This is a genomic window from Agrobacterium sp. RC10-4-1 (assembly GCF_014138475.1).
Taxonomy (GTDB): domain Bacteria; phylum Pseudomonadota; class Alphaproteobacteria; order Rhizobiales; family Rhizobiaceae; genus Agrobacterium; species Agrobacterium pusense.
Genome location: NZ_JACJIT010000002.1, coordinates 732,561 through 787,624, shown reverse-complemented (window position 1 = coordinate 787,624; position 55,064 = coordinate 732,561). Strand labels below are relative to the sequence as shown.

The 55,064-nt window shown below is 58.6% G+C and carries 60 protein-coding genes and 3 tRNA genes (2 of these 63 cut by a window edge); 22 read left to right on the top strand and 41 right to left on the bottom strand.

Annotated features, from left to right (window positions below):
* The 3 genes in view from FHW77_RS08325 to FHW77_RS08315 are tightly spaced (at most 50 nt apart) and all read left to right on the top strand, a layout consistent with a single transcriptional unit that may run on beyond the window.
* Positions 1-1,525: the 3' portion of an extracellular solute-binding protein gene (locus tag FHW77_RS08325; protein ID WP_004442312.1), read on the top strand. It extends 323 nt beyond the left edge of the window; the window shows 1,525 of its 1,848 coding nt (coding positions 324-1,848); its start codon lies off the left edge, out of view; its stop codon occupies positions 1,523-1,525.
* Positions 1,526-1,564: 39 nt separating this feature from the next.
* Positions 1,565-2,233, top strand: a complete 669-nt coding sequence (locus FHW77_RS08320) for a DsbA family oxidoreductase (RefSeq protein WP_004442313.1) — start codon at positions 1,565-1,567, stop codon at positions 2,231-2,233.
* Positions 2,234-2,283: 50 nt separating this feature from the next.
* On the top strand, positions 2,284-3,216 hold the full coding sequence (locus FHW77_RS08315) for a DMT family transporter (protein ID WP_004442314.1): 933 nt from the start codon (positions 2,284-2,286) through the stop codon (positions 3,214-3,216).
* 55 nt (positions 3,217-3,271) lie between these two features.
* On the opposite strand, the gene FHW77_RS08310 is transcribed toward FHW77_RS08315, so the two are convergent.
* The 3 genes from FHW77_RS08310 to FHW77_RS08300 all read right to left on the bottom strand — a co-directional run bounded on the left by FHW77_RS08310 (position 3,272) and on the right by FHW77_RS08300 (position 7,811).
* Positions 3,272-3,616: a hypothetical protein gene (locus FHW77_RS08310; protein ID WP_004442315.1), complete on the bottom strand. Its 345-nt coding sequence runs from the start codon at positions 3,614-3,616 to the stop codon at positions 3,272-3,274.
* Positions 3,617-3,997: 381 nt separating this feature from the next.
* The gene (gene mfd / locus FHW77_RS08305) at positions 3,998-7,495 is read right to left on the bottom strand and encodes a transcription-repair coupling factor (RefSeq protein WP_111814829.1); all 3,498 of its coding nucleotides are present in this window, start codon (positions 7,493-7,495) and stop codon (positions 3,998-4,000) included.
* 4 nt (positions 7,496-7,499) lie between these two features.
* Positions 7,500-7,811, bottom strand: coding sequence for an FAD assembly factor SdhE (locus tag FHW77_RS08300; RefSeq protein WP_004442318.1), 312 nt, complete (start codon positions 7,809-7,811; stop codon positions 7,500-7,502).
* Between the two features lie 188 nt (positions 7,812-7,999).
* On the opposite strand from FHW77_RS08300, the gene recG reads away from it, so the two are divergent.
* From recG to FHW77_RS08280, 4 genes are read left to right on the top strand one after another with little or no spacing between them, the layout of a single operon-like run.
* On the top strand, positions 8,000-10,105 hold the full coding sequence (gene recG / locus FHW77_RS08295) for an ATP-dependent DNA helicase RecG (RefSeq protein ID WP_004442320.1): 2,106 nt from the start codon (positions 8,000-8,002) through the stop codon (positions 10,103-10,105).
* A 12-nt stretch (positions 10,106-10,117) separates the two neighbouring features.
* A complete protein-coding gene (locus FHW77_RS08290) occupies positions 10,118-10,390 on the top strand; it encodes a hypothetical protein (RefSeq protein WP_004442322.1) in 273 nt (90 codons plus the stop codon).
* A 54-nt stretch (positions 10,391-10,444) separates the two neighbouring features.
* Entirely contained in the window at positions 10,445-10,702 is a 258-nt protein-coding gene (locus FHW77_RS08285) for a type II toxin-antitoxin system Phd/YefM family antitoxin (protein WP_004442323.1), read from the top strand.
* Positions 10,699-11,082: a type II toxin-antitoxin system VapC family toxin gene (locus tag FHW77_RS08280; protein WP_004442325.1), complete on the top strand. Its 384-nt coding sequence runs from the start codon at positions 10,699-10,701 to the stop codon at positions 11,080-11,082. Before FHW77_RS08285 ends, FHW77_RS08280 begins: the two co-directional genes overlap by 4 nt.
* Before the next feature lies 1 nt (position 11,083).
* Here the strand turns inward: FHW77_RS08280 and FHW77_RS08275 are convergent, their stop codons facing one another.
* The 10 genes from FHW77_RS08275 to pcsA form a co-directional block, all read right to left on the bottom strand.
* Complete coding sequence (locus tag FHW77_RS08275) at positions 11,084-11,752, bottom strand: DUF502 domain-containing protein (protein WP_004442327.1); 669 nt, start codon at positions 11,750-11,752, stop codon at positions 11,084-11,086.
* Between the two features lie 12 nt (positions 11,753-11,764).
* A complete protein-coding gene (locus FHW77_RS08270; RefSeq protein ID WP_004442328.1) occupies positions 11,765-12,268 on the bottom strand; it encodes a GNAT family N-acetyltransferase in 504 nt (167 codons plus the stop codon).
* Entirely contained in the window at positions 12,265-14,091 is a 1,827-nt protein-coding gene (glmS, locus tag FHW77_RS08265) for a glutamine--fructose-6-phosphate transaminase (isomerizing) (protein WP_004442330.1), read from the bottom strand. The genes FHW77_RS08270 and glmS overlap by 4 nt, the downstream gene beginning before the upstream one ends.
* Positions 14,092-14,193: 102 nt before the next feature.
* A complete protein-coding gene (glmU, locus tag FHW77_RS08260; RefSeq protein WP_034499008.1) occupies positions 14,194-15,555 on the bottom strand; it encodes a bifunctional UDP-N-acetylglucosamine diphosphorylase/glucosamine-1-phosphate N-acetyltransferase GlmU in 1,362 nt (453 codons plus the stop codon).
* Between the two features lie 222 nt (positions 15,556-15,777).
* Positions 15,778-16,515, bottom strand: a complete 738-nt coding sequence (locus FHW77_RS08255; RefSeq protein WP_034499011.1) for a FadR/GntR family transcriptional regulator — start codon at positions 16,513-16,515, stop codon at positions 15,778-15,780.
* 298 nt (positions 16,516-16,813) lie between these two features.
* Positions 16,814-17,887 carry a BMP family ABC transporter substrate-binding protein gene (locus FHW77_RS08250; RefSeq protein WP_004442334.1) on the bottom strand — a complete coding sequence of 358 codons (1,074 nt, stop codon included), beginning with the start codon at positions 17,885-17,887 and terminating at the stop codon, positions 16,814-16,816.
* Between the two features lie 35 nt (positions 17,888-17,922).
* Positions 17,923-18,843, bottom strand: coding sequence for an ABC transporter permease (locus FHW77_RS08245; protein WP_004442337.1), 921 nt, complete (start codon positions 18,841-18,843; stop codon positions 17,923-17,925).
* The gene (locus tag FHW77_RS08240) at positions 18,843-19,934 is read right to left on the bottom strand and encodes an ABC transporter permease (protein ID WP_004442339.1); all 1,092 of its coding nucleotides are present in this window, start codon (positions 19,932-19,934) and stop codon (positions 18,843-18,845) included. The genes FHW77_RS08245 and FHW77_RS08240 overlap by 1 nt, the downstream gene beginning before the upstream one ends.
* On the bottom strand, positions 19,924-21,483 hold the full coding sequence (locus FHW77_RS08235) for an ABC transporter ATP-binding protein (protein WP_034499013.1): 1,560 nt from the start codon (positions 21,481-21,483) through the stop codon (positions 19,924-19,926). The genes FHW77_RS08240 and FHW77_RS08235 overlap by 11 nt, the downstream gene beginning before the upstream one ends.
* Positions 21,484-21,695: 212 nt before the next feature.
* Positions 21,696-22,421: a phosphatidylcholine synthase gene (gene pcsA, locus FHW77_RS08230; protein ID WP_006698811.1), complete on the bottom strand. Its 726-nt coding sequence runs from the start codon at positions 22,419-22,421 to the stop codon at positions 21,696-21,698.
* Between the two features lie 209 nt (positions 22,422-22,630).
* Between pcsA and FHW77_RS08225 the strand changes: the two genes are divergently transcribed.
* Positions 22,631-23,839 (top strand): UbiH/UbiF family hydroxylase, encoded by a 1,209-nt coding sequence (locus tag FHW77_RS08225; RefSeq protein WP_004442345.1) that lies wholly within the window; start codon positions 22,631-22,633, stop codon positions 23,837-23,839.
* Here FHW77_RS08225 and FHW77_RS08220 read toward each other — a convergent pair.
* Both FHW77_RS08220 and FHW77_RS08215 read right to left on the bottom strand, forming a co-directional pair.
* Positions 23,823-24,761: an AEC family transporter gene (locus tag FHW77_RS08220; RefSeq protein WP_004442347.1), complete on the bottom strand. Its 939-nt coding sequence runs from the start codon at positions 24,759-24,761 to the stop codon at positions 23,823-23,825. The genes FHW77_RS08225 and FHW77_RS08220 overlap by 17 nt on opposite strands.
* Positions 24,762-24,795: 34 nt before the next feature.
* Positions 24,796-25,542 (bottom strand): cytochrome c biogenesis CcdA family protein, encoded by a 747-nt coding sequence (locus tag FHW77_RS08215; RefSeq protein WP_004442349.1) that lies wholly within the window; start codon positions 25,540-25,542, stop codon positions 24,796-24,798.
* Positions 25,543-25,822: 280 nt separating this feature from the next.
* Between FHW77_RS08215 and FHW77_RS08210 the strand changes: the two genes are divergently transcribed.
* Positions 25,823-25,898: transfer RNA gene (locus tag FHW77_RS08210), tRNA-Lys, on the top strand.
* A gap of 367 nt (positions 25,899-26,265) precedes the next feature.
* On the opposite strand, the gene FHW77_RS08205 is transcribed toward FHW77_RS08210, so the two are convergent.
* Together FHW77_RS08205 and FHW77_RS08200 are read right to left on the bottom strand one after the other, a co-directional pair.
* On the bottom strand, positions 26,266-27,528 hold the full coding sequence (locus FHW77_RS08205) for a D-Ala-D-Ala carboxypeptidase family metallohydrolase (protein WP_004442350.1): 1,263 nt from the start codon (positions 27,526-27,528) through the stop codon (positions 26,266-26,268).
* Positions 27,529-27,685: 157 nt separating this feature from the next.
* Entirely contained in the window at positions 27,686-28,126 is a 441-nt protein-coding gene (locus FHW77_RS08200) for a VOC family protein (RefSeq protein WP_004442352.1), read from the bottom strand.
* A gap of 192 nt (positions 28,127-28,318) precedes the next feature.
* Here FHW77_RS08200 and FHW77_RS08195 point away from each other — a divergent pair, with 192 nt between their 5' ends.
* Together FHW77_RS08195 and FHW77_RS08190 are read left to right on the top strand one after the other, a co-directional pair.
* Positions 28,319-28,897, top strand: coding sequence for a cold-shock protein (locus FHW77_RS08195; protein ID WP_004442353.1), 579 nt, complete (start codon positions 28,319-28,321; stop codon positions 28,895-28,897).
* The gene (locus FHW77_RS08190; RefSeq protein ID WP_004442355.1) at positions 28,897-29,379 is read left to right on the top strand and encodes a DUF192 domain-containing protein; all 483 of its coding nucleotides are present in this window, start codon (positions 28,897-28,899) and stop codon (positions 29,377-29,379) included. The genes FHW77_RS08195 and FHW77_RS08190 overlap by 1 nt, the downstream gene beginning before the upstream one ends.
* A 60-nt stretch (positions 29,380-29,439) precedes the next feature.
* Here the strand turns inward: FHW77_RS08190 and FHW77_RS08185 are convergent, their stop codons facing one another.
* Positions 29,440-29,688, bottom strand: coding sequence for a BON domain-containing protein (locus FHW77_RS08185; RefSeq protein ID WP_003522642.1), 249 nt, complete (start codon positions 29,686-29,688; stop codon positions 29,440-29,442).
* 223 nt (positions 29,689-29,911) lie between these two features.
* Here FHW77_RS08185 and FHW77_RS08180 point away from each other — a divergent pair, with 223 nt between their 5' ends.
* Together FHW77_RS08180 and FHW77_RS08175 are read left to right on the top strand one after the other, a co-directional pair.
* On the top strand, positions 29,912-30,181 hold the full coding sequence (locus FHW77_RS08180) for a DUF982 domain-containing protein (protein ID WP_004442357.1): 270 nt from the start codon (positions 29,912-29,914) through the stop codon (positions 30,179-30,181).
* Positions 30,182-30,392: 211 nt separating this feature from the next.
* Complete coding sequence (locus tag FHW77_RS08175) at positions 30,393-31,535, top strand: ceramide glucosyltransferase (RefSeq protein WP_182590442.1); 1,143 nt, start codon at positions 30,393-30,395, stop codon at positions 31,533-31,535.
* A 52-nt stretch (positions 31,536-31,587) separates the two neighbouring features.
* On the opposite strand, the gene FHW77_RS08170 is transcribed toward FHW77_RS08175, so the two are convergent.
* Positions 31,588-31,664, bottom strand: a tRNA-Pro gene (locus FHW77_RS08170).
* Positions 31,665-31,928: 264 nt separating this feature from the next.
* On the opposite strand from FHW77_RS08170, the gene FHW77_RS08165 reads away from it, so the two are divergent.
* Both FHW77_RS08165 and FHW77_RS08160 read left to right on the top strand, forming a co-directional pair.
* Entirely contained in the window at positions 31,929-32,234 is a 306-nt protein-coding gene (locus tag FHW77_RS08165; RefSeq protein WP_004442361.1) for an ETC complex I subunit, read from the top strand.
* A gap of 48 nt (positions 32,235-32,282) precedes the next feature.
* Positions 32,283-32,359, top strand: a tRNA-Arg gene (locus FHW77_RS08160).
* 149 nt (positions 32,360-32,508) lie between these two features.
* Here the strand turns inward: FHW77_RS08160 and FHW77_RS08155 are convergent.
* From FHW77_RS08155 to FHW77_RS08100, 12 genes are all read right to left on the bottom strand, one after another.
* Positions 32,509-32,775, bottom strand: coding sequence for a hypothetical protein (locus FHW77_RS08155; protein ID WP_182590432.1), 267 nt, complete (start codon positions 32,773-32,775; stop codon positions 32,509-32,511).
* A complete protein-coding gene (locus FHW77_RS08150; RefSeq protein ID WP_182590431.1) occupies positions 32,772-33,431 on the bottom strand; it encodes an AAA family ATPase in 660 nt (219 codons plus the stop codon). The genes FHW77_RS08155 and FHW77_RS08150 overlap by 4 nt, the downstream gene beginning before the upstream one ends.
* Entirely contained in the window at positions 33,425-33,688 is a 264-nt protein-coding gene (locus FHW77_RS08145) for a Y16D family protein (protein WP_182590430.1), read from the bottom strand. Before FHW77_RS08145 ends, FHW77_RS08150 begins: the two co-directional genes overlap by 7 nt.
* Positions 33,689-33,896: 208 nt before the next feature.
* The gene (locus tag FHW77_RS08140; RefSeq protein ID WP_182590429.1) at positions 33,897-34,217 is read right to left on the bottom strand and encodes a hypothetical protein; all 321 of its coding nucleotides are present in this window, start codon (positions 34,215-34,217) and stop codon (positions 33,897-33,899) included.
* Positions 34,214-34,492: a hypothetical protein gene (locus FHW77_RS08135; protein ID WP_182590428.1), complete on the bottom strand. Its 279-nt coding sequence runs from the start codon at positions 34,490-34,492 to the stop codon at positions 34,214-34,216. The genes FHW77_RS08140 and FHW77_RS08135 overlap by 4 nt, the downstream gene beginning before the upstream one ends.
* A gap of 124 nt (positions 34,493-34,616) precedes the next feature.
* Positions 34,617-35,009, bottom strand: a complete 393-nt coding sequence (locus FHW77_RS08130) for a hypothetical protein (RefSeq protein ID WP_113394562.1) — start codon at positions 35,007-35,009, stop codon at positions 34,617-34,619.
* On the bottom strand, positions 35,006-35,188 hold the full coding sequence (locus tag FHW77_RS08125; RefSeq protein ID WP_182590427.1) for a hypothetical protein: 183 nt from the start codon (positions 35,186-35,188) through the stop codon (positions 35,006-35,008). Before FHW77_RS08125 ends, FHW77_RS08130 begins: the two co-directional genes overlap by 4 nt.
* The gene (locus FHW77_RS26955; protein WP_182590426.1) at positions 35,185-36,717 is read right to left on the bottom strand and encodes an LAGLIDADG family homing endonuclease; all 1,533 of its coding nucleotides are present in this window, start codon (positions 36,715-36,717) and stop codon (positions 35,185-35,187) included. The genes FHW77_RS08125 and FHW77_RS26955 overlap by 4 nt, the downstream gene beginning before the upstream one ends.
* Positions 36,717-36,995, bottom strand: coding sequence for a hypothetical protein (locus tag FHW77_RS08115; RefSeq protein ID WP_112637131.1), 279 nt, complete (start codon positions 36,993-36,995; stop codon positions 36,717-36,719). The genes FHW77_RS26955 and FHW77_RS08115 overlap by 1 nt, the downstream gene beginning before the upstream one ends.
* A complete protein-coding gene (locus tag FHW77_RS08110; RefSeq protein ID WP_286086100.1) occupies positions 36,995-37,465 on the bottom strand; it encodes a nucleoside triphosphate pyrophosphohydrolase family protein in 471 nt (156 codons plus the stop codon). The genes FHW77_RS08115 and FHW77_RS08110 overlap by 1 nt, the downstream gene beginning before the upstream one ends.
* A gap of 224 nt (positions 37,466-37,689) precedes the next feature.
* Positions 37,690-38,943, bottom strand: a complete 1,254-nt coding sequence (locus FHW77_RS08105; protein WP_182590425.1) for an oxidoreductase — start codon at positions 38,941-38,943, stop codon at positions 37,690-37,692.
* 53 nt (positions 38,944-38,996) lie between these two features.
* The gene (locus FHW77_RS08100) at positions 38,997-39,734 is read right to left on the bottom strand and encodes a S1C family serine protease (protein ID WP_286086099.1); all 738 of its coding nucleotides are present in this window, start codon (positions 39,732-39,734) and stop codon (positions 38,997-38,999) included.
* 298 nt (positions 39,735-40,032) lie between these two features.
* Here FHW77_RS08100 and FHW77_RS08095 point away from each other — a divergent pair, with 298 nt between their 5' ends.
* From FHW77_RS08095 to FHW77_RS08085, 3 genes are all read left to right on the top strand, one after another.
* Positions 40,033-40,233, top strand: coding sequence for a hypothetical protein (locus FHW77_RS08095; RefSeq protein ID WP_006697485.1), 201 nt, complete (start codon positions 40,033-40,035; stop codon positions 40,231-40,233).
* A complete protein-coding gene (locus FHW77_RS08090; protein WP_182590424.1) occupies positions 40,223-40,699 on the top strand; it encodes a hypothetical protein in 477 nt (158 codons plus the stop codon). Before FHW77_RS08095 ends, FHW77_RS08090 begins: the two co-directional genes overlap by 11 nt.
* A 163-nt stretch (positions 40,700-40,862) precedes the next feature.
* On the top strand, positions 40,863-41,081 hold the full coding sequence (locus FHW77_RS08085) for a hypothetical protein (RefSeq protein WP_182590423.1): 219 nt from the start codon (positions 40,863-40,865) through the stop codon (positions 41,079-41,081).
* A gap of 22 nt (positions 41,082-41,103) precedes the next feature.
* On the opposite strand, the gene FHW77_RS08080 is transcribed toward FHW77_RS08085, so the two are convergent.
* Complete coding sequence (locus FHW77_RS08080) at positions 41,104-41,370, bottom strand: DUF982 domain-containing protein (protein WP_182590422.1); 267 nt, start codon at positions 41,368-41,370, stop codon at positions 41,104-41,106.
* A 184-nt stretch (positions 41,371-41,554) separates the two neighbouring features.
* Here FHW77_RS08080 and FHW77_RS08075 point away from each other — a divergent pair, with 184 nt between their 5' ends.
* A complete protein-coding gene (locus tag FHW77_RS08075) occupies positions 41,555-42,217 on the top strand; it encodes an outer membrane protein (RefSeq protein WP_182590421.1) in 663 nt (220 codons plus the stop codon).
* Between the two features lie 54 nt (positions 42,218-42,271).
* Here the strand turns inward: FHW77_RS08075 and FHW77_RS08070 are convergent, their stop codons facing one another.
* The 3 genes from FHW77_RS08070 to FHW77_RS08060 form a co-directional block, all read right to left on the bottom strand.
* Positions 42,272-42,616, bottom strand: a complete 345-nt coding sequence (locus FHW77_RS08070; protein WP_112766706.1) for a hypothetical protein — start codon at positions 42,614-42,616, stop codon at positions 42,272-42,274.
* Positions 42,617-42,733: 117 nt separating this feature from the next.
* Positions 42,734-42,973: a hypothetical protein gene (locus FHW77_RS08065; RefSeq protein ID WP_182590420.1), complete on the bottom strand. Its 240-nt coding sequence runs from the start codon at positions 42,971-42,973 to the stop codon at positions 42,734-42,736.
* On the bottom strand, positions 42,970-43,896 hold the full coding sequence (locus tag FHW77_RS08060; protein ID WP_182590419.1) for a glycoside hydrolase family protein: 927 nt from the start codon (positions 43,894-43,896) through the stop codon (positions 42,970-42,972). Before FHW77_RS08060 ends, FHW77_RS08065 begins: the two co-directional genes overlap by 4 nt.
* Positions 43,897-44,503: 607 nt before the next feature.
* Here FHW77_RS08060 and FHW77_RS08055 point away from each other — a divergent pair.
* A complete protein-coding gene (locus tag FHW77_RS08055) occupies positions 44,504-46,066 on the top strand; it encodes a GT99 family glycosyltransferase N-terminal domain-containing protein (protein WP_182590418.1) in 1,563 nt (520 codons plus the stop codon).
* Between the two features lie 3 nt (positions 46,067-46,069).
* Here FHW77_RS08055 and FHW77_RS08050 read toward each other — a convergent pair whose 3' ends face one another.
* Positions 46,070-46,999: a class I SAM-dependent methyltransferase gene (locus FHW77_RS08050; protein ID WP_182590417.1), complete on the bottom strand. Its 930-nt coding sequence runs from the start codon at positions 46,997-46,999 to the stop codon at positions 46,070-46,072.
* A 126-nt stretch (positions 47,000-47,125) separates the two neighbouring features.
* Between FHW77_RS08050 and FHW77_RS08045 the strand changes: the two genes are divergently transcribed.
* A complete protein-coding gene (locus FHW77_RS08045) occupies positions 47,126-48,199 on the top strand; it encodes an acyltransferase family protein (RefSeq protein WP_182590416.1) in 1,074 nt (357 codons plus the stop codon).
* 226 nt (positions 48,200-48,425) lie between these two features.
* Here FHW77_RS08045 and FHW77_RS26655 read toward each other — a convergent pair whose 3' ends face one another.
* Genes FHW77_RS26655 through FHW77_RS08020 form a run of 5 tightly spaced genes read right to left on the bottom strand, consistent with a single transcriptional unit; the run spans position 48,426 to position 54,524 of the window.
* Positions 48,426-50,276 carry a fusion protein gene (locus FHW77_RS26655; RefSeq protein ID WP_286086098.1) on the bottom strand — a complete coding sequence of 617 codons (1,851 nt, stop codon included), beginning with the start codon at positions 50,274-50,276 and terminating at the stop codon, positions 48,426-48,428.
* Positions 50,276-50,503, bottom strand: coding sequence for a hypothetical protein (locus FHW77_RS08035; RefSeq protein WP_182590415.1), 228 nt, complete (start codon positions 50,501-50,503; stop codon positions 50,276-50,278). Before FHW77_RS08035 ends, FHW77_RS26655 begins: the two co-directional genes overlap by 1 nt.
* 3 nt (positions 50,504-50,506) lie before the next feature.
* Complete coding sequence (locus FHW77_RS08030; RefSeq protein ID WP_182590414.1) at positions 50,507-53,386, bottom strand: phage tail protein; 2,880 nt, start codon at positions 53,384-53,386, stop codon at positions 50,507-50,509.
* Positions 53,387-53,430: 44 nt separating this feature from the next.
* Entirely contained in the window at positions 53,431-53,859 is a 429-nt protein-coding gene (locus FHW77_RS08025) for a GNAT family N-acetyltransferase (RefSeq protein WP_182590413.1), read from the bottom strand.
* Positions 53,859-54,524, bottom strand: a complete 666-nt coding sequence (locus FHW77_RS08020) for a hypothetical protein (RefSeq protein WP_182590412.1) — start codon at positions 54,522-54,524, stop codon at positions 53,859-53,861. Before FHW77_RS08020 ends, FHW77_RS08025 begins: the two co-directional genes overlap by 1 nt.
* Positions 54,525-54,727: 203 nt before the next feature.
* On the opposite strand from FHW77_RS08020, the gene FHW77_RS08015 reads away from it, so the two are divergent.
* Positions 54,728-55,064 carry the 5' portion of a hypothetical protein gene (locus tag FHW77_RS08015; RefSeq protein WP_182590411.1) on the top strand. It continues 221 nt past the right edge of the window, so only the first 337 of its 558 coding nucleotides appear in the window; its start codon is at positions 54,728-54,730; its stop codon lies beyond the right edge, outside the window.

The following is a 55,064-nucleotide window of genomic DNA, read 5'->3' as shown; positions in this document are numbered from 1 at the left end:
CAGCCTCTATGGGCTGCTCGCCGAAACCGTGGAGTGGGACGACGAGCGCAGCTTCGTTCAGTTCAACATCAACCCCAAGGCGAAATGGTCGGATGGCGAGCCGGTAACGCCTGATGACGTGATCTTCACCTTCAATCTCCTGAAGGAAAAGGGCCGCCCGCCATTCAACAGCCGTCTCGACGGCGTAGCCAAGATGGAGAAGACCGGCGAACACAGCGTGCGCTTCACCTTCAACGAAAAGGCGAATCGCGAAACGCCTCTCATCCTCGCCTCTTCAACGCCGATCCTGCCGAAACACGCGACCGATCCGGAAAAATTCGAGCAGGCGGGCCTCGGTGCGGTTGTCGGCTCCGGCCCTTACCGAATCAAGACGCTGCGCCCGGGTGAACGAATCATCTGGGAGAGAAACCCCGACTACTGGGGCAAGGACATTCCCGGCAAAGTCGGTTTCGATAATTACGACGAGATCAGCATCACCTATTTCCTTCAGGTCACGACCATGTTCGAGGCCTTCAAGAAGGGCGATATCGACATCTACCCGGAAGGCGATGCCATCAATGGCACTTCCGATACCTCCCACTGGGGGCAAGCCTATAATTTCCCCGCCGTGCATCGCGGCGATATCGTCAAGGACGTGTTCCAGCCGCGCCTGCCGACTGGCATGTTCGGTCTCGTCTTCAACACCCGCCGTGCCGTCTTCGCTGACGAAAAGGTACGCGAAGGCCTTACCTATGCCTTCGATTTCGAGTGGATGAACAAAAACATCCTCGGCGGCTCCTTCAAGCGGACGCAGAGCTACTGGCAGAACTCGCCGCTCGGCGCCTATGGCAACGCCGCCGACGCGCGCGAGTTGGCGCTGCTCGGCGACGCGGCGAAGACCATGTCTCCGGAGTTGCTGGCCGGCACCTACGCTCTGCCCACGACAGACGGCACAGGCGCCGACCGGAAGGTGCTCAAAATGGCCGTCGACAAGCTGAAAGAGGCTGGCTACAGCATCAAGAACGGCAGGATGTCCGATGCCAATGGCCGCCAGCTCGCTTTCGAAATCATGACGCAGAACCCGGCGCAGGAGCGTATCGCGCTGGCCTATCAGCGTTCGCTGAACCTGATCGGCGTCGCCATGGGCATTCGCTCGGTTGATGACGGGCAATACCAGTCGCGCTCGAACAGCTTCGATTACGACATGATCATCCGCTCCCTGCCCTCGTCGCTTTCGCCCGGCATGGAGCAGCTGAACCGTTGGAACTCACTCTCGCGTGATGCGCAGGGCAGCTTCAACTATGCAGGTGTTGCCAATCCCGATATAGACCGGATGATAGAGGCGCTGTTGCAGGCCCGCTCGACGGAAGATTTCCAGGCGGCCGTGCGCGCTTATGACCGCCTGCTTGTGGCGGGACATTATATCATTCCGCTCTATTATATCGGCGCCCAATGGGTCGCCCGCTGGAAATATATCGACCGCCCGGATATCACTCCAATACAGGGCAATCAGAAACAGACCTGGTGGGACGCGCGGGCGCAATAACCTGCCACCGTCATGTCGATCATATAAGGAACATCAGCCATGGAACGCATCGTTGTTGACGTCGTATCGGACATGATCTGCCCGTGGTGTTATCTCGGCAAGGCCCGGCTCGATCTCGCCATTGCCGAAGTGCAGGATGAAATCAGCGTCGACGTGAACTGGCGTCCCTACCGCCTCAACCCGGACTATCCGACGGAAGGAGTCGACCAGAAAGCCGCTCTCGAGGAAAAGCTCGGCAAGGAGCGTCTGGAACAGGCCCATGCCACGTTGGTTCAGCTCGGCAGGGAAGTCGGCATTACCTACGATTTCGACGCGATCAAGATCGGGCCGAACACGCTCGATGCCCATCGCCTGTCGCTCTGGGCCCATTCCGAAGGCCGCGACGTCCAGGAACGCGTCGTGACCGGCCTGTTCAAGGCCAATTTCGAGGAAGGCCGCAATATCGGCGATCATGCCGTGCTGGTCGACGTTGCCGCAAAGGCCGGCATGGATGCGAAAGTCGTCGAGCGGCTGCTGGCTTCGGACGCGGACAAGGATACGGTCGTCGCTGAAATCGATGCCGCCCAGCAGATGGGTGTCGCCGGCGTGCCCTTTTTCATCATCGACCAGAAATACGCCATAAGCGGTGCACAAACACCCGATGTCCTGATTGCTGCATTGCGGGATATTGCAAAAATCAAGGCGGACGAGCATAGATCGATGAACTGACGGTCAAACCGCCGGCGGTTTTCAACAACTCGATTTTTGCCGGTGTTTCCGTGTCCGACCAGACCCTGAAAGGCATTCTGCTCGCCTTTGCAGCCTTCGCTGCCTATGCCTGGAGCGATGCCAGCGTTAAACTCATTGAAGGTCAGATTTCTCCCATAGAATCGGCCTTCTTCGGGGCCCTGTTCGGCCTCGTCGCCCTGCCCTTCATCCGCAAACGCAACGACAGCTGGCTGGATGTGGTGAAAACAACCAACCGGCCGCTCTGGATCATCCGCTTTTTTTCGGCCGGCACCGGCGCTGTCGGCAGCGTGACTGCCTTTACCCATCTTTCCATGGCGGAAGCTTTCGCGCTGATCTTCCTGCTTCCGTCCTTCGTCACCATCATGTCGGTGATGTTTCTCAAGGAACAGGTGGGCATTCGCCGCTGGTCGGCCGTCATCATCGGTTTTCTGGGTGTGCTCATCATCCTGCGGCCCGGATTCCGTGAACTGGGCATAGGCCATCTGGGCGCCATCATCGCCGGCTTCAGCGGCGCGCTCAGCATCGTGATCTTCCGCGCCATGGGCCCATCGGAAAAGAATGTTTCGCTTTATGGTGCGGGCGTGCTGGGCTGTCTCGTCATCAGCGGCGTTGCCATGGTGCCGAGCTTCGTCATGCCGGGTGGCGAACAATGGCTGCTGCTGGCAGGATACGGCCTGCTCGGCGCGCTTGGCAACATTCTGGTCATGTACGCCGCCCAATATGCGCCCGCCGCCATGATCGGCCCGACGCAATATAGCCAGATGCTCTGGGCCATCCTGTTCGGTTATCTGATTTTTGGCGATCGTATCGACGGCTGGATGTTGATCGGCATCGCCCTCATCGTCGGCTCCGGCCTGCTGACACTGCTCCGCGAGAAACAGAGAAAGGTGCCATTGCCCGCCTCCATCGCCGCGACAGACCAGAACGTGGCTGTCGGTATTACGCCGGAAGACAGTCACTAGCCCCAGAGAGCGAAAAAACCGGCGGCGCTTCAGGCACCGCCGGTCCGGCGTTCAATCAATCGCAAACCCTGACCCGATACATGTCGCCCCAGGCGTTCTGCCTCCAGGCTACATGGCAGCGGGGATAGACGGGTTCATAAACGACCGGCGGGCCATAAGCCGGCGCAGCATAGACGGGCGGACCATAAGCCGGCGCGTAATAGGCGGGGCCGTAAGCGTAGCCCGGGTGCCTTGCACCCGCAATCAGCGCTCCGCCAATGATCGTGCCGGCAATACCGGCGGCAAGGCCGCGGCCGAAATTATTGCGCGCTTCCGCCTGACTGGTGGTGGCAATTGTGGTGCCCGCAATTGTCAAGGCAACCAGACCAGCGGTGGCAAACCTGTTGATATTGGTCCACATCGTCCTGCTCCTTCATCACCCGGCGGCATCCACTCATCCGCCGCACCGGGTATGAGGATGAGATTACGCCTGCGAAGAATACCGGTAGATGTCCGTTTCGTTACATTGCGGTAATTTTCGCTGAAGGCAGTGAGTGGAGTTTTCGAGGGATTGGCTAATGGATAATGAGCCAAAGATGGGTGTGGTTTACCCCCCTCTGCCCTGCCGGGCATCTCCCCCACAAGGAGGGAGATCGGCAAGACGCACTGTCACCACTTCATTCTCTAACGTTGATATTGGCAAAACCTTGCCGCATATCGATCTCCCCACCTGTGGGGGAGATGCCCGGCAGGGCAGAGGGGGGTAAAGCCACACCCACCGACACCCCCCAAAGGCTCAAATCTACGACCGAGCCAGCTCCGCCAACTGCGTCATGATCATCGCCGCACCCGTCAGCCGCTTTTCCGGCGTCGGCAGATCGCGGTTGAGGAAAAGGCTGTGATCGGGACGGATCTTCGCCATCGATCCCTGCTTGCCAATGTAACCGACAAGCGCCGCCGGGTTCGGGAATTCCTTGTTGCGGAATTGAACGACAACGCCCTTCGGCCCGGCATCCAGCTTCTCGACATTAGCAATGCGGCAGAGCGACTTAATGTAGACGATCTTGAGAAGATGCTGCACTTCTTTCGGCAGCGGGCCGAAACGGTCGATCATTTCAGCGCCGAAACCGTCGATCTCGCTGATATCGGCAAGCTCGCCAAGCCGGCGGTAAAGGCCCATGCGAAGATGCAGATCGGGAACGTAATCTTCCGGGATCATGACGGATGTGCCGACCGAAATCTGCGGCGACCAGCCGCTATCCTGCACCTGCTCGTCACCCTTCACTTCGGCGACAGCCTCTTCCAGCATCTGCTGATAAAGCTCGAAGCCGACTTCCTTGATATGGCCGGACTGTTCTTCCCCGAGTAGATTGCCCGCACCACGAATATCAAGATCGTGGCTTGCTAGCTGGAAACCGGCGCCGAGCGTATCGAGCGATTGCAGCACCTTCAGCCGGCGCTCGGCAGTCGTGGTCAGCACCTTGTTGACCGGCAGGGTGAAGAACGCGAAGGCGCGCACCTTGGAGCGGCCTACACGGCCACGCAGCTGGTAAAGCTGGGCAAGACCGAACATATCGGCGCGATGCACGATCAGCGTATTGGCGGTCGGCACGTCGAGGCCGGATTCGACGATGGTGGTCGACAGCAGAACATCATATTTGCCGTCGTAGAAGGCGTTCATGATGTCTTCCAGCTCGCCCGCCGCCATCTGCCCATGCGCCACCGCCACCTTCAGTTCCGGCACATCCGATTGCAGGAAGGCATGGATATCGGCGAGATCGGCAAGCCGCGGGCAAACGTAGAAACTCTGGCCGCCACGATAATGCTCACGCATCAGCGTCTCGCGAATGACGAGCGGGTCAAATGGCGAAATGAAGGTGCGCACCGCCATGCGGTCGACAGGCGGCGTGGTGATGAGCGACAGTTCGCGAACCCCGGTCATAGCGAGCTGCAAGGTGCGCGGAATGGGCGTCGCCGATAGCGTCAGCACATGCACATCGCTTTTCAGCTCCTTCAGCCGCTCCTTGTGCTTGACGCCGAAATGCTGCTCCTCATCGATGATGAGCAGGCCGAGATTGGCAAAGCTGATGCCCGCACCGAGCAGCGCATGCGTGCCGACGACGATATCGGTCTTGCCATCGGCAACTTCCTTTTTGGTCAGCGCCAGTTCCTTGGAGCCGACGAGACGGGAAGCCTGCTGCACGCGGATGGGCAACCCGCGGAAACGCTCCGAGAAAGTCCGGAAATGCTGGCGGGCGAGCAGCGTGGTCGGCACCACAACAGCCACCTGCACGCCATTCATGGCGGCAAGGAAGGCGGCGCGCAGCGCCACTTCGGTCTTGCCGAAGCCAACGTCGCCGCAGATGAGACGGTCCATCGGCCGGCCGGCCGCGAGGTCCTCCCGCACCGCCTCGATGGCGTTCAGCTGGTCCTCAGTTTCATCATAAGGGAAACGGGCAGCAAACTCATCATAGAGCCCATCGGGCGCGACAAGCTCCGGCGCATGGCGCACGAGACGCGCCGCTGCGATGCGGATAAGCTCATCGGCCATGTCGAGCAGGCGCTTCTTGAGCTTGGCCTTGCGCATCTGCCATGCGCCGCCGCCGAGCTTGTCGAGCGTTGCCTCTGCCGCGTCCGAGCCGTAACGCGAGAGGAGATCGATGTTTTCAACCGGCAAAAACAGCTTGGCATCATCGGCATAGTGCAGTTCGAGACAGGCGCGCGGTGCGCCCGCCGCCTCGATGGTCTGCAGGCCGACAAAACGACCAATGCCGTGTTCGGCATGAACGACGAGCGAGCCCTCGTCCAGACCGGCCACTTCCGAAATGAAATCCGCACCGCGTTTGCGGCGCTTGGAGCGCCGCACCATGCGGTCGCCGAGAATGTCCTGCTCGCCGATAACGGCAAGATTTCCGGTTTCGAAACCGGCCTCAAGGCTCAGCACCGCCGAGGCCGCCTCGCCTTTGCCAAGCTTCTCCACCTCTTTTAGCGAGGTAACCGGCTTGATCTTCTCAAGCCCGTGTTCGTTCAGCACCTGCAGCAACCGGTCGAGCGAGCCTTCCGACCAGCCTGTTATCAGCACCTTCCAGCCCTTGGCGCGGCGCTCGGCTATCTGTTTCACAGCCAGGGCAAAGACATTGACCCGCTCTTCGCTTTCGCCTTCGGTTGGCTGCCGCGCCCAGCGCGGGCCGACATGCGCGTCCAGCGTGGCGACGGGTCTTCCCTCGCTATCCTGCTCATTGAAGGGCGTCAGACGCACGGCATTGACGGCAGACAGGGCCGTGTCGAAATCCTTGCCGTTGAGATAAAGCTGGCCGGGAGACACGGGCTTGTAGGGCGCACCCTGCGTCGATCCCTTCGTCTCGCCGGAAGCACGCCGCGCCTCGTAATAATCGAGCACCAGCTTGGAGCGCTCCTTGGCCGCCTCGCGTGCCGTGTGATCGGTGACGATGCGGAACCCCTTCAGATAATCGAAGGCGGTCTCCAGCTTCTCGTAAAACAGCGGCAGCCAGTGCTCCATGCCGGCATAACGGCGGCCCTCGGAAACGGCCTGATAAAGCGCATCGTCGCGCGTCGCCGCACCGAACAGCGAGAGATAATTCTTACGAAACCGGCTGATCGTATCGGGCGTCAGCGTCACTTCACTCATCGGGTTCAGATCGAGCGAGCGCGCCTGGCCGATGGTCCGCTGGCTGGCCGGATCGAAGGTACGGATGCTCTCCAGCGTATCGCCGAAGAAATCGAGCCGCACAGGCTCCTCGGTGCCCGGCACGAAAACATCGAGAATACCGCCGCGCACGGCGAACTCGCCCACCTCACGCACCGTCGCAACCCGGTCGAAACCGTTGCGCTCCAGCCGCGCGGCAATATCCTCCATGCGAATCTGGTTGCCGGGTCTCGCGGAGAAGCCAAGGCTTTCGATGATGTCGCGCGGCGCCATCTTCTGCAGCATCGCGTTGACGGTGACCAGCACGATGGCCGGATGCGGTTTCTTCGCGTGGCTGATGAGACCGGCAAGCGCCGCCAGGCGACGCGCCGACGTGTCGGCGCTCGGTGACACGCGGTCATAGGGAAGGCAGTCCCAGGCCGGCAGCGTCATGACCGGAATATCGGGCGCAACAAAACCTAGAATTTGTTCGAGATCGGCGATGCGCTGGCCATCCGACATCACATAGGCAACCGAGGTGCCTGCGCGCGCCATCTCGGCAAGCAGCAGCGCCTCCATGCCTGCGGGCACGTTTCCGATGGTCAGCGGCGTATCGGCCGACGACACCAGCTTTGCATCGAATCCGGCTATCATGGTTTCAGGCTTTCACATTGTCTGCGGTGACGAGATCGAAATCGGGACGATAGGATGCGATCTTTTCAAACAGCGGGGTCTGGAATTTTTCCGGGATGGCAAGCGCCCCCGTCACCATCTTGACGAGGTCGTTATCCTCTTCCGCCATGATGACTTCAAGCTCATCGAGCTGGTCATCGGAAAGCAGCGCGATATTGTCTTCCGCGAATTGCCCGAGAACGAGGTCCATCTCGCGAATGCCGCGGTGCCAGCAGCGGTAAAGTATCCGCCGGCGTCTCGGATCGAGGTCGGCACTCGTGCGCACCAGTCCAGTCATCGCATTCACCTTTCGGTTGACTAATCAACAATGTGTTGACTGCGACCTCCTATAGAACAGGAGGCGAACGCTTGGGAACCGGTTTTTATCGAAATAATACCACCGCCACGAAAATCTGCCGGTGATAACCCGGCTTTGTGACCTGCGAAGTCTTGCATAAGCCGTCCCCTTCCCCGATTTTGCTGCCCATGCGCCCGGCCATTCTCGATCCGCTGTTTGCCTCCGTCTCCACGCTTGCCGGCGTGGGGCCGAAGCTTGCCGATCTCCTGGCAAAACTTCTGGGACGGGAGAATGCGGACGATACGCGCGTTATCGACCTTTTGTTCCACGCGCCCTCCAACGTCATCGACCGCCGAAACCGTCCCGGCATCGCGCTTGCAGCACCTGGCGCCATTGTCACCATTCAGGGACGTGTCGACCGCCATCAGCCGCCACCGCCGGGAAACCGCAACGCGCCCTATCGCGTCTTCCTGCATGACGAGACCGGCGAACTGGCGCTGACCTTCTTCCGCGCCAAGGGCGACTGGCTGTCCAAGGCCCTGCCCGTCGATGAAGAGGTTCTTGTCAGCGGCAAGGTGGACTGGTTCAACGGCCGCGCCTCCATGGTGCACCCGGATTTCATGGTGAAGCTTTCCGAGGCGGAAAATCTGCCCCTTGTGGAAGCCGTCTATCCCATGACCGCCGGCCTTTCCGCCAAGGTGTTGCGCAAGGCGATCGAAGGCGGGCTCTCGAAGCTGCCGGTTTTCCCGGAATGGATCGATGAGACGCTCAAGACCCGGCAGGGCTTCGGTGACGTGGCATCCAGCTTCCGCGAGCTCCACGACCCGCGCGACAGTGCCGATATCGAACCGCAAGCCCCGGCGCGCCGACGGCTCGCCTATGACGAATTCCTCGCAGGACAGCTGTCACTGGCGCTGGTGCGCCAGCGGCTGCGCAAGGTGGCGGGCCAGCCAATCCGCGCCAAGGGCGATATCGCCGCCAAAATCCTCGCGCAACTGCCCTTCTCGCTGACGGCAAGCCAGAGCGCCGCCGTCAAGGATATCCTGACCGACATGGCTGGCGAAGACCGCATGTTGCGGCTGTTGCAGGGCGATGTGGGGGCCGGCAAGACGCTGGTGGCGCTGATGGCCATGGCGACGGCGGTGGAGGCCGGCGGACAGGCGGTGCTGATGGCGCCGACCGAGATTCTCGCCCGCCAGCATTACGCCACCATCTCTAAACTCGCTCAGGCCGTGGGCCTCACGGTGGAAGTGCTGACCGGCCGCACCAAGGGCAAGGAACGCCGCGAGATCGAGGAGCGCGTGGCCTCGGGCGAAGCGCAGATCGTCATCGGCACCCATGCGCTGTTCCAGGACAGCGTCACCTATAAGAACCTTGTGCTGGCCGTGGTGGATGAACAACACCGTTTCGGCGTGCATCAGCGCCTGCGCCTCACCGCCAAGGGCATCACGCCGCATATGCTGGTCATGACCGCCACGCCCATTCCACGCACGCTGGTACTGGCCGCCTTCGGGGACATGGATGTCTCCAAGCTCACCGAAAAACCGGCGGGCCGCAAACCCATCCAGACGGTGACGATCCCCACCGAACGCATCGGCGATATTGTCGAGCGGCTGCGCGCAGCGCTGAAGGACGGCAAAAAAGCCTACTGGATTTGCCCGCTGGTGGAGGAGACGGAGGAGTCCGACCTGATGTCGGCGGAGGAGCGCCACGCGGTTCTCTCGCAGATGCTCGGCGCCAACATCGGCCTCATTCACGGGCGTATGAGCGGCCCGGAGAAGGACGCCGCCATGCTCGCCTTCAAGAACGGCGAAACCCGCCTGCTGGTGGCGACTACGGTGGTCGAAGTCGGCGTCGATGTGCCTGACGCGACGATCATGGTCATCGAACACGCCGAACGTTTCGGCCTCGCCCAGCTGCACCAGCTTCGCGGCCGCGTCGGACGCGGCGACGAGGCCTCCACCTGTATCCTGCTCTACAAGGGCCCGCTCAGCGAAAACGGCCGCGCACGGCTCTCCATCCTGCGCGACAGCGAGGACGGCTTCCTGATCGCCGAGGAAGATTTGAAGCTGCGCGGCGAAGGCGAGTTGCTCGGCACGCGTCAATCAGGCACGCCTGGCTTCCGCATCGCCAGCCTCGAGGCTCATGCCGACCTCCTGGAAATCGCCCGCAAGGACGCCGCCTATGTCATCGAGCGCGACCCGGAACTGATAGGTCCACGCGGCGATGCGCTACGCACCTTGCTCTATCTGCACCGCCGCGACGAAGCGATTCGTTTCCTGCACGCCGGCTGAAAGTGAACGCCCATGAACATGATCGACCCGCGCCGCCCGCCACCCGCCTTCCGCAAGGGCTACGCGCTCTGCTCGCCGCAGAACATCCTCCAGCCCGAAACATTTGCGAAGAGCGAGAAGAAGGCGATTGGCAAGGCGTTCAAGAAGCCCGGCCGCAAAAAGGCATGGAGCCGGGCGCTGGAAGAAGGCTGGAGCGTGAGGCTGGTCTATATGCGGCTCTTCGTGCCGGTGTTCCACGCCACGACTACAGGAACAGACGTGGATGATCTGGACGACGAGGATTGATATGGTCCATTGAATGGACTAATATAACGCTAACTTTAACGCCCGAGGTTAGCCGTGCAGATATCCGTGACTGATGCAAAAAGTCAGCTTACCGAACTGGTACGCCGCGCCGAAGCCGGTGATGAGGTCATTCTCACCCGTCATGGCCACGCAGCCGTGCGGCTGGTTCCGGTCACCGTCGTGGCGGATAAAACATCCCGTAGCGCCGCGCTCGCAAAAGTGCGCGCGACTGTCGCCAACAAAGGCGATAATGGCCCGGATGCCGCGCATAGTCAGGATTTTCTCTATGACGAGCACGGCCTTCCGAAATGATCGTTATCGATACGTCGGCTCTGATGACGATCCTGCTCGATGAACCCAAAGCGGATTCCTGCGCCTCAGCGCTCGAAACTGATGAACCTCTGCTCATTTCAGCGGGGACGCTTGCGGAGGCCATGATCGTGGCGCAGCGGCGCGACCGTAGCCGGGAACTAGAGATGCTGATCGAAGGTCTGGGCGCCGAAATCAAGCCCGTCACCCCCAAATCGGCGCATGGCGTTTCGGAAGCTTATCGCATTTGGGGCAAGGGCGTTCATCCTGCCGGACTAAATTTCGGCGACTGCTTTGCCTACGAGCTGGCGAAAACAGAGGGTTGCCGTTTGCTTTATGTCGGTAACGACTTTTCGCAGACGGACATCCCGGGCGTTCTCTAGATTAGACCGGCGCGATCATCTTCGGCGGCTTGAAATCCGGCGCCACAAGACCACCCGAGATCAGCAGCTTCGCCGCATCCTCCGGGGTCATGTCCAGCATCACGATCTTGTCCTTGGGCACGAACAGCAGGAAGCCCGCCGTCGGCACCGGTGTGGGCGGCAGGAAGACGGCGACCATCTGCTGGCCCATCTCGTTGAAGCGATGGGCGAGTTCGCCCTTTGCCTCGGAAGCCACAAACACCATCGCCCATGTGCCTGACGACGGGAACTCGATCAGGCCAACCTTCTTGAAGGAGTTCGAGTGCTCCTTCAGGACGGATTCGAACAGCTGTTTGATGCTTTTATAGATCGGCCGCACCAACGGCATGCGGTTGAGGATGGATTCACCGACGCCGACAATCCATTTCCCGATCAGGTTATTGCCGAGAAAGCCGATGAGGGTGATGCCGATGACAGCGATCAGCAGGCCGAAGCCGGGAATGGCCACATCGAAATATTGCTCGGGATCGTAACGGGCGGGAATATAGGGCTTCACCCAGCTATCCGCCCATTGCAGGAAGCTCCACACCAGCCACATGGTAATGGTGACGGGTGCGAGGATCAGAACGCCCGTAAGGAAGCTGTTGCGCAACCGTGTCGCAAAGGAAATTTTGGGAGGAATGTCGGTCATTTACCGTTCGCGTTAAGCGTTGTCGCTATCGAAACCCGGATGAAAACTGACAATGCCGGATGGCGTTCCCCCATGCAAGCGAAGAACTGTGAAATATTCGTCAGGAATCCCCACAGCGCTTAGGCCCTCGACGGCTTGAAAACCGAAGCGTCCATAATAGTCGGGGTCGCCGGCGACGACACATCCCGATGCGCTCAGCCGATCAAGCGCACCAAGCCCTTCACGCACCAGCCGGGAGCCGATACCCTCGCCCTGCCGTTCCGGCGTCACCGAAAGAGGCGCAAGGCAAAACCAGCCGCTGTCGCCGCTTGAGAGCGTCACGGGCGAAAAGCCGATATGGCCGACGATCCCTTCGCTGTCTTCGGCCACGAGCGAAACCGTGAGCGCACCGGCCTCCCGCAGCCGCGCCACGATCAGATGTTCGGTCTTGTCGCTATGGTCGACGTCACGGAAGGCTTCTTCCGTAACGCAGGCAATCGGCTCTTCGTCACCCTGGCGCTCCGGCCGTATGATCATTCCACCGTGACCGATTTTGCAAGGTTACGCGGCTGGTCGACATCCGTACCCATGAAAACGGCGGTGTGATAGGCCAGCAGCTGAATGGGCAGCGAGAAGACCATCGGTGCGATCAGTTCGTCGACGGTCGGCAGCGTGATCGTCGCCATTGTGTCGAGCTTGGAAGCGGCAGCTCCCTTCTCATCCGTGATGAAGATGATACGGCCGCCGCGCGCGGCGACTTCCTGCATGTTCGAAACGGTCTTTTCGAAGAAACGATCGTGCGGTGCAATCACGATGACGGGCATGTTCTCGTCGATCAGCGCGATCGGGCCGTGCTTCAGCTCGCCGGCAGCATAACCTTCGGCGTGAATATAGGAAATTTCCTTGAGCTTCAGCGCGCCTTCCAGCGCCAGCGGGAAGCTGGTGCCCCGGCCGAGATAAAGCACGTCCTTGAAGCGCGACAGATCGCGCGACAGGCCCTCTATCTGCGGCTGGATGATGTTGAGCACCTGGCTCATGATGCGCGGCATCTCGATCAGATGTTGCACAAGTTCCTTTTCCTGACCAGGCTTCAGCGTGCCGCGCGCCTTGCCGGCGGCAATGGCGAGCGAAGCAAGCACCGCAAGCTGGCAGGTGAAGGCCTTGGTGGAAGCGACGCCGATTTCCGGTCCGGCAAGGATCGGGAAGATGGCGTCCGATTCCCGGGCAATGGTCGATTCCCGCACATTGACGATGGCGCCGATCTTGAGATCGCTTTCCTTGCAATAGCGCAGCGATGCCAGCGTATCGGCTGTCTCACCCGATTGCGAGATGAAGAGCGCCGCCTGCGTTGGCTGAAGTGGCATTTCACGATAGCGGAACTCGGAGGCCACATCGATCTCCACCGGCAGGCGCGCATAACGCTCGAACCAGTATTTGCCGATCAGGCCGGAAAGATAAGCCGTGCCGCAGGCGGAGATCGCAAGTCCGGAAAGCTTGGCGAAATCGATGGCCTTATCGGCCTCTTTCACGGTCTTGGAGGCGAAATCCACATAATGGCTGAGCGCATGGGAAATGACTTCCGGCTGCTCGTAGATTTCCTTTTCCATGAAGTGGCGATGGTTGCCCTTGTCGACCACATAGGCCGTCGCCTGCGATATCTGCCGCTCGCGCTTCACCGGCTTGCCGGAGAAATCGATGATCTCAGCACCCTGCCGGGTCACGATGGCGCAGTCGCCATCCACCAGATAGGTGATCTCGTTGGTGAAGGGCGACAGCGCAATGGCGTCGGAACCCAGGAACATTTCTCCGCGGCCATAACCGACGGCAAGCGGCGGGCCGGAGCGCGCCGAAAGCAGCGTACCGGGATCGTCCTTGAACATCACCACCAGCGCATAGGCGCCTGTGACACGATTCAGCATCTTCAGCATAGCCTCACGATGACCAAGACCCTCGCGGGTATATTTCGCCAGAAGCTGCGCCACCACTTCGGTGTCGGTCTGGGTGGTGAAGGTCGCGCCCTCGGCGGTCAGTTCTTCGCGCAGTTCGGCGAAGTTTTCGATGATGCCGTTATGGACGACGGCCACGCCATCGACGAAGTGCGGGTGAGCGTTGGTTTCGTTCGGCACGCCGTGGGTCGCCCAGCGTGTATGCGCGATGCCGACCACGCCCGGAAGCGGCTTTTCGGACACCAGCTTTTCCAGATTGAAGAGCTTGCCCTCGGCACGGCGGCGATCCATCGCGCCATTGTCGATCGTTGCAACGCCGGCTGAATCATAGCCACGATATTCGAGACGCTTCAGTGCATCGACAAGCCGTTCAGCAACGGGCTCAGTTCCGACAATTCCGACAATTCCGCACATATATATCTCCAGACGGCGATCTTTTCGCCGAAACTTCTAATCTTTCCCGTGCAATCCGCAATTATGGCGCCGGTCACTTTCGGTATCGCTTCGTAACGTCCTTCAAGGCGACTTTTTCTTCGCTTCCTTCAGCGCCTTCGCCCGCTCCCGCACCACGGTTGCGCGGCCCGGCTTCACCTCCTGGCGCGCACGCCCAAAAGCCAGCGCATCATCGGGCACGTCATCGGTGATGACGCTGCCGGAGGCGATGTAGGCCCCCTCGCCAATCGTCACGGGAGCAACCAGCGACGAGTTGGAACCAACGAAGCTGTTCGCGCCGATCCGCGTCTCAGCCTTGTTGTAACCGTCATAATTGCAGGTGATGGTGCCGGCACCGATATTGCTGCCCGCGCCAACGAAGGCGTCGCCGATATAGGTGAGATGATTGACCTTGGCCCCCTCGCCGATCTCGGCCTTCTTGACCTCGCAGAAATTACCCACCTTGGAGTTGGCGTGCAGGTTGGCCCCCGGTCGCAGCCGGGCATAGGGGCCAACAGTGGCACCTTCCGCGACATGCGCGCCTTCGAGGTGTGAGAAGGCATGGATCACGGCACCCGGTTCGACCGTCACGCCGGGACCAAAAACGACATTGGGCTCGATCAGCGCGTCCTGACCGATCGTCGTATCGAAGGAGAGGAAGACGGTTTCGGGCGCGACCATCGACACGCCGTCGACCATCAATTCATGGCGGCGGCGCTCCTGCCAGAGCTTTTCGATGAAGGCCAGTTCGGCGCGGTTGTTGCAGCCGACCAGTTCTGTTTCCGGTGCATCGATGGCGACGGCGCGGCGGCCGAGCGACCGGGCAATTTCGACCACGTCCGTCAGATAATATTCGCCCTTCACATTGCCGTTGCCGATCCGGTCGAGCAGATCAAGGGCATTGCGGCCATTGATCGCCATCAGGCCACTATTGCACCAGGTCACCCTGCGCTCTTCGTCGGTCGCATCCTTTTCCTCGCGGATCGCCACCAGCTCGCCATTCTCGACCAGCAACCGGCCATAACCCGTAGGCCGGTGGGTGTGAAAACCGATCACCGCGACATCGGCGCCGGAAGCAATGGCCTCGCGGGCCCGGTCGAGCGTGGCGGAGGTAATGAGCGGCACGTCGCCATAAGCGATGATGAGATCGTCGAAGCCGCGTTCGATTGCCGCACGTGCGGCAAGCACGGCATGGCCGGTACCTTTGCGTTCCGTCTGAAGAAAAGTCTCAACCTGAAGTCCCGGCAGGCTCGCCGCCGAGGCAACATTGTCGGCGTCACGTCCGACGACGAGCGCCACCGTGCCGACGCCCGATCCAGCCACCGCCTCGACCACATGCGCAATCATCGGACGGCCGGCGACCGGATGCAGCACCTTGGATTTCGACGACTTCATGCGCGTGCTGTCGCCCGCTGCGAGAATAACGGCTAGAGAGCTGCGCTCCATAAGACCTCCAACACCCCGTCGGCGACTGCCTGGCAGCCGATACAGCGGCACATGTTTGACTTTGCGCCGTCCGGCAAAACGGACGGGCGCATCGGTAATTTCATTCCGGATTGCTATAACGGCGGCCCACTTAAGAAACCATGCAAATCTGCACCAAATTTCCGCACCGGTTTTCATCAAACGTGATTGGAGCGGGATCACATCCTGCTCCCACCGTCTGATTTATCGCCGGGAGTTGCGGGCAGTGAATTCCAGTACCTGCTGGCGGCCGTTCTCAATCAATCTTTCCATCTCGCGACGCGCGGCGGCCTCGTCATGCAGACGAAAGGCTTCCACGAGCTTCAGGTGCGAAGCTGAAACATCGGAAATTTCATTGGGATCGGTGTCCGGATTGCTCATCCGGAAAATGCCCGCCAGAGCCGCCTTTATCAGCGAACCAACGGTGCGCATGAACGGGTTGCCCGACATTTCGGTGATGAGGACATGGAAATTCATGTCCGCAAGCGCGCGCTTTTCTTTCGAATAAGCAGTATTGCCCATCTCATTGGCATAGGCGGCAAGCTTTGCGATATCCGCATCCTTTGCCCTGATGGCGGCAAGCCCGGCGCCATAGGGTTCAAAGGCTTCGCGGATGTCGTAGAGGTGCAGCAGGAACTCATCGCTGACGCCGGCCTCGAAGTGCCATAGCAGCACTTCGCTGTCGAACATGTTCCAGCTTTCGCGCTCCGTCACCCGCGTACCAATCCGCGCTTTGGGGGAAATCATGCCCTTGGCCGTCAGCGTCTTCATCGCTTCGCGCAATACGGTGCGCGAAACTTTAAGCCGCTCCATCAGCTCCGCATCGCCTGGCAGGATGTCGCCGGTCCTGAAGGTGCCGGACACGATGTCGAGACCGAGCTTGTGAACGACCTGTGCATGATTTGTCCGCAGCTTTCGTAGACCGATCGCCGCATCGAGCATTCCGCGCTGCAAGTGCCATGTCCTTCCGTTCGGTTGGCGATTTTAAAAATCGCGCCAGACGTGTATCTTCAGTCAGAATATAGTGAAAGACATCAAGTTGCCGGAAAAGCAAAGGCAAACTTCATCTACGCAATAAAACCCATGAAAATAAGCAAGGCCGCACATGCGTCGATGTACAGCCCCGATCTTTGCGAACTCAATTTCCCACGTCATCCTCGCCCTTCAGGCGAGGATCCATGGACATGGCGAGTATCATCCGGGTCAAGGCCGAGGATGACACCCTGTCCCACAACGCAGATTATTGCGGCAGCTTGTCGTCCACGCCGGCAACGTAGAAGTTGAGGCCGAGCAGGACCTTATCCTCAGCCTTTTCACCAGCCTTCAGCCATTCCGAGCCGTCCTGCTTCTTCACCGGGCCGGTGAAGGGGTGCAGTTCGCCGGACTTGATCTTGGCTTCGGTGTCCTCGGCCATCTTCTTCACGTCGTCAGGCATGTTGGTGTAGGGCGCCATGGTCAGGATACCGTCCTTCAGGCCGTCCCAGACCGATTCCGACTTCCAGGTGCCATCGAGAAGAGCCTGCGTGCGCTTGATGTAATAAGCGCCCCAGGTATCCTTGATCGCGGTCAGCTGCGTTTCAGGACCGGCCTTGATCATGTCGGAGGCCTGGCCGAATGCCTTGATGCCGCGCTCGGCTGCAACCTGCATCGGTGCCGTCGTGTCGGTGTGCTGCGTCAGGATATCGACGCCCTGGTCGATCAGCGCCTTCGCGGCATCGGCTTCCTTGCCGGGGTCGAACCAGGTGTTGGCCCAGACGACCTTGACCTTGAATTCGGGATTAACGGACTGCGCGCCGAGAACGAAGGCGTCGATGCCCATCACCACTTCCGGGATCGGGAAGGACGCGATGTAACCGGCAACGCCCTTTTTCGACATTTTCGCGGCGATCTGGCCCTGAATGTAACGGCCTTCATAGAAACGCGAATTGTAGGTCGCGACGTTTTCGGCCGTCTTGAAGCCGGTTGCGTGCTCGAACTTCACCTTAGGGAATTTCTGGGCAACCTTCACGGTCGCATCCATGAAGCCGAAGGAGGTGGTGAACACCAGTTCGCAGCCGGAGCGGGCCATGCGCTCGATGGCGCGTTCAGCATCCGGGCCTTCCGGAACGCTTTCGAGGAACGGCGTTTCGATCTTGTCGCCGAAGTGCTTCTGCAGCTCTTCGCGGCCGATATCATGCGCCTGCGTCCAGCCGCCATCGGTGCGGCTACCGACATAGATGAAGCAGACCTTCTTGGCGTCGGCGGCTTCAGCGGAGGAAACAACGCCTCCCAGCGCCGCGATGGAAGCGGCAAGTGCGATGACCAGTTTTTTCATTTTTACCCCTGTTGGTTTGGAGACGTGAGAATGCTTTACCTGTCCGGCACGAAGGACTTGCCCAGCGATGCCGGTGTATTGATCAACGTCGTGCGGCGATTATGCGAGATGATGACCAGCACGACAATAGTTGCAAGGTAAGGTAGCGCCGACAAAAGCTGCGACGGCACCCCGATGCCGAAGGCCTGCGCGTGCAATTGCCCGATGGTGACGGCGCCGAACAGATAACCGCCGGCGAGCACCCGCCATGGACGCCAGGACGCGAAGACAACGAGCGCCAGCGCGATCCAGCCACGCCCGGCCGACATGTTTTCCACCCATTGCGGCGTATAAACCAGCGAAAGCTGCGCGCCAGCGAGACCGGCACAGGCACCGCCGAACATGACAGTCAGATAGCGTGTGCGGATGACGTTGATCCCGAGCGCATGGGCCGAGGCATGACTATCGCCGATGGCGCGTATCTTCAGGCCCGCCCGGCTTTTGAACAGGAACCAGCCTATGCCGGCCACCAGCCCTATGGAAAGGTAGAAGATCAGATCCTGCCGGAAGAGCAGCGGGCCGATGAAGGGTATGTCCGACAGAACGGGAAAGACGATCGGCTGCAGCTTGACGCCTGGCAGGCCAACGAAGCTTTCGCCCAGCATACCGGATACGCCCAGGCCCAGAATGGTGAGCGCAAGACCCGTCGCCACCTGATTGGTAACCAGCGTCAATGTCAGAAAACCGAACAGCAGCGAAAAAACCGCACCCGAAGCAATGCCGGCCAGAATGCCGAGATAGGGCGAGCCCGTCATATGGGCGGTCGCGAAAGCGCAGACCGCACCCATGATCATCATGCCTTCGACGCCGAGATTGAGCACACCGGATCGCTCCACCACCAGCTCACCGGAGGCGGCTATGACGAGCGGCGTCGCGGCGGTGATGACGGTGAGGAGAATGGCCTGAAGCATGTCCATCATGCCGCTCCCTGCTTGTGATGCGCCTTGCCGGCAAAAACGACCTTGATGCGATAGAAGATGAGCGTATCGCAGGAGAGCACGAAGAACAGCATCAGCCCCTGGAACACGCGCGTGACCTTGTCCGATACACCGATCGAAAGCTGCGCCGCCTCGCCGCCGAGATAGGTCAGCGCCAGCACCAGCCCTGACAGGATAATGCCAAGCGGGTTAAGACGGCCGAGAAACGCGACGATGATGGCTGTAAAACCATAGCCCGGCGAAATGCTGGGCTGGAGGTGGCCGATGGAGCCGGAGGCTTCCGAAATGCCCGCAAGACCGGCCAGCGCGCCCGATAGCAGCAGCGAAAACCACACCATGCGGCTCGACGAGAAACCGGCAAATCGCCCTGCCCGGGCCGACTGGCCAAGCACGGTGACTTCGAAGCCCTTCAGCATGTAGCGCATCATGAACCACAGCGCGATCGCCGCGACGATGGCGAAAACGAAGCCCCAGTGCGCCCGGCCCGATGCCAGCATCTCCGGCAACACGGCGCTATCGTTGAAAGGCTTGGTCTGCGGGAAATTATAACCGCCCGGATCACGCCAGATTCCGCGCGTCAGCCAGTCGAGGAAAAGCTGTGCAACGTAGACCAGCATCAGGCTGACGAGGATTTCGTTGGTATTGAACTTCGTCTTCAGGAGAGCGGGAATACCCGCATAAAGCGCCCCACCGAGAGCTCCCATCACCAGCATGAGCGGCAGAAGCAGCGGCGAATGCCAGTCCGGATAAAGAACCGGCAGTATGGAGCCTGTAATCGCGCCGATGGTGAATTGCCCTTCCGCTCCGATGTTCCAGTTATTGGAGCGATAACAGATCGACAGGCCGACACCGATCAGGATCAGCGGCGCGGCCTTGATCGCCAGCTCGTGCAGGGACCAGACTTCGAGCAATGGTTCCACGAAGAAGGCATAAAGCGCATGGGCCGGGTTCTTCCCGAGCATGGCGAACATGACAGCACCGACCAGCAGGGTCAGCACCAGCGCCAGAAGCGGGGACAGAAATGTAAAAAGCCGGGAAACCCCTGCGCGTTTTTCAAGCTCAATGCGCATGCTGGGCGGCTCCCGAATGTGTCGTGTGAATGCCGCCCATCAACAGGCCGATCTTTTCGAGCGTCATTTCCTCCACCGGATGGGCCTCGGAAAGCTTGCCGTCGGAGATGACCGCGATATTGGTGGCGACTTCAAAGATTTCATCCAGGTCCTGACTGATGACGATGACCGCCGAGCCCGACTTGGCAAGATCGACAAGTGCCTGACGGATGCGGCTTGCAGCACCCGCATCCACGCCCCACGTCGGCTGGTGGACGACAAGCACGGCCGGCTGGCGGTCGAGCTCGCGTCCCACGATGAACTTCTGCAGATTGCCGCCTGAGAGCGACCCTGCCAGCGGATCGGCCCCGCTTTTGCGCACATCCATGGTTTCAGATATGCGCCGCGCCGCTGCCCTGATGGCCGACCCCCTGACAATACGCAGGAAACCGCCGGTCAGGAACGCCTTGCGATCGGAGCGGGCCCGCGCGAGCAACAGATTGTCGGAGAGGCTCATTCCGGGAACGGCGGCGTGGCCATGGCGCTCTTCCGGTACGAAACCCGCCCCCATCAGCCGGCGACCGTTGATGCCGATCCGGCCGACCGGCTTGCCGCGGAGATGGATCGCATCGTTATTATAAACCGGGTATTCCCCCGAAAGCGCGTCGAACAACTCACCCTGCCCGTTTCCCGCGACCCCGGCGATCGCCAGCACCTCCCCGGCGCGCACGGTCATCGAAATCGATTTCAATGCCACGGCGAACGGCGTGCGCGGCGCGACCGAAAGCCCCATGACTTCGATCTGCGGCGCACCCAGCGCTTCGCCCGTCGCGCGCGACACACTGGCGACATCGCTGCCCACCATCATGCGCGCCAGCGATGCCGGTGTCTCCCGGCGCGGATCGCAGGCACCGGTCACCTTGCCATGGCGCAGAACCGTAGCGCGGTCGCAGATGCGTTGAACCTCTTCGAGACGATGGCTGATATAAAGCACGGAACGGCCTTCGGCCTTCAGCTTCTCCAGGGTCTCGAAAAGCTTGTCGGCCTCCTGCGGCGTCAGAACCGAGGTCGGCTCGTCAAGAATGATAAGCCGCGGGTTCTGCAGCAGAGCACGGACAATTTCGATGCGCTGGCGCTCGCCGACCGAAAGATCGGCCACATGCGCATTGGGGTCGAGCGGCAGGCCATAGGCCCGCGACAGCGTTTCCGCTTCCCTGGCGATTTCCTTCAATGAAATTTTCGGATCGAGCGACAGGGCAATGTTTTCAGCAACCGTCAGTGCCTCGAACAGCGAAAAATGCTGGAACACCATGCCGATGCCGAGCCTGCGGGCTTCGCTTGGCGAGCCCACGGAAACCGGCTGACCCTGCCAGATGATATCGCCCTCGGTGGGCGAAAGCACGCCGAACAGCATCTTGACGAGCGTGGATTTACCCGCGCCGTTTTCACCCAGGAGCGCGTGGATTTCACCCGGCGCAATATCGAGATCGATACCGTTGCAGGCGGCGAAATTGCCGAACAGCTTGGTCAGCTTGCGAACGGACAGGAGAGGCACGGCCTCCGGCGCCAAAGTTCCAGTCACGAGTTCCCTCTCTCACCAACCGTCCATGCCTTCTTCGAGGCGTTTCAGACGGTCGCGGTCATTGTTCCCAATCCCGCACCAAAAAGTATGCAATGATACGTGATCAGAACTTATTGATAACGGTTTTGCTGCTGCGCACAACTGAAAAAGAAGCTGCTTAAATGCAATTTGCACAAGCAATAAACGGCTTTACCTCTTCATCATTTCGCGCCGAGCGTTGGGAAAAACTGTAAAATTCCTCCGATGCAATACAGGTAGATGCCGCTCGCCACGAACCCCACCACCGCCCATGTCGGCGTCTGGAAATGCATCAGCAGCGCATAACCACCAAGAGCGCACCAGATGGCCACGACAAGGAGATTGAGAGACCGCAGCCGCTTCACCCGCACGGGATGCAGGAAATTGATCGGCAGAAATGTCAGGAACACCGAAACAGTCACGACTGTCATGGCGGTGGTGGCGCTGGCATCCATCACGAAGAGCGTGAAGATCACCATGTTCCACACCACGGGGAAGCCCGAGAAGAAATATTCGTCGGTCTTCATCCCCATATCGGCATAGTAGATAGCACTGGACACCACGATCATGCCCGCCGCCACAAAGGACCATGGCTCTCCAATCATGCCGCTCTGATAGAGCGCGAAGGCAGGCAGAAGCACATAGGTCACGTAATCGATGATGTTGTCGAGCGTATCGCCCGACCAGTTTGGCAGCACTTCCTTGACCCGGACCTTCCGGGCGATAGGGCCGTCTATCCCATCCACCAGCAGCGCAAGACCAAGCCACCAGAACATATCGACAAAACGGTGCTCGGAAGCAGCGACGACGCCAAGGAAGGCAAGAAAGGAACCGGACGCCGTTAGAATATGAACGGAAAAGGCGCGGATTTCCGCATAGGGAACACGCTTGTAGTTGAAAATTTTCATGGTCAGCGTCTGCGCCCCGCTTTTCATCCGCCCTGCTTATTCCGGTATGCGGCCATTCACCACGCTTTGCAACCGGCTCAGTCCGCTTATCCTAAGACTAATGTGGCAGCAGACCCAATGAATCTTCACAACCGGATGTTCCCGTCCGGAAGTGGATTTGCCGATGCAAAGCCTTTATGATGCTCTGGAAATAACAACGGATCAGGACCATGAGACACTTCGATATCGCCATAACAGGTGCAGGACTTGCGGGTCAGATCGCGGCCATCGCACTGGCACGGGCGGGTCGCCACGTGGCGCTCGTAGCACCTTCCACCGACAGGAAGGACCGGCGCACCACGGCGCTCATGGACCAGTCTATCCGCTTCCTGGACCGTCTCGGCCTGTGGTCACGCATCGCGCCTTCGGCCGCCCGCCTTTCCACCATGCAGATCATAGACGGAACCGACCGTCTGTTGCGAGCACCGACAGTGCAGTTCCGTTCCTCCGAAATCGGCCTGGATGCATTTGGCTGGAACATCCCCAACGAGGCCTTGCTCGGTGTTCTCAGCGAAGCGGTGGAGCAGGAACACAATATTACCCGCCTCGACACCTTCGCCGAGACGATCGATCTCGGCGACGACCGCGCGACGGTGACGCTTGCGGATGGCGAAACGCTCTCTGCCGATTTCCTCATCGGGGCAGATGGCAGGAAGTCGATGGTCCGGGATGCAGCCGGCATCGGCGTGAAATCCTGGTCCTATCCGCAGACCGCCGTCGTTTTGAACTTCGGCCACAGCCGACAGCATGGAAATGTTTCGACGGAATTCCACACGCCCACCGGCCCTTTCACGCAGGTTCCCCTTCCCGGCAACCGCTCCAGCCTCGTCTGGGTCGTCACCCCGCAACAGGCGGAAGAACTGACTGCCCTGCCACTGGAAGCGCTGAGCCTTCGGGTCGAGGAACGCATGCAGTCCATGCTGGGCGCCGTTACCGTCGAGGATAGCGTCCAGGCATGGCCGCTCTCTTCCATGACCGCCCATCGCTTCGGCAAGGGCCGCGTCGCCCTGATCGGCGAGGCGGCACATGGTTTTCCGCCCATCGGCGCACAGGGACTGAACCTCAGCCTGCGCGACATCATCTCACTGACGGAATTGCTGAGCGCCGTTTCCGACCGCCCCATTGCGGCCGATGCCGGCAGCAGCTTCGACCGCAGGCGGCGGGCGGATGTCTATAGCCGCACACTGAGCGTCGATCTCCTGAACCGCTCGCTGCTTTCGGATTTCCTGCCCATCCAGATGGCGCGCGCAGCCGGCCTGCACGTGCTTTCCGGCATCGGTACGCTCCGAAGCATTGTCATGCGCGAAGGCATCGAACCCGGCCGGGGCCTGAAGGCCCTGCCCTCACTGCTGTTCGGCAGCTTCAAAAAGGCTGGATGAAATAAACCACGCCCGTCAGCGTGAGAACCGACAGCACCGTCGAAATCAGGATCGTCGCCGACGCCCGCTCCTGCCACACATGATATTGCTGGCCGATGACGAAGACATTCGTCGCGGTCGGCAAAGCAGCCAGCAGCACGGCGGAATAGATCCACACCGGCTCGAATCGCCCGAGCGACGACAGCACGAGATAAACGGCGAGCGGATGCAGGATGAGTTTTGCCGGCACGATGTAGCTGATCTCCACCGGCACCCGCTTCATCGGCCGAAGGGCCAGCGTCACGCCCATTGCAAACAGCGCACAGGGTGCGGCTGATTGCGCCAGATAATCCACCAGCCGCTGCACCGCCTCCGGCGGTTGCCATGACAGCGAAGCGGCCAGGAAACCGGCGATGACGGATACGATGAAGGGATGGGTGATGACCTTGCGAGCCACATCCAGCGCAAGCTTCGCCGGGGAACGCTTGTCGCCGCCTGCAACGGCCATCATCGCCGGCGCGACAATGAAATGCGCGGCGTTTTCGAGGCAGACGATGAGCGCCACAGGCACCGCCGCCTTTTCGCCGAGCGCCAGAAGCGCAATGCCCGGGCCCATATAGCCGATATTGCCGTAACTTGCCGCGAAACTTTGGATCGTCGTTTCCGCGAGGCTGTTTTTCCGGACAAAACGACCGATCAGGAACACAACCAAGAAAATGCCATAGGTACAGACGAGGCTGGCGGCAACGAAATCCATCCGCGCCAGTTCTTCCACCGGCGTTTTCGACACCAGCTTGAAAAACAGCGCCGGCAGCGCCGCGTAGATGATGAAGGTGTTCAGCCAGCCCATCGCCTCGACCGGCTGTTTCGTGATGCGCGCAGCGCCGTAGCCGATCAAGATGAGGCCGAAAAACGGCAACAGCAATCCCACGATGTCAGTCACTATGTCTCCCCCGCAAGCAACTCCAGCGGGAGGCTTAGCCGATTTGCATCAGGATCGGAAAGGTCTCCTGGAACCAGATCGCCACATTGGTGATAAAACCGGATATGAAAGCGAGGCCGGTGAGCACCAGCAACACGCCGAGCAGCTTTTCCACGAGGCCGAGATGGCGACGGAAGCGGACGAGGAAACGCATGAAGGAGCCGGAAAACGCCGCCGCGATCCAGAACGGTACCGCAAGGCCAAGAGAATAAACCGCAAGCAACATTGCGCCGTCGCCGACCGTGTCGCGTGAAGCAGCAACGCCGAGAATCGCGCCAAGAACCGGGCCGATGCAGGGCGTCCAGCCAAAGGCGAAGGCGAGTCCCATGATATAGGCTCCGGACAGCGTCGCCGGCTTGCCCGCGCCCTGAAACCGGGCCTCGCGCGAAAACAGGCCGATACGGAACACGCCCAGGAAATTCAGGCCCATCAGGATGATGATGAAACCGCCGATCTTGGCGAGAATGTCGAGATTCTGGCGCAGAAGCGTGCCTATCGTCGAGGCGCCCGCGCCCAGCGCCACGAAGACGGTGGCAAAACCGAGTGTGAAAAAGACGGCCGAAAACAGAACGGCCCTGCGAATCTCCGGCCGTGGTGCCGCGTCTTCCGTCCTGAACTGCTCGACCGACACACCCGCCATATAACAGAGATAAGGCGGCACCAGCGGCAGAACGCAGGGCGACAGAAACGAAAGAGCGCCAGCCAAAAGCGCGCTGAACAGGGAAATATCGGCAATCGACAACAGAAACTCCGCATCCCGCAAAGCCGCCGCGATTCTTGAGAGCCGCCACCGCTTCGCGCTTCATTTTCACGCATGTCATTGCCGCAAAACGATTTCAGCCGCCAGGCAGACACACTTGACGCCGGTTTTATCCCCGACCGCCCCCTCTCTCCAATCACCTTTTCGGGGGTGCGACAAAAAAAACCGGATTGATCGCCGAAAGCGCTTTTTTTGGGTTGACCGAACGGATCGCTCTACATATGTTCCGCGCACTTCCGAAGGGCAGCCAAGCCCGCCACGGGAGAGCGTAGCTCAGCCGGTAGAGCAACTGACTTTTAATCAGTAGGTCCAGGGTTCGAATCCCTGCGCTCTCACCACATCACAATATTTTTCGTATTTATTTCCATGGACTTACCCAACCGGCAGGCAATGATCCCCTCGGGTGTTCAAAGCGTTTCCAACATCAATACAGGAAATAAAAGCGTCGCCAACACGGACGCCTAGCGGTACGCGTAGATGTAACGTGCTATATTGTCATAGAAGCTGGAAGATAAGCTGGCAGCCGCCTCAGTCGGGTAAATGTAGACGGGCAAATTGGACACAGGCTGCATTTCGCAAGGCACCATAAGCGGGAAACAATGAACCGCCGCGTCCTACAACAATGGGAACGTTGCGTCCACGGTCACGCTCCACTGTCCATCGTCAGGAGTGCCGTGGCTGTAAGCCGGCAAGGAATGGTCGCAATCACTTCCGCGCGGCGGTACGGCGGCAGCGCCAGTTCCAGTCTCTCGGTTCACCGGTGTCCATATGGACAGATTCGGTATGGCAATAGGTGCCGACACCCCCGCGGTTGGGCAGGGAACGCAGATAGGTTGCAAGCTCCCACTTGGAGACACCCTTGATCTGTATGTCGGCCGCATCGCAGGTATAGTGTTTTGAACCCTGCCTTATTCCCTTTGGCGGACGGTAGCCCGAGGTGACAATGGCCGGGCTGTTATAATGTCGCTCCACATCCTTGATCATGCTGATGAGCTCCGGCTTGAAACAACCGACTTCAACGCGATCTGTCTGCAGGAAAAGCCCGTTCGGCGCGACGCGGGTCAGGCCGGAGAGCGAGGCAAGCTTCATCAGCCCGGTGGGTTCATCGTCCTCTTCATCGAGATGAGCGTCGTCGAATTCGTCGGACATCATCGAGCGACCGGAGAGCGCAATACCCATCGTCTTGTCCGCCGCTCCCGGAAGTGCGGCCACCTGCGTGCCACCTGCCGAACCGCTTTCGATCATTTTCGGCAGGCGCTTCTTGGCTGCACCGGCGAAAAATGCTGCAAGCGTGACGCCCTTGCCTTCGCCTTCCTGCTTCTCGTCGCCCATGGCGGCACTGGTCGCGGGCTGCACCGAAGCAAGCTGTTCCGATGCGGTTTGTGGCACCGGCACGGCAGCGGGCTGGCGGTTCTCGCTGTGCTGCTCCGGTACCTGCGCGGCTGACGGCACAGCAACAGGCGCGGATACCGGCTGCGGTTGCGCCGCCTGCACAGGGGCGGAGTAAACGCTGCTGAGCGCAGGTGTGATTTTCTGGGAAGACACGCCCGCCCCGGCCGCGCCGGGCGCCGTGGCGGCCGGGGAAGGCACTGCGGATGCGGTAGAATAGATGCTTGATGTTCCAGCGGAAATTCCCGTTGGCTGCGTCGTCAGTCCGGCGATATCGGCGGCAGCGCCGTAACCCTGTGCCGGGCCGCCCGCTGCCTGATGCTGCGCCGGAGCCGTGGTCGCGCCAGCCGCTGACGCCACGGCGGGATCCACATAATGCCCCTGCTGCGCACCGGCCGCGGGTGCAGCAGTTGCGGCCATCTGCTGCTTCTGCTGTCCGGCAACTTCCGGCTTTTTGGCAGTGGCGGCCATCTCCTCGTCAGTCACCGCCGAAACGCATCCGGAAAGCCCCAGCAACGAAACCGCGATGACGAGACGCCGACAAGAAACGCGTCCCTTTGCGCCCTCGACAGTTTTCATGGGTGGCCTCCGTATCTTTTATTTCCAACAGCAGCACGGGAACGGAATCGTGTGCTTCCCCCAAAACGGGACTGGCCGTTTCGATTCGCGGACTATGCCTCATCCCCTCAGGACAAGGCAAGAGCGCCCGAAAACGCTGCTGCTCACCGGAAAATCCCTACCAGGAACCGGTATTCTGCATAGATATCCACGGTTCGGCTGGTGCGAGGCTTTCGCCTTTCTGCAAAATTTCGAAAGAAATACCATCCGGTGAACGTACGAAGGCCATATGCCCGTCTCGCGGTGGCCGGTTGATGATGATGCCGTTCTGCTGCAGATGCGCGCAGAAGTCGTAGATATTATCGACCTCATAAGCGAGGTGACCGAAATTGCGGCCGCCGGTATAATCTTCGCTATCCCAGTTATAGGTGAGTTCGAGGCACGGCGCCTTGTTTTCCTTCGCCGCAGCAACGTCGTCGCGAGCTGCAAGAAACACGAGAGTGAAGCGGCCTTTTTCGTTCTCGATTCGGCGTATTTCGGTAAGGCCGAGCAGGTCGACATAGAATTTAAGTGATTCGCCAAGGTCTTTGACGCGAACCATCGTGTGCAGATACCGCATTTTATTCCTCTCCATTACACGGGTCCGAAGCCGTTAAACGCATGATCGCAAGCCCCGGACAAGGACGGCGACATAAAAGCAGCTGCGTAAATCAAAAACTAGGGCTTGCGTGAAACCGTTACCAAGATGTTAATCTGGCGCACAGGAATCAGTTGACCGGTGTATGGCGCGTAATCGAGGGGTTGGCAGGATATGGCTGATAGGATGTCATCGAAAACGATAGTCGATGTCGAGGACCTTTCGGGCGATGCCGTGGACCTGACCGAGATCACCGGCGTCGTGAAGTGGTTCGATGTCGCCAAGGGTTTCGGCTTCATCGTGCCCGACAACGGCACACAGGATGTGCTGCTGCATGTTTCCTGCCTGCGTCGCGACGGTTACCAGACGATCCTTGAAGGCACGCGCATTGTCGCCCTTATCCAGCGGCGCGACCGTGGCTTTCAGGCATTTCGCATTCTCTCCATGGATCAGTCCACCGCCGTCCACCCCTCGCAGCTGCCGCCGGTGCGCACCCATGTGCAGGTGACGCCGTCCAGCGGACTGGAGCGCGCCATCGTCAAGTGGTTCAACCGCACCAAGGGTTTCGGTTTCCTGACGCGTGGCGAAGGAACGGAAGACATTTTCGTGCATATGGAGACACTGCGCCGTTTCGGCCTGACCGAACTTCGCCCCGGGCAGGTTGTGCTGGTGCGTTATGGCGATGGCGACAAAGGCCTGATGGCCGCGGAAATCCATCCGGACAACCCGGTTTCGATCGGGATGTCGCATTGATGTCCGCCCTGCCCGATATGGTGAAGAGCGCCGTTATGGCGCTTCTTTTTTTCACGCTGGCCAGCGCCGCCCAGGCGCAGCAACAGCAGACATTCACCTCCGAACCGCTGCAGATTGAAACGGCCGGGGGAAAAAGCCACGATTTCACTGTGGAACTGGCGCTGAACAATGCCCAGCGCGAACAGGGCCTGATGTTCCGCAAGAGCATGCCACCGGAAAACGGCATGTTGTTCAATTTCGGTGAACCGCGTGATGTCGCCATGTGGATGCGGAACACGCTTATTCCGCTCGACATGCTTTTCATTGGCCGTGACGGCCGCATCACCCACATCCACGAGAACGCGGTTCCACATTCGGAAGCCATCATCAGCTCCCGCGGGCCAGTGAAATTCGTGCTAGAACTGAATGGCGGCGCTGCGAAACGTTACGGCATCAAGCCTGGCGATATTGTGCGCAGCGCGCAAATTGGCAACCGGAAGTGACGTTGCCGCGTTATTGCGTCTGAATGAGCCGGACGATGTTTCGCCCGGCTGGCGCAATGTTCAGTAGACCGGCTCTATATGACTCAGAATCCTGCAGTTGGAAATGGAAGCGGCAAGGTTGATGGCGATGTCGATCGCCTCGACCGAATCAGCCGTGCCTTCCAGATAGATCACGTCATTTTCGACAGTGGCGGAAATGCGCGACTTTTCGAGACCTGATTCGAAGGCCAGTGCCGAGGTAATGGCCTGGCATACGCCTGCCATGCGGTCACCAAAGAAGCTTTCCTGAATACCTGACAGATTGAACATATGTGTTCTCCTTCTTATGGACATTACAACGCCTTGGTGGCGGTTTTGTTCATCTCCGGTTCATCTATTTGTTCATCTTCCATTCATCTTGAAAAATTGGAACCCCCCAATCGATCACATTTTAGGTGATCGGGAACCATTTCGTGAGGCGGGCATTTCGCGCATGGGAGTGAAAAGGGAGTGAAATCCGCCATGAAGGCGCGTGAAACAGGAGGAAAATGACATGCTGATCAACAGAACGGAGCCGTGTCACCACGCCTCGTGGATGAAGCCGGTGGCGATCCACCTGCCCTTGTCCGCAGCAGTGGAAATCTACAGCCCGCTGGTAGCGCTGGACATGCTGATGTACCGCTGGCCGGAAGAACACGGCCCGGAATATGAAGAAGCACGCAGAAACTGCCTCGATGCCATCGCAGGACGATGCGACATCGAAAAAGCGCGGGAGTCGTTTCTCATCGCAAGCAGTCACGCTCATATTCTCAACATGCACTGACGTTCATTATCCGCGTTGATGACTGGCCCTTCTCCGCGAAGGGCTTTTCTTTTGGCGTTCACTGTTTCAGGCACGAGGTCGCGCGTGGAAAACTCCCGCCTGCCGCCGGTGACATGTAACTGTCACGCAAACGTTATAATCGGCAGAGACAAATTCCGTGGAATCACCGGGCGGACAAACCGCCGGAAGCTCGGGAGTGGACCTGGCCAGCATGGAAACCGTCTTTGCCCTTTGCGCAATTCTGCTCGTCGCTTTCAACCTTCTCGGTATCTGCCTTGCCGGGTGGCGGCTAAAGCGGCGCGACCCGGAAAATTCCCTTGCGCGGCAAAAACCGCCTGTCTCGATCGTTGTGCCACTGCGCGGTGTGGAAAGTTTCACCCCTCTTACGCTGTCACGCGCCTTCGAGCTCGATTGGCCGGATTACGAACTGCTTTTCTGTGTTGCAGATGAATTCGACCCCGTCATTGCGCAAGTACGCAAAGCCCAGAGCGCCTTTCCTTCCGTTTCAGCGCAATTGCTCATCGGCGACGACCGGATCAGTGCCAATCCAAAACTGAACAATTGCGTCAAGGGCTGGCTGGCCGCCCGGCATGAATGGGTCATCCTCGCCGATTCGAACGTATTGATGCCGAAATCCTACGTGACGCGCATGATGTCGGCCTGGCGGAAAGACAGCGGCCTCGTGTGCTCCCCGCCGCTGGGCTCGCGGCCGACGGGTTTCTGGGCGCATGTGGAATGCGCCTTCCTCAACGGCGCGCAGGGCCGCTGGCAATATGCGGCAGAAGCCATCGGAATGGGTTTCGCGCAGGGCAAATCCATGTTGTGGAACAAACCGTTCCTCGAAGACCATGGGGGTATCCGCGCCCTCGCCGCCGAAATCGCCGAAGACGCCGCCTCGACGAAGCTGGTGCGAAACGCTGGCCGCAGGGTGCATCTTGTCTCCGCCCCTTTCGAGCAACCGCTCGGCCAGCGTCACGCCGGCGAGATCTGGTCACGCCAGGCCCGCTGGGCGCGGCTCAGGCGCGTGACCTTCCCGCAATATTTCGCGCCGGAAATCCTGACGGGCGCACTTCCCCCGCTTCTGTTCGCACTCACCGCGGCGGCCATGATGGATGTGAACCTCTTAGCGACCGCCCTCGCCGTCCTCGTCCTCATATACGGCCCCGAATTGGCCCTGACCGCCCTCAACGGGTGGCCAATATCGCTCCATACCCTGCCGGCCATGATCGCACGGGACATCATCATGCCCGTCATCTGGACGAGAAGCTGGATTGGCAGCGCAGTGGCATGGCGCGGCAATGTCATAACAATCGGTACGGCGGAAAGCACTTTGGCCGGCCCGCCAGCGGAATAATGACGATTTATGCGAGGAGGTTACGCCGGAAAGCTGATGCTTTGCCTTAAAATGGTCGGAGTGGAGAGATTCGAACTCCCGACCCTCTGGTCCCAAACCAGATGCGCTACCAGACTGCGCTACACTCCGCCGAGGCGATGGCTGGGGAATACACGGTTCATACGCAGTCCGCAACAGGGAAATTCATCTTTGTTCAGCCACGACACTGTTGAGCTAAACGTAAGGTCGAACGGGCAGCGCATGAACCGACAGCAAGGGGATAATCGTCTTGACTCTCACTTGAACTCGGTCCATTTCAAATTCAACGTTCCTGACACGATTTGGTTATTCTATTCAGGTACGTGATGAATAATCCGGGGTTTCACCCCGCTGTCCAACCGGAGCAGTTTCGACATGTCTGCGAAGATTTACCGCCCTGCAAAAACCGCCATGCAATCCGGCAAGGCGAAGACCAATGTCTGGGTTCTGGAATTCGACGCCGAGGTTCCGCGCAAGATCGATCCGATCATGGGCTACACCTCCAGTTCCGACATGAAACAGCAGGTCAAGCTGACATTCGAGACACAGGAACAGGCCGAAGCCTATGCCCAGCGCAAGGGCATCGAATATCGCGTGATCCAGCCGAAAGAGGCGACTCGCAAGGTGGTTTCCTACACCGACAATTTCCGTTTCAACCGCACCCAGCCCTGGACGCACTGAAACACGACGACCAAAGTTTTTGCCGGAGCATCGATTGCCCGGCATGACGGCCCCTTAGCTCAACTGGATAGAGCAACTGCCTTCTAAGCAGTAGGTCGCAGGTTCGAGTCCTGCAGGGGTCGCCAATATTTTCAAGCGCTTAGCGGCATTTCCTGAATCACCAGTTTGCAGTTTTCTGGCGCAGTTTGCAGAATTCGTTCTGCGGGCGTTCCTGTGGTGCAACCTATGCAGTGCATTGAAAAACCCCGCCGTGATTAGTGGCGGGGTTTTTGTGTTACAGCGGAGGCGGTTCCCATTTCGGATCCATGATGGCAGCCGCGATCTTGTCTGGCTCATCTTCATTCATGTTGCAGCCGGCAATGTCCTCCAAATAGCGGCGGGCCACATCAGCGCAGCGTTCGCGCTCGGCGAGGATGGCTCGTGCTATGGCCACCGCACCCTCCGTCGAATCGAGATAGCCATGAGAGCCGTTGACCTCCGCCCAGGCTAACTCCTGTATGTCTTCGGGAAATGTCTTTATAAAGTCATCGAGCGCGCTCATGCTGCATCCTCCAAATGCCAATGTACGAACGCATCTAGCTGGCGATGCAAGTCCGCGATTGCGCGGATATTGCTGATCTCGAGATCAGGCTCCCCACACCCCGCCTCGCTTTCGTGCGCGCCGGCAATGCCGCCACGGCCGACAAGCCGCCAGACCACGCCGCCGAGCTTGCGAACCTCGTCCGCTTCATTCGGGAATCGGCAGTCATCGACGACCACGCGGCCGCCTGCGGCCAGAATACTACCGACTGCACGAATCCAGAGGCCCGTCCAGAAATTCTTGCCAATGCAGTCTCTACCGAACTGTGTTCCGAGTAGCTGCATGAATTGGCGCGGCGACTTGCCGCATAGATAGGACAGAGGAACCTCCTTGTAGCTGCCCTCTATCTCATCCTCCGTCATACCCACGGCGCGACACATATCTTTCAACGGCCCTGCGAACTTCACCAGCTGATAGCCGTGATTTTCGACCAGGTACTTGCTGGCCGTGCTCTTGCCGCTGCCAGCAAGACCGGTGAGCGCGATGACTGGCGGGAGGATGGCTGTGATGGCCTTACCAATCGCCGCGCCGAGTGAGCGCAGCTCTGCAGGCACGTTATCATTGGCAGGAACGGCTGTTAGGCAACCGGTATCTTTGGATGTGATTGCGTCTACCATAAATCCTCCGAATAAAGCTGAGGCCCATTGGTGGCCGATATGATCTGCCCTGCGGCATGAGCGAGATAGTAGGCCTCGACGCGGTTCACGAAGCGGCCCTTGTCGGTAATGAAACCTTGCGCCTGCGGCGTCGCCACAGCGCCATCGATGCTCATCTGAGCGTCCATCGTCTGGATGATGGTGTGGTGCCGGGCTGGTGGCGGCAGCGAGATAGTTGCGCCAAACTGGATTGCTGCGGCAGCTATCCGCTCCGTCATGCCGTCGCCCTCAATCGTGCAGCTATATCGCGGTGAGGAATGAATTCCCCACCGCTGAGCAAATACGCGGCCCTGCGGATTGCCTCTGCTTGATCTGCGGTCCTGTCTCGCCAGTCGTGGCATTCACGCCAAAGGCTCCAAGGCCAGGAGCGCTGCTCGATTGCATAATGGCCGAAACAAAGCTTTCGCACTCGAACGCGGTAGGGCTTCATGCCTTCTCCTTCAATGCTGCGTCGACAAGGGCAGTCCAAACGTCGCGGGCCTTCTGCGGGTAGCCTGGGATGCCGAGATAGATGTTGCCGTCTCCGGTGGCGAAGTCGTCATAACCCACAACTATGTCTTCAGCGGCCTCAAGCTGCGCCTTGGTGGGCTCGCGCATGGCTTCGAGGGCGGCGCGGGCCATAGGGATGTAGAGATGTTTCCACTCATCCCAGAAGATGTCTCCCATCTCCGTATCATCAAACTGCCCTTTGACCGTGGAGTCGGCCTTTGCAATAGCCCGCGCCACACGTTCAATCATCTCGCTCATACCGTCTCCTCAATCTTCTTCTTGCTCTCCACCTTCGGCTTCACCACCGGCCTGAACCGATGCAGCGCAAATGGTGGATCCTCATCACCAAACTGCGGGCACACTCCCCGGCTCACGCCCGCCAGCCTGATGCCAGCGTAGTCACCGCCGAGATACGTACGGCACATGCCTACCCACGTTGCCGTGTAAATCTCCCCGGCACGAATGCCGAGGTATTGCTCTGGAAGGGTGGTGTCATCGATGCAGATGACTTCGTCGCCGGGTTTGATGGTCATCGATAGTCCTTCTCTAAGTGAAGGCAGGCTTGCTGCACACCGACGTAGCAGCTGACCTGCGATCTAATCGGATCAACAGTGCCCACCCAAAGCAACAAAAACACCGTTGCGAATGTCCATCCGTTCATGCTGCCCTCCGGTAGCTTTCAATAGCCTGCTCGATTGTCGGGTGGCGGCGCGTCATGCAGCCCTCTCGTCCTTCTCGCGGCCACATCTCAATCTTCAGGTATCGAAATGCACACGGCGAAATCTCGACACGTATGCATTCATCATGCGCACCAATCACCAGTCGCGTTAGGCGATTGAAGTCCCATGTCGCCAGCCCGTGCGCCGAGGTGACGAACTTAGTGTAGCGCTCGCTACCCCACTCGACGCGATCCCAATTGACCGGAATGTTCCAGGGACCAAGCCCGAAACCTGAGCACAAAAGGCCAATAGCTCTACGATTGAACTCGGTGAGCTTTGCCTGAGGGATGCCGCCCCATCTGCTGACGTGATTGTCGTTATCAGGGGTCATGACAGCCACACCCCCAACCAGATGAGACCAGAGGCGGGCCAGAGGGCCGCAACGCCCATTCCAAAAATGACCGCAATCGGTCCCTTGGCAGCGAAAGTGCCGACGAAGTATCCGAGCGCAACCAAAGCGACAGCGATATAGGACAGCCAGAAAGCCGCAACCTTTGTGTCTTCGCTCAAGCTGCCCTCCCCGCCATCAACGCATCAAAGGTCGCCAGGAATTCGAGCTCAGCTTCCTCCGGCGACCAGTACCGCAGCTTCACGCCAAGCGGCCTGTCGTGCTTTGCGTGCCATGGCATATCGCGCAGGTTAACAAGCTCGTCGGCGATGATGCGGTTGTCTGCGTCATGCACCGCCCTCGGCAACTCCTTCGGCAAATCAAACCGTGCAGCGATAGCCAGCCAGTTGTCCTGCTCGATCGCCCGGTAGTTCGTCAGGTAGGGCTTGAGCGGTCTCGGAATATCCACGCAGTACGCCTCCGGTGCATCGTGCAGAAGGCCAGCCAAGGCAACCTCAGGCGCGTGCTTGGCCGCGAGATAGCGAGCGATGAGGACGGAGTGCTCGGCGACGCAATTGTGCGCGCCGAATCCCTCGCAGAAATAGGTGTGCGAGCTTGTTTCAAGTCCGGCAACCCACTGCTCGCCTTCGTCATATGCGGCAACAATTTCAAGAGGGACGCCGTCGCTTTGAAGCTGCTTGTCAAATTCCCCAGAGCGAAGAGAATTCACAAACTTCGATACTAGCCGTATAGGCTGCAGGCTGCCCAGAAGGTGCGCAATTGTGGCAAATCCACCCTGGCTCTGGAGGCTAATCACGCCAGAACCTGCATTGCCCGTCTGCGCATATCGGTAGTTGCTGTAACCGAAGTTCTTGAGTAGCCGCTCAATCTCGGAGAGTACAACTCCTGGCTTCTGTGCGACGCCAAGCTGCGTTCCTCGTCTATTCTTGATAGAAAGATATCCCTCACCGTCATATATGCCGGCTAGCCAGCCAGCTTCCCGCCCACTGCGCGCAGCCCAAGGTTCGAAGAACTTATGCATGTGCCTCTTTCGGCCAAGCCTTAAGTCGTCCGCGATTGCGCCAGCAGTGAGCCACTTTTGATTGCCAGAGACTTTAGTCGCTACCAGCCAAGGATGCTCATCTGATGAGACTACGTCCGAACCATCGCTCATAACTAAACGAATGGTGCGACGCTTCTCTGCTTGCGCGATCGTAACGCTCGCTGGCTTTAGACGACGCCTGTTCTTGCCGAAGCCTCCCACGCGACTAGGCTCTTCGTCAAAAGCCAATAGTCCGTCGCCAACCTTTAGGTCACCAGCTGGAACCCACCGCAGATCGTCAGTCAGTACCCGTTGGTCCGGTGTTGGGCAGTAGAATTTTTTCACGTGACCTGCATATCGGCATTGCAGGCTGAGCGAATGCGCAATGTCCTCGATGTACACTTCGTGCGGGCGCGGGTCCATCGGCCAGTATTGGCGGCCGGTATATGTTTGCATAAAGTCGCCGGTGCGGGGTGGTTCGGCCGGCCTGTTGCGGGTCAGGCCGATGTATTGTCCGTTGTCCTGGGACACAGGACAGGATGCGACAAGGTGGTTTAGTGCGACAGATTTTGCGCCTAGCACGTTGTCATTCGCGGCCACGTATTTGTCGAGCGGGCCGAAGGTGGTGGTTTCAATCGGGCTGTATTCCATGAGTTGGTGAAGCTCCATCACACGGCCTCCCTTACTGGCGCAGAGTCGACTTTGCGCCTATTGACGCGATGGAAGCTTCTCATCTTTGACGACAGAGCGTCATTTGAGCTGACCTTCTCAAAATCCAAAAAGATCATATGCCGGTCATAGCTTGCAAAGTTAGATGCGCCGAGCATGTCCTCCAGCATCCAACGGACAAGGCTATCCGCAGGTAGTATTCCGGCCACATGCCGAGCCAACGCCCCAGAACTCATTCCTTCGCGGTATTGATCTCTCGCAATTTGCTCAATGCTCATCAAAACGCCTTCCCACCAGCCTTAAGCCGGTTCTCGATCTTATGGTCGGGACGGTTGGCGTTGAATGCCATCTTCTCCACGATCGCGCCACCGAGGTCATAGCCAAGGAACGCTGCCAGATCACCGATGCGGATCATGGCGTCGGCAAGCTCGACCTCAGCCATAGGGCGGTGCGGCAGCTTGTCGTCCATCAGCGCCTTGCCTGGCTTGGACTTGCGATAGCCTTCCATCGCTTCGCTGATCTCGCTGTGTATCAGGCAAAGCATTTCGGGCACGTTGCGGTCCAGCGCCTTGCCAGTGGCGAGGTCCGTGTACCATCCTGCCCTGCGGCTCGCTGCGTGGCAGTCGGCTGCAAATAGGTTAATGGCTGCGGCGTGGTTGTGGGGTTTGTTGTCGTTGGCCAGGCTCCTTGTCTGGCGCTCGCCTTCGTAGGATTGGTATTCTCTGTCCGTTTTTGCGTCAGGTATCATGTTCAATCTCCTCTTGTAGTGGTGTTTGCCGCCGGTTGGTCGCCAGCGGCGTCATGGTTATTCCTGAACTGCCTACTGCTCCGAGGCGACGCGTCTAGCCGCATCTCTCCACCATTGTCTTTGACAGGCAGAAAGTTGAAGCCACTTTATTTTTCTGCGCCCTAGCTCCACAGACTGCGACTGCTTGTGTAGTTCGATTGCTACCAACTCAATAGCGTAATCGCTCACGCCACCGCCCTCACCGGCTCATTGTCATTCGCAGCCGAATACCGACCCGCAACCATCTCCGGACGCAGCGTGGAGCGCGCCACCTCGCCGTAGCGGCGCGAATATGTGATGACCTTGGCTGATCGCCCGGACAGCCAGCCACCACCGGCAGCATAGGCGTCAGGCGCTGCAAGCGTTTCGTGGCGCTCGACATACATCAGGGCCGACTTGCGGCCCTCGTCGCTGTGCAGGTGGCCGACATGCGCGAAGGCATATTTCGACTGACCGAACATCTCACGGAACATGCCTGCGAGCGTTGCGTCGACCTGGGCCACGCCGCGCTTATGACCGTGATGATAGAACAGCGCCGTGTCTCCCCACTTGTATGCGTAGTAGAGCATCGGGCTGGTATCGACGGTCACGCGCGGCTCGTTCTCATAAATCGTCGCCAGCAGTTCGCGCACCCATACCGATGAGGCTGGGTCGTGGTTTCCCGACGCCATGACGACATGGACATGCTTGTGCTTCTGAAGCAGCATGTCGACGACACGCCGCAGTGTGCGAATGACGACGCGAACAACTTTATGAAGGCGAGAATCGGCATCGAGGACGTGCTTGTGCGCTGGCGTCACGCTTTCGAGGGCGTCATGGTGCAACAGGTCGCCGAGCTGCGCTAAAACCGCTGTGTGCGCTTGCGGAGCACCCGCCACAGCGGCGGCAAACCAATCCAGCAGCAATTGCTCGGCCAGCCTCAGGTCATAGTCGGCGCCTGTTTCTTCGCGATGGGCCAGCATACCGAAATGGCTGTCGGTGACAACGAACTGGTTCAGAAGGTCTTCCTCGACATGCGCCGGCGCTGGCATGATCGTAACCCGCGGCAGGTCTTCCTTCAGGCCGTCGACCATCGCCTGGAAAGCCGCTATTTGGCCCTCTGCACCGACTGCCGTCTTCTGCCACTGCTGGATAACACGGCCTTCACCATCGACGAGCGCCGACACGCCTTTGACAACATGGCCATTGGGTACGGCAAACTTCTCGCCGCGCTCCTGCGTCTGCTGGATGAACGTGCCACTTGGTGTGTTGCTGATCTTGCTGATGCGGAAGCCGGGCAAAACAGGCTCCGTGCCGAGGAGGCCAGCCTCAGCGGCGCGTTTGATGCTGTCGTGCAGCGCGGACTTGCCGATCCCAAGGGCAGCAGCAGCTTTCTTCAACGTGCCGTGCTCTTTGTAGGCGTCGGCTCTTCGGCGTAGTTCTTCGATGGGTAGAGGCATGCAGTCTCCTCGATGTGGTGGTTGAGGCCGCTTGGTGGGCGGCCTGATTGATTTTACTTCCGCGCCAACAACTCACAGACCGCAGTCGAAGGCACGACGTAGCCATAGCCAACCAGCGAACCAGAGAAGCCAATCGGCGCGGCCATCACGCCGACGGTAATGCCGATCAAGTCGCCGTTCTCCGCAAAGGTTCCGCCACCCGATTGCCCCATCACAGTCGTGATGTCGGTCACGTAGACCGATTTCCAGGGACCTGTTTCGCGAGGTTCGCCGGCAATCTTCCCGTAGGCAGCAACGAATTCGATTTTCAACGGATTGCCGTAAGCGACAATAGGATCGCCAGTCTTCACAGCGTGGCAGGCCAGTTTTGCGACGCCGAGGCCGTCCGACGACGTGCGCAGCAGTGCAATGTCATTGGCTTTGTTGACCCAAAGGACATCGGCCTTGCGAAGAGCGCCCGCCTTCGCTTTCAGCTGAACTTCCTTCGCATCGCCGACGACGTGCGCAGCAGTGACGATAAATCCATCTCCAATATGAACGCCAGAACCGTGGCCGTTTTCGAGTTGGATCTTAACGGTGGCCGCTTCGGTCGCGGCAGACGCTGGCGGAGGAAGGAGCGCATATGCGGCCGCGGAGGTTGCGGCGATGACGAGGAATAAGGCAACGAGGAATGCGCGTGGCGACACAATACGCCGCAGGAATCGTCTGAGCATGATTATCCCCTCTTTCTGGCGACCGTGCGCCAATGTGGTGGTGCTCTGGTAAAGCAGGCTGGTAAGGCCGATAATCAAGCTATACTGTTTTTACAAATTTGTCAAGATTTGCGCTTGCCACAGAATCCAGATTGACTCTTTCGCGCATGAGAACATAATAAGAACATCATGCCCCACAAGATGCATACACAAACGATGAAACAGTACAGATTTCAGGCTGGGCGCTGGATCGTAACAGTGCGAGCACCCACCGTCGCCCACGCAAAAATCGCTGCCACGGCGAAGCTCGACCAACGTGCAGCAAAGTTCCTCGCCAGTCCGCCGTCGTGCGGCTGGAAGCTTGAAAGACTAGTAAGCACCACAAGAGGATAGCCCCGTGCGCCCACAATCAAGAGAACCCCAAGCCGATCCGGTCGACCACATCATTGCATGGCACGACGGCGACAGCCGGGCCGCGATCGAGACGCTGATGGAAGACATCCAACATTTGCGGCTCCAGCTTGCGCTGGCGACTGCCGCCATGGGAACCGGTTTCACGAGGGGATGGAAACCGGACGCCGACAGAAATGCCAGGTGAAGGAGCTTATCTGCTTTCGGACTACGGCGGCGAGCCTGTCGGTGTCATATGTGAGGAATGCGAACTGCTAAAATTCATCAGCTCTGGCGAGCTCATGATTGAGTTTGGCGATCTGTCGATGCCGACGATGCTGCGGCGCATTTCCCAAGAAGTCATCAAGTGCGCTAGGCCAATGGAAGGTTATTCCGGTCGCTGCATGCTTCACTACCACTCACGCTCCGGCAGCCAGATCGAGGCGATGAAACAAGCAAAGCCGCCGGCCGTTAGAGTGAAGGAAATTCGGAATTGGGAGATTGTCGTTGCCAAGTGCAACTACTGCGGCCACGTTTCAAATATCCCGCACTGGCAACTGAACCGCGCGGCGAAGACGGACACTACAGTGGACGAAATTGCCAAGCGACTGAAATGCAAACGATGCAGCGTGAAGGGTGATGTGAAAATCACCATAGCCAAGATGCCGAGGTAAGCATGAGCGACCAGACCAACAAGGCCGGCGACGGCATCCACGAGAACCACTGGTGTGAGCATCCGGGGTGTCGTAAATGGGGTGGGTTTGGCTTTAGCCGAAACAAAATCGAAAGGTCATCCTGGCATTGCTGGGAGCATTATCCGCACAAGGAGCCACCCCGATGATAACCCGCATCACCAGACAGAAGAACGCGGAGCAGCGGCTGGGCATGGCGCTTCGCCAAATGAATGATGCCATAAAAGAAATACACAAGACTGGCCTAGATGTAGAAGTCTCCACTCTGCAGATGATGACGTCGCGCGGGCCGTTGACGCAGGTGGACATCAAGACATTTAGAGCCGAAGGCGCGCCACCGGTCTTGAAAGTGGTGGGAGACTGAGGCCCGATAAACCAGCCTTCCTTCACAAGTCGAGCTCGTCATCATCCGGAGAAACCGACAGCCCTGCCTCATGAACGGCTTCGACAAAAGCTAGACGCGCATCCTCAGGTCGGTCATCCAACCCATTTTCGAGAACGGCTGAGCAGACCATGAGCGCAGTAACGTATGCCTGCGCTTCTGTGCCACCTGGCCATTTGTGAAGAAGAACCCGCGCGAGATCAGTGGCAGTTTCGAGGGTTTCGAAATTACCCCAATTGATCGTGATTGGCTCTATTCTGAATTCGCTCATGGGGCGCAATAACACCGAAGCGTCAAACTTACAGATAAAATTGATACACGTCCGCGTGAATTCGACACTCCTGAGGAGCAACATCCCACCCCAGATACGCTTGGGTTGCGAGTGTTGCCCATGTGCTACAGCATTTTTCAGAGAATTGTTATTTAGTTGATACTCAAATTTAGGAGTTCAGACCATGAAAAAGACATTCGCGACCCTGGCTTTTGTTTTGGCAGCGTCCACCGCTATGGCTGCTGACGCGGTTTCTGAAGTACCCGCAGCGCCTGTTGCTGATGTGGCGCCAGTGTTCAGCTGGACTGGTTTCACCATTGGTGTTCAGGGTGGCTACAACTGGAACAACCAGGACATCGAAATTAGCGGCACCGCAGGTAGCTTCTCGGAGGATTTCGACGGCGGAATCCTCGGCGGCTTCGTTGGTTACAACTATGATTTCGGCAACAGCTGGGTGGTCGGTCTCGAGGCTGATTTCGACAAGAACTGGGCAGACAACACTGCGTTCGGCGGCGCTCTCGACTACGGCTTCGACTGGCAGGGTTCGGTTCGCGGCCGCGTTGGCTACGCCTTTGACCGCGCTCTCGTGTACGGTACTGCCGGCTGGGCTTATGCTCGCGGCTATGCTGACGTAGCAGGCTTCGGTGAAGAGAAAGAAACGTTCAACGGCTACACCCTCGGCGTTGGTCTGGATTATGCCTTCACGGACAACGTGTTCGCCCGCGTGGAATATCGCTACACCGACTTCGGCGACAAGACCTTCGATTTCGCCGGCACAGGTGGCGGCACCATCAACTCTGATATCGACCAGCACGCTATCCGCGTCGGCCTCGGCGTAAAGTTCTGATAGCCATTCGCTACAAGCATGAAAAGCCCGGCCTTAGTGTCGGGCTTTTTCTTTTTACCCAGACCTCGTCGTCCGCGGCTTCGACTGATTTTCGACAATCCGATCGACGCGCATAGTCATCTTGTCGACGGCATCCTTCACGGCGCCAATAGCGCCCATGATCTGCTCCGTCTGCTCCCGAAGGCCGGACTTGGAAACATACGTTTCGGCCACGTGCAGCCGGTGCGCCGCGAGTTCTTCCCTCGCCAGAGATGCCATCGCCGAGGCCGCCGACGCCGCTGCGGATGCTTCGGTCTTTGCTGCACTGATCTTCGCGTCGACGTACTTCCACAGCCCGAAGAAGAAACCGAAGAGCATCACGAAGAAACCCGCAACCGCCATGATCTCGGCGCCGGTCACGGTTTCACCCCGCACAGCTTCATCAGCTTCTCATTCTCAGCCAAGATTTGCCGCTTGGTTTCTGGCGTCATCTGGTCATCGACAGAAGGACGCACCGGGCGCGCGATATCGCAGTAGCTACCGCTTGTCGCGCATCCACTTGCCAAGAGCGTCATCAACGCCAGCGTCATCCAAATTCCTGATTTCATTTTCGACATCCCCGGCCTTCTTGGTGGCCTTGGCATTTGCTGCGGCCTGTTCGTCTTTTGCCGCGGAGCGCCCTGCCCTCTGGCCATACAAAAAGACGCCCGCGAGGATCGCGAGCGCCGTACCGATTGCGGCTAGGTAGCCTTTGAGTTTTGCCCACAAGAGGATCAAACCACCACCTCCTTCCCGCGCCAGCTATTCCAGCGGCGAGCGATGACATCGCGATTGCGATAGGCGACATACGCAACAGCAGCGACAGCGACGCCGGCGACGATCCACCCCCAAGGAAGGCCAGCCACGAAAGCGAGTAAGCCTGAGCTTGCAGCTGAGCCGACACCCTTCGTCACGACTTCCCTTGCGGCCGAGGCGTCGCGCCGCAGCTGAGCGAGCGTGGCAGGACCAATGATGCCATCGGCGATGAGGTGTGGGTGCGCCTTCTGGTAAGCAATTACTGCGGCCTTGGTCTTCTCGCCCATCCAGCCGTCGATAGCGCCGGGATTGAGGCCAGCCGCCGTCAGCAGCTCCTGCGCTTCCTTCACAACTGGATCAGGCTGCTCAGGCGGCTCGGTGGTGGCTTCCTTCGTCGCGCCAGCTACGCCGGTGTAGATGCCCTTCTCAAAAAGCAGGGCCTCCTCCTTGCGGCGGCGCACGAGACCCGGCAGCTTCTTGCCTTTAGCCGTATTGTAGTTGGATGCGAGATGAGCTGCGGCCTTCTTGATCTGGCCTTTGCGCCAGTAGTCGGCCCACGTCCACTTCATGGCGCCAACGCCAAGATTGAACGTCACGGAGGCCGCCGCGTCGATCTCGTGCTGCTTGCGGTCGGATGGAGAGCCGGCAACAACAGCGGGCACGTATTCAGCGGCAAGCACGGCATCGAGGATGGCGTCGCTCTGCGCGGCCGTGATCTTGGTCTTGCCAGGCACGAGCTTGGTGATGCCGATCTTGGCCAGCTCGCGACGCACTGAATCGCTCCGCATTGTGAAGCCGGTTCCAATAGTCGGCACCCCGACAGGATCGAGATAGGCGGTCAGCGGATTGCCCTCATGCAGGCGCACGAAAGCCCTCCCCTGTGTGGAGATTTGGGTGATTGGCATTGATTTTCCTTTTGAGGAGTGGGCCGGGAACATTCTGGCGGCCGGCGCGTTTAGACCGCGCCATTTCCCCAGCTTATGGCCTAAAGACCCGCGCAAACGTCCCCCGTTGCGCGGGTCTTTTGTTTTTGGTTTCCTGCCATTATGAGGAAGCGCCGCATGTCCCCTGAAACAGGCTGCGGCGTGGAGGCCCAGGCGCTTACGAGGAGCGACGGGCCTCCGTATAATGGAACGATTTCAAATGTCGCGCATTGTATCGCGCTGTGCATTGTATCTTGTTCACAGCACTGAGGCTCGCGCTCAACACCCCCCAGCCACCGTGCGAGCCTCTTTTAGCTCCCCGCCATGAAGTGCCGGGTTGCGCTACCGGCCAAGCGATGGGCGCGGTTTCCGTTCGTGTTGACCGTCTTAGTTTGGTCGGACTGCACTGATCCGGAACGGCCGCCCTCGTGACCAAACATAGGTCGACAGCGACGGGAAGCGTTTCCCGAGCCATATTGTTCAGCTGATTGTGATTGATTTCCGTTTGCCGCTTCTATCCAGCTTGACTAAAACAGCCGGATAAAACGTCCGCGCTCTACTGAGACAGCGATGAAAACGAGGGTTTAAGGTGCATTTTGTTTTCGTGGTCCCTCCGGTCTCTGCGACCGGACATGAAACCTATTATTTCTGGGTGCTCCAAAAATGGATGCACGAAACAAGAGACAAGAAGACAACGATCATAATGCCCGAGGCCTACGTCACGGCCCTTGGCGATAATACAAGGTGGGAGCTGTCCGAGCAGAGCATAAACTTCAACCAGTTTTTGCCATCCAGCAGCATCAGCCAGACCACAGACGTCATCCTTTATCCTCACTCCTCTTCATCGTCGGCTGATCGCCCTCCAACTACCGAGTTTGTTGAGTTGATCGGTCAGGACATCCCAGCCCTGAAGCAATTTTACGTCGAAGCCCTGAGGGAGATTAAAGAGAAGGCCAGTGAGCCTGTTGGGGTGGTCACCTGGCTCAACAACGCTTCCCTGCGGTCAGCCGCGTATTCTGAAGACTGTCCGCTCGTATTCAATGAATTCGGCCCATTCCGAAAGCCATACTATCGACCGACTGCCTATTGGGATCGACACGGAGTGAACGGCGAAACTGAAGTTGAGAAACGTTGGCAGCACGAAAAAGCTGAATTCACCGCGTGGCGAAATTCGGCGTATCCAGATGGAGGATCTACAGAAGACCTTCGATTGCTCTTGGCGGATCCGCTGAGCGCGCAGATCATCAGAGGGTCAGAACCACAGGCAAAAATCGGACTTGCCTTGCAGGTAGAAACAGACTCGAATGCGCTGGCCTACGGGAACGGCTGGAACAACCTCTCGCTCATCAATCACGCCAGGCGCTCGGCTGACGCGGAGACGGCGCTTCTACGCCTGCATCCGGGCGGCGCTGCCATCTATCCCGGCAAAATTGATTTACGCCCGTCACCGCTCGAATTTTTGGCTAGCGTGGACGAGGTCTGGACCGTCAATTCCAGCCTCGGGATAGAGGCCATATTCTGGGGCAAAAGCGCGCGAATTTTTGGTGATAGCCCGATCAAGCCCATCGACATCTTACAGACCGCCGAACGCGACCTGTTTCTGGAATGGTTTGCCCTTTGTTATCTGATACCCTTCGATCTTCTTTTTGATTTCGACTACTACTCTTGGCGACTTACGAGCCCACCACTTTCGGAAATTGCCAGGTGTCACTCGGATGCATACCGATCAGAGCCAAAACACCAATGGGGCACAGTACCCTTTCCTCCTTCTGCCGACAGCAGAAAGCTGTCCGTCGACTTTCCCGGTCCGCAACGAGCACCCGTCCAATTTGCTGAACTCAAATTGGAGACCCTTGAGCAGAAGCAGTACATCGCCAAGCTGGAAAAGGATTTTCAAGGCGAGCCCTCTATCCTCGAAGAAAGAAAATCGTTACTTGTTGAGCAAAACAAATTGCTCACCGAGAGGGACGCTCTCATGATCGAGAGAGACAGGCTTTTAAATGAGCGCTCTCGGATGCTTATGGAACAGAGAATACTAGCTTCCGAGAAAACTAAAGCGATCGCGAAATACGATCTTGCAACCAGGGAGCTCGGGACAATCAAATCCTCAATTCCTTTCCGACTTCTTAAGCGCTTGCGCATTTTGCGATAGGCGTCAGAAACCAAGAAGCGCCCTAGCCTTGAACCGTATAATCGTCGATAGACGATTGAAGTTCTTAGGCCTTTTGACAACCAAGTGCGCAAAGTAACTTGGCAAGAACCCACTTTCGCCAAGGACCTCATCAATTTCCAAGAGGTGCCGGACCAAAACCCGGCCCTCTTCGGTGTCGTAAAGGGCATCGTGCTGAAGCCCCCAGAAAATGATAAAAGCAAAAGCGCCGTAGAGATCCTTAACTTCCATCTTCGGGAACATGGCCCGCATCGTCGGCAGGATTTGGGATGAAGTTGGCGCCTCGCTTGGGTCTGCTGCCGCCACCTCCTCAGGAGTGGGCAACTCGATGAAGTCCAATTGATGCTTCCGAAACTCTGCCGGCAGCCTGGAATGAACCCGAGCGGCTACATCAACATGGTGAGCTGGATAGTTGAACCGATCTGGCCCAATATATTCGTTCACGCACCAGAGATAACCGTTTTCTCGTAATCCATCGACCGCCGCCACCAGCGTTTTCGGTAGCTCTGGCATATGGTGCAGCGAAGCGACGAACATGACCAGATCGTATTGCGACCGAGGCAACGCCGGCACGCCAGGCTCCACCACGTGACATGTGACACGATCCGCAAGGCCGTGCTGTTCAAGCGTTACCTTGGCAGAATTGATTCCATCCGGCGAAATGTCATAGAGATCGAAGTGATGAACATGACCCTTTAGGATCATCTGAACTTCAGTTTCCGCTCTGCCTGCCCCGACGCTTGCCGCTCGTTCAATTGGAGCAGAGTTCAGATACCGCTTAAAGAACCAGTCTTCCCGAAAATCCCCTCCCTGCAATCGATGCAGTCGCTCAAGCGACATCGGGTGAGCTTGCCACTCGGACCGTATAGCATTGGTATCGAAATACGCGGCTGACCAGAAAGTCGCGGAATTCATGCATTCTCCTGTAGTTCCCCGCGCAACAGGTCGCACAGAATCGGTTGGTGTTCAACCAACGCGCCTAGACACACCTCACCCCCACCGATAATGATTTCCTACTTTCACCAGTTTTTTTGGGCAACGATGCAGAACCACGAGCAGCAAATACCGTTCATCCACATCCTCCGCGCAATGGCACCCTTGCCGGTGATGTGGGCGCATCTCGCTCTTATGGCCGAGTGGCAGTACCACGGCACATGGTTGCCGCTGACGCTGTTTGACCGGATGGTGGCCGGACCACTGCATCTCTATCAGTCCGGCGGCCATTTGGGTGTTATGGTGTTTTTCCTGATCTCCGGTTACATCATCAGCTTTGTGGCCGAGCGTGAGGAGCGAATGCCATTCGCCGTCAAGCGCGTCTTCCGGCTGCTGCCAGCCCTGATCGCTGCCATCATTATCCTTTCGATCCTCAACACCATTGGATCTATTTCCCGTCCCCACATCAAAGTGACTGATTACCTGCTGAGCATGTTCTTGCTCGATCAGTTCTTTTGGCCCAGTGCAACCGTTCTCCAGGTGACTTGGACGCTATTTCCAGAGGTGGTCTTTTACGCCATCGTTTGCTTGTTCATGCCTCTCATAAAGTCCAGACCGGTTGCATCAACGTTCGCTCTGGCTGTCGCTTGCTGTGGCGTGGCTGTGGCAACAAACGCTTTCGGACACGCACCGTCACACACCTCTCACCTTGGTTATTTGCCGATGTTCATCATCGGTCGCGTATTCTTCCTTCTCCAAGGGGGCAAGATGCGGCACGATGTTGCGATTGTGTTCGTCGCCGGTTCACTTCTGATGATGTACGGCATGTTTGATGCGATCTGGCCTGATCAGATGTGGAACGATCCTCGGAAGGCTTGGACATACCCCCTTGCAATCGTAATTTTTTATGGATGCATGCTCTGGAACCCAAAGACCATGCCGAAGGCCGTTAGCTTCCTTGCTGACATCAGCTATTCGCTCTACCTGATCCATGTTCCCGTTGGCTGGTTCGTCATGGACAAGGTGCAGCCCTTTGCAGGTTTCACCTTCGGCTTTATTGCAGCTGTAGCCGCTTCAATTTTCGCCGCATGGCTGATATATACCCGCATTGAAGTACCAGGCCGCGTCTTCGGACGTAAGCTGATCGCCAACATCTCGTCAAAGAGGACAGCGCATGCATGACTCAATCGACGTCCCTGTTGCTACGACCGCGTTCGTTGCTGTCCTCGTAGGTATAGCGGCCGCCTTCTTCCTGCCGGGGGATAAGGAAAACGTCTGCCCGAAACCGCAAGCCGGTTCTCAATGGCCGTGGGAGATTTGCAGCGACAACGGGGGCGGTTCTACAAAAATGAACATGTCTCCGCCGACAACCTCCCCAGTTTACGGTACCTATAAGACTCCGTGAGCATCACACATATTGCCCTCCAGTCTGCACAGTCCCCGCCGCGGTTCCGGGGAAATAGTTTGCTCCCGAACCTTCAACGATTATAACACCATTTCTATGCACCAAATATGTTGCGCCGGAAACATTTGCTTTACCTGTAAATGTGCATCCGGTGGACGTTAAGAGTGCTGTTGCTACTCCGCACCATCGGGTCATTGAAACAGCAGCGCTTACGGTTATTGTTCTGTTCTGGCATGTAATCTGCCCCTGACCATAAGCGTGCCAATGATTGACACAATTACCAGCAACAGAATAGTCAGCACTTACAACTATGTTCCCCCCATCTGTCGCTAAGAAATGGTCTCCGTTAGCCGCAATCGCAAAAAGGCAATTGGCACCAAGTTCTATGTTGCCTCCGCTTGCCCAGAGACAGGTTCCAGCGATTAAGGCTGAAAGCCTAAGGCCGCCAACGTTTATGGTTAGATTTCTCGCCCTGTTCAGTATGCCGTGCGAATTTGTAACTTCAAGAAAGCAGTTCCCGGGAGTTGTTGTGTTTCCTCGGATGAATATCACATTGCCACCTGTAAGCCCGATCGAGGCGTTGAGGCCAGTCGTGTGATATCCATCCGCCATGTTTATGGTTACGCTGAAACCATTCATGTCTAGTTTTTTTGCAACAAAATCGTAAGCATACTGAAGTGTCGCAAATGCTCCAGCATCGGTATTTGTCAACCCGTTGTTTGAGTTACTGCCCCCCGTTCTCACATAATACACCCGGTTCGCGGTCAGAACCTCACGCACCCCAGAGGCTGCCTGAGCCTGAAGGGGTGTGAGCTGCTTTACCAGTTTTCCTGTTGTCCCGTCGTACCCGACGATCGAGCTGTCACCCGCCCCCGCCGGCCCAACAACATCACCCGTCCCCGAGCCATCCGTCCCTTTGCGCGCCAACAGGCGCCAGTAGGCATTACTTTCGGTCGGCAATGTCGGAGGCGGATTGCCTGTAGTTGGCTGAAGCGCAAGCCACGTCGAGCCGTTATTGAGAACAATGTCGTTCGCCTCATAGGCAGTCGCTGCACTATATACGCCGCGATCGACAACACCCGGAGTGCCGGACCGAGCGAACAAGAGCCACTGCGTGTTCTCGATCGTCGGAAGAGCCGGCGGCGCGTTGCCGGTCGTCGCGACCTTGGCGATCCACGTCGAACCGCCGTACTGCACGATATCTCGGATCGCGTATGCCGTGCCCGCACTGTAGTTGCCGCGCTGATTGACGCCAGCCAGACCAACGGGACCGGTTACATAAGACGGTGCACTCCAATCTACCGACGTCGCCGAGTTCTTGAAGTAAAGCGCAGAGCGACCGTCTCCAATGTCGATAACGAGGACGGAGAAACCCGCAGCAGCGCCATTGTAAGCCGCCCTGCCAGCAAGGTTTGCTACCCACGCGTCATACTGGACGCCTTGAACCAGAGCCGCTTTGTTGATGGTGCCGAAAACACCCGGGCCAATGCCAATCGGAATATCGTCGGTGCCAACCGAGATTTCAGAAAGGCTGTCCAGATTGCCATTCGACAACGAAGCCAGCAGTCGGCGCATCGCTTCAACAGCGGCAATCGTTGGCGACGTCAGCTCGACCTTATAAGGCGCGTCCGTCTGCGCGGGACCGGGCCAGTCGTCAGCAAGCAACAGTTCCGTATCGCTGATGATCTGCTCGATGACGATCGGGCGGCCAACGTGAATGCCGAACTTATCACCGACCTTGATCGGGGTCAGGCCAGCTACTTCCGTCAGCCAGCCCGTGTCCGTGCCGGTCACATTGCGAGAGCCGACAGCGACGGTTGCCGTGCCGTCGCCGTACCAAGTGGTGTTAGCCATTATTCGGATGCTCCGTTACCGTTATCGACGGGATCGCCCTCACCTTTCGCGAGGCGCAGATCGGCTTCAAGGCCGTTGATCTTGTCGAGAAGGATCTGGTTCTCCTGCTTTTGCATCAGAAGCTGCTGTGAGAGCAGAAGCGTGCGGTTCTTCAGGAACGTTTCGCGCAGTTCCGCCTCATGCAGGATGACGGAGGCGTCAACCTGCATCTGATTTCCGGCTGTCATGGATTACCTCTTGAATGCTTGAGCAACGATTGTGGAATTGACAGGCGTTGCCCCGAATGGCGTTGCGGTCAGCCTGAACGTGGTTTGAGTTCGCCCGCTTGGCGGGTTGAACAGATACGTGGTTGCCCCAAGGAGGCGCGCAGCACCGGCGGCCGGTGTCGTTTTCGAGAACACCAGGAAGGTTTCGATGTCGGCGTTGTCGGTGACGTTTCGCAGAGTGAAGCTCACGTACTGCTGATCGGTTGACGTTCCAGAAAACACCTTCCCCACCACATCGACCTGAACACGCGGAGAGCCAAGGCCGTGCGTAAGCGTGATGTCGACAGACCCGTTTCCGGGAAGAACATCGGATGCCGCTGCGGTGATAGCGCCTGGATCGATATTCGATGTGCCAACAGTCAGGGTCCCGATGTAGGCGCTCGAAATGTCGACGTTGCCAAGCACGGCCGAGAACGCAGAAAGACTGTTAGCCCTGATGTCCTTGGCATAGAGGATGCCATCCTGAACAACGAACGGCTGCTTGATGACCGACATGTCTCCGCTGGCGATGACAAACTGGTCAGCGAAGCCCACAAGCCGTGTTGGGCTGGACGGGTTCGACGGGACATCCAACAGCAATGACGCCGAGCGATATTGACCGTCATTCACTGCGGCCGTCACGCCGTACCGCGCAGCATACCCTGCCGGCGTTGCGAGAGCTGCCCAGGCCACATTGACGAACGCCGAACTGCCGCCCAGCGCCGCCGTCAGCGTTTCGACCTTTCCAGCCACGGCCATGGTTTCGTTTACGGCAAGCTGGATATCCTCGCGATATTCAGCCCGTGCCGCGCCGAGTTCGACAGAAAACTCTCTGGCAAGGTTTCTCGTGTCCTTGTAGGCAACAACCGAAAGCTCCATCATTCCCGCAAGGATACCGTCAATGGCGTCCTGTGCGGTTCGGGTGCTATTGCGGAGCCAACCCAGCGCTTCTTCAACTCCGGTCAAATCGACGTCAACGAAGACGTCCTTGTCGGTCAGCAAGACATTCGGCGTGATGACAGGAATGAACCCAGACCACAGCACGGGCCTGTCGCCGCCGGGGATGTATCGCCCGCGGACAACGTAGCTTTCAGCCGGCAGGAGGCTTTGCGAGATAAGCATCGAGCCGACCTGCGGCTGGTCTGTGCGGCCTTCGGAGACCTTCTCCAGCGTAGCTTGTAGCCGCACCTCGTATTCGATGCCGATCACGTCATCGAGGCGGCCATCGCTGTTATCCCATGTCAGCCGAATAGCGGGTCGGCGATCCTCGCCGGAGCTGTCCTTGACCGTGGCCGGTTCTGCAAACCAGTCGACAATAGGCTGCGGCGTCGGACGAATGACCCCAAGCTGGCCGTCAACCGGCGGCTTAAATTCGGTATCGCTGCTCCAGTCATAATCGGCAGGATCAACCTCAGTAATGTCAATCATCACATCGAGGTTGGCGCGATCGGCAACGCCGTCGATCCGCATCAGTTTGGCGATATAGCCGTTGCGCTCTGACGTCCACGAGAACACCGTTCCCGGCGTCGCGTAGGCCCAGAACTTTGGCGGCAGGACAATCGTATGCCTGCGGAAGCGTCGAGCCTCCTCCAGCGCCGACTTCATCAAGCGCTGAACCTGCTCCGGATAGGGAACGAAGTTCAGGTCGACGTCAGCCATCAGGCGGCGGTTGCCGTCGATCGCCTCAAGGTCTGTCCGATAGAGCGGCGGTGCGGTCTTGGCGACCCAGCCATCAGCAGGGGACGGATAATTTGCGGAAACGCCGTTGATGGTATCCGCGAGCCCGAGGAACGGTGTAAACTCCTGCTCTTCCGTCGACAGGATATCATCGTCGGTAAAGGCGATAACGGGAGCATCAGGTGCACCGGAGTGCAGATAATAGACGCCCCCGACTTCCGATATCCTGCCCTGGCACGCCGTCAGCAATGCCTCGACGGCGGAGGTCAGCGGTGCATCGACCTGAATTTCTCCGCCGCTGCGGTAGGTGTTTACCCATCCGGTTGATTCCAGCGTACCGGCGCGATGCTTCTCGATCTGGGCGATCCACGCTGCGGCAGGCAGGCGAGACGAGGACAGGTTTTGCAGGCCATAGAACCACTGGCCGTTATAGGTGATGCCTCGCAGCAGATTGTAGATCTGGACTGCTGGCAGGAAATCACCGTCGCCGCCCCACGTCGCCGGATCGGCAAAACGCTGCGGACCAACGCCGCCTTGCGTGCTGTCACGCGAGATATCGTAGAGGCGCAGCCCTTCGAGTACGAACTTGAAGGACGGCACGCCCGAAAACATGTTCTTCGAAACGCGAGCAGTGACGATGGCGTAAGCAACGCCGCGTCCGACGCGGTCCGGGTTCCACCACCTGTTGCCGTTGGAAACCGACGTGAACAGGAAGCTGTCAGCCGTCGTCTGCGTGCCGTCGTAGAACTTGACCCAGAGGCTGTCCGGATACTGGTTGACGGCATAGCCGCGATCCGTCAGCACGCCGAGCGTCACCAGCTCGCCATTGACCCAGACCTCGGCAAGGCCTCGCACGGGCAGATCCGACAGAGCGATAACCTGCGTCAGATAGGCGTTCGGAGTGTCGCCATCCTGCCCCCACGTGTTGACGAACACGAGCGAACCAGCGGTAGCGGTGCGGCCCATGATGAAGGAGCGAGCAACATCCCCGCCGCCCTGCAGTGTGCCGTTTATGGAGAACGTCGGGTCTTTCGGCTTGCCGGCAAGCGACTGAGCAAGAAGGCTCACTCCGACACCAACGGCAGTCTTCAGCAGGAATGAGCCGACAACGCCAAGGCCGCCAATGAAACCGGAGACAGCCGATACCACGCCGGATATCGCGGCTGCGATACCAGAAAAAATAGCCATCGATTTTCCTTGGGGTGCGCTGCGCTATACGCGCGCGTCAGCCGCTAGAGCGGCTTCATGAAATGAGTTTCGACAGCGCTATAGCCGCGCCGCTCGTAGAGGCGAGAAACGTCATTGGTTGCCAGAGACGCCATGCCGGCAGAGACGCAGCCGACCGATCGCGCCCACGCCTCGTAGGCATCAAGCATCTTGGTGGCACCTCGGCCTCGCGCTTCTGGCGTTACGAACCAGACAGTTTCCTTGGCGATTTGGCCAGCGCCGAAGGGATGCTCGAAAGCGCAGGCCATCAGCACCCCTTGTGCGGGATCCCCTGCGACCAGAACGCAGGCCTTGTCCGACGCCAGATGCTGTTGAAACAACCGATCGGCGTACGCAGCCTGAAATGGAAAGGTGAAGCCGGCGGCCTCATGGCTCTCACGCAGGAGCGCCACGACACGGTCGCGGTCCTGCGTAGTTGCGAAGCGCACGCCCATCAAAACAAACCTAGAAACTTTTTCTTCTTCGGCTGCGTGGCGACCTTGCCCTTCTCGGAGCCCCAGAAGAACTCCCACTCGGACGAGGTGTCAGCATCGGTGTAGAAGGCGTCGCCAGCCTGTCTAAGCACCTGCGTGGCGTGACTGCGCGTTGACGGGTTGGACCGCGTCATCTCCTGCGTATGGCTAGCGCAAACCATCGTCACACTGCCTTCCTCATTTTCGGAAGGAGTGTTGATCGTGATGGTGTCGACAAAGCCAACGAAGCGGCATTCAGCCGGCGCCACCATCTGGCGGCTATCCGGATCGAACAGGCCTCGATAAATCTCAACGCGGGCCTGACGGCAATCGTATTGCCGCACGAGCGTCTGCACGTGCTCACTCACTTGAGACAAGCGGATATTGACGTTCTGCACCGAAAGGTTGGCAACGAGCGGAATGTCATCGATCTGGACGAGCGTCCCGGAGCCGTACCAGTCACGCGTGACCGGCAAGCCTGTATCTGGGTGCACGATGGCCGCAGACACGTTTCCGACGTCAGACCACATGCCGTCGGTGACCGGCGCACCAGTCGCTCGATCGCGCGCAACAAACCAGAGGAAGTCACGCGCCACCAGTTGCCGCGCCTCAAGCGCAGCAAGGTTTTCTGCTGAGATGTTTCTCATTGATTTCCCGTGTGGATCTGGCGCCAACAAGCCACCTGAGGTGGCCTAGACACAGACTTAAAGTTGAGCATAATCCCGCTACTGCTGGGGAATATTGTGCTTTCGTAGCTGCGCTCGAGTATCGAGAAGCAACGCCGACATTCCATTTCTACCGGACAGAGATGTAAGCTCGCGAATTCAACAAATGCGATGGGAACCGCGCAGTGGTGATTGAAAAGTCTGTCTTGGATTTTGAGAAAAGGTTTATGGCGGTGTCGCTTACCACGTTCGCGGCGGCATTTTTCGGGGCATGGGTTGCTCCGCTTTTTCTCGCGAAGAAGGTGGTCGAGTTCGCTGCTGCTGACTATTGGCTGATATGGCCCGTCAATCTGTACTACATTAGCCAGATCGAAGCCCACTTTGGCAGCCTCAACGGATGGAATACCTTTTTACTTTCCAACTACATCGCAAGTTCCCTGATGATTTGCAGATTTCTCGCCTTGCTTCTATTGGAGTTGAACAGACCCAAAAACACGTTTAACTGGGGAATTTCCGTCGTTC

What these genes read in the sequence shown, in the direction of transcription:
- FHW77_RS08320 (WP_004442313.1), top strand. Translation starts at nt 1,565, where the DNA reads ATGGAACGCATCGTTGTTGACGTCGTATCGGACATGATCTGCCCGTGG.
- FHW77_RS08310 (WP_004442315.1), bottom strand. Translation starts at nt 3,616, where the DNA reads ATGTGGACCAATATCAACAGGTTTGCCACCGCTGGTCTGGTTGCCTTG.
- mfd (WP_111814829.1), bottom strand. Translation starts at nt 7,495, where the DNA reads ATGATAGCCGGATTCGATGCAAAGCTGGTGTCGTCGGCCGATACGCCG.
- FHW77_RS08300 (WP_004442318.1), bottom strand. Translation starts at nt 7,811, where the DNA reads ATGACTGGACTGGTGCGCACGAGTGCCGACCTCGATCCGAGACGCCGG.
- recG (WP_004442320.1), top strand. Translation starts at nt 8,000, where the DNA reads ATGCGCCCGGCCATTCTCGATCCGCTGTTTGCCTCCGTCTCCACGCTT.
- FHW77_RS08290 (WP_004442322.1), top strand. Translation starts at nt 10,118, where the DNA reads ATGAACATGATCGACCCGCGCCGCCCGCCACCCGCCTTCCGCAAGGGC.
- FHW77_RS08280 (WP_004442325.1), top strand. Translation starts at nt 10,699, where the DNA reads ATGATCGTTATCGATACGTCGGCTCTGATGACGATCCTGCTCGATGAA.
- FHW77_RS08275 (WP_004442327.1), bottom strand. Translation starts at nt 11,752, where the DNA reads ATGACCGACATTCCTCCCAAAATTTCCTTTGCGACACGGTTGCGCAAC.
- FHW77_RS08270 (WP_004442328.1), bottom strand. Translation starts at nt 12,268, where the DNA reads ATGATCATACGGCCGGAGCGCCAGGGTGACGAAGAGCCGATTGCCTGC.
- glmS (WP_004442330.1), bottom strand. Translation starts at nt 14,091, where the DNA reads ATGTGCGGAATTGTCGGAATTGTCGGAACTGAGCCCGTTGCTGAACGG.
- glmU (WP_034499008.1), bottom strand. Translation starts at nt 15,555, where the DNA reads ATGGAGCGCAGCTCTCTAGCCGTTATTCTCGCAGCGGGCGACAGCACG.
- FHW77_RS08255 (WP_034499011.1), bottom strand. Translation starts at nt 16,515, where the DNA reads ATGCTCGATGCGGCGATCGGTCTACGAAAGCTGCGGACAAATCATGCA.
- FHW77_RS08250 (WP_004442334.1), bottom strand. Translation starts at nt 17,887, where the DNA reads ATGAAAAAACTGGTCATCGCACTTGCCGCTTCCATCGCGGCGCTGGGA.
- FHW77_RS08245 (WP_004442337.1), bottom strand. Translation starts at nt 18,843, where the DNA reads ATGGACATGCTTCAGGCCATTCTCCTCACCGTCATCACCGCCGCGACG.
- FHW77_RS08240 (WP_004442339.1), bottom strand. Translation starts at nt 19,934, where the DNA reads ATGCGCATTGAGCTTGAAAAACGCGCAGGGGTTTCCCGGCTTTTTACA.
- pcsA (WP_006698811.1), bottom strand. Translation starts at nt 22,421, where the DNA reads ATGAAAATTTTCAACTACAAGCGTGTTCCCTATGCGGAAATCCGCGCC.
- FHW77_RS08225 (WP_004442345.1), top strand. Translation starts at nt 22,631, where the DNA reads ATGAGACACTTCGATATCGCCATAACAGGTGCAGGACTTGCGGGTCAG.
- FHW77_RS08205 (WP_004442350.1), bottom strand. Translation starts at nt 27,528, where the DNA reads ATGAAAACTGTCGAGGGCGCAAAGGGACGCGTTTCTTGTCGGCGTCTC.
- FHW77_RS08200 (WP_004442352.1), bottom strand. Translation starts at nt 28,126, where the DNA reads ATGCGGTATCTGCACACGATGGTTCGCGTCAAAGACCTTGGCGAATCA.
- FHW77_RS08195 (WP_004442353.1), top strand. Translation starts at nt 28,319, where the DNA reads ATGGCTGATAGGATGTCATCGAAAACGATAGTCGATGTCGAGGACCTT.
- FHW77_RS08190 (WP_004442355.1), top strand. Translation starts at nt 28,897, where the DNA reads ATGTCCGCCCTGCCCGATATGGTGAAGAGCGCCGTTATGGCGCTTCTT.
- FHW77_RS08185 (WP_003522642.1), bottom strand. Translation starts at nt 29,688, where the DNA reads ATGTTCAATCTGTCAGGTATTCAGGAAAGCTTCTTTGGTGACCGCATG.
- FHW77_RS08180 (WP_004442357.1), top strand. Translation starts at nt 29,912, where the DNA reads ATGCTGATCAACAGAACGGAGCCGTGTCACCACGCCTCGTGGATGAAG.
- FHW77_RS08175 (WP_182590442.1), top strand. Translation starts at nt 30,393, where the DNA reads ATGGAAACCGTCTTTGCCCTTTGCGCAATTCTGCTCGTCGCTTTCAAC.
- FHW77_RS08165 (WP_004442361.1), top strand. Translation starts at nt 31,929, where the DNA reads ATGTCTGCGAAGATTTACCGCCCTGCAAAAACCGCCATGCAATCCGGC.
- FHW77_RS08155 (WP_182590432.1), bottom strand. Translation starts at nt 32,775, where the DNA reads ATGAGCGCGCTCGATGACTTTATAAAGACATTTCCCGAAGACATACAG.
- FHW77_RS08150 (WP_182590431.1), bottom strand. Translation starts at nt 33,431, where the DNA reads ATGGTAGACGCAATCACATCCAAAGATACCGGTTGCCTAACAGCCGTT.
- FHW77_RS08145 (WP_182590430.1), bottom strand. Translation starts at nt 33,688, where the DNA reads ATGACGGAGCGGATAGCTGCCGCAGCAATCCAGTTTGGCGCAACTATC.
- FHW77_RS08140 (WP_182590429.1), bottom strand. Translation starts at nt 34,217, where the DNA reads ATGAGCGAGATGATTGAACGTGTGGCGCGGGCTATTGCAAAGGCCGAC.
- FHW77_RS08135 (WP_182590428.1), bottom strand. Translation starts at nt 34,492, where the DNA reads ATGACCATCAAACCCGGCGACGAAGTCATCTGCATCGATGACACCACC.
- FHW77_RS08130 (WP_113394562.1), bottom strand. Translation starts at nt 35,009, where the DNA reads ATGACCCCTGATAACGACAATCACGTCAGCAGATGGGGCGGCATCCCT.
- FHW77_RS26955 (WP_182590426.1), bottom strand. Translation starts at nt 36,717, where the DNA reads ATGGAGCTTCACCAACTCATGGAATACAGCCCGATTGAAACCACCACC.
- FHW77_RS08115 (WP_112637131.1), bottom strand. Translation starts at nt 36,995, where the DNA reads ATGAGCATTGAGCAAATTGCGAGAGATCAATACCGCGAAGGAATGAGT.
- FHW77_RS08110 (WP_286086100.1), bottom strand. Translation starts at nt 37,465, where the DNA reads ATGATACCTGACGCAAAAACGGACAGAGAATACCAATCCTACGAAGGC.
- FHW77_RS08105 (WP_182590425.1), bottom strand. Translation starts at nt 38,943, where the DNA reads ATGCCTCTACCCATCGAAGAACTACGCCGAAGAGCCGACGCCTACAAA.
- FHW77_RS08090 (WP_182590424.1), top strand. Translation starts at nt 40,223, where the DNA reads ATGCCAGGTGAAGGAGCTTATCTGCTTTCGGACTACGGCGGCGAGCCT.
- FHW77_RS08085 (WP_182590423.1), top strand. Translation starts at nt 40,863, where the DNA reads ATGATAACCCGCATCACCAGACAGAAGAACGCGGAGCAGCGGCTGGGC.
- FHW77_RS08080 (WP_182590422.1), bottom strand. Translation starts at nt 41,370, where the DNA reads ATGAGCGAATTCAGAATAGAGCCAATCACGATCAATTGGGGTAATTTC.
- FHW77_RS08075 (WP_182590421.1), top strand. Translation starts at nt 41,555, where the DNA reads ATGAAAAAGACATTCGCGACCCTGGCTTTTGTTTTGGCAGCGTCCACC.
- FHW77_RS08060 (WP_182590419.1), bottom strand. Translation starts at nt 43,896, where the DNA reads ATGCCAATCACCCAAATCTCCACACAGGGGAGGGCTTTCGTGCGCCTG.
- FHW77_RS08050 (WP_182590417.1), bottom strand. Translation starts at nt 46,999, where the DNA reads ATGAATTCCGCGACTTTCTGGTCAGCCGCGTATTTCGATACCAATGCT.
- FHW77_RS08045 (WP_182590416.1), top strand. Translation starts at nt 47,126, where the DNA reads ATGCAGAACCACGAGCAGCAAATACCGTTCATCCACATCCTCCGCGCA.
- FHW77_RS26655 (WP_286086098.1), bottom strand. Translation starts at nt 50,276, where the DNA reads ATGGCTAACACCACTTGGTACGGCGACGGCACGGCAACCGTCGCTGTC.
- FHW77_RS08035 (WP_182590415.1), bottom strand. Translation starts at nt 50,503, where the DNA reads ATGACAGCCGGAAATCAGATGCAGGTTGACGCCTCCGTCATCCTGCAT.
- FHW77_RS08030 (WP_182590414.1), bottom strand. Translation starts at nt 53,386, where the DNA reads ATGGCTATTTTTTCTGGTATCGCAGCCGCGATATCCGGCGTGGTATCG.
- FHW77_RS08025 (WP_182590413.1), bottom strand. Translation starts at nt 53,859, where the DNA reads ATGGGCGTGCGCTTCGCAACTACGCAGGACCGCGACCGTGTCGTGGCG.
- FHW77_RS08020 (WP_182590412.1), bottom strand. Translation starts at nt 54,524, where the DNA reads ATGAGAAACATCTCAGCAGAAAACCTTGCTGCGCTTGAGGCGCGGCAA.